Genomic DNA, 57,671 nt, shown 5'->3' with positions numbered 1-57,671 from the left:
GACGAGCGGCCGCATCCCGTAGTTGAGCACCGAGGCCTGCGCGTGCGCGAACGCGGCCCAGTCGACGAAGCCGTCCTCGGCGTTGCGTGTATTGAGCAGCCACGCGAGATCGCGCAGCACGGCCGCGCGCAGGCGCTCGGCGCCGATCCCTTGCGTGCCGGGCAGATCGGCCGTGCGCTGCGGCGCGTCGTCGGTCAGCCGGTCGAGCAGCGCGGGCTGCAGCCGGTCGCGCATGCCGCCGTGCCGGCCAGCGCGGGCTTGCGGGTCGTCCATCGTCATCGCTCCGCCGTCACATCTCGGTGTTTTCCTTGATGTTCCAGCCGACCGACACCTCGGCGCCCTTGCCGCCGTTGTCGTTCTGCTGCCAGTACTGCTTCTTCACCTTCGCGGCCTGGAAGCCGTAATGCATCATCAGACGGTCGGCCGCGTCTCCCGGATCGATGCCCGCGACCTGCGCGGACGTGACGAGCACTTCCTGCAGCGTCACGCGCATGAACTCGATTTGCGAGCCGCCGGTCTTGCACGCGGAAATCTCGACCTTGGGCAAGTGCTTGCCGCTCGCGCAGTTCTTGATGATCGCGGGCGCACCCTTGTCCATGTATGCGGCCACGACGAGATCGTTGAAGCTCGCCTTGCCCGCATTGCCGCCGCTGCCGCTCGCCATCGCGCCCGGCTGGCTCGCGCCCCACGTGAACGACTCGATGTCGGTCCAGCCCTTGTGCTGCGCGTCCGCCGATTCGCCGGTCACGCCGTCCACCTTCATAAACATTGCCACGCCCATTGCCGTCTCCGTTTCGGTGCGAAATCAGGTTGAATGCCGGGTTGAGTGCCCCTTGCCGCTCACTCGTTCGCCGCCTTCGCGGACGGCAGCCGCGAGATCAGCCGCAGCGACACGGTGAGCCCTTCGAGCTGGTAGTGCGGTCGCAGGAAGAATTTCGACGTGTAGTAGCCGGGGTTGTCCTCGACCTCGTCGACGACCACCTGCGCGGCCGCCAGCGGCTTGCGCGCCTTGGTCTCCTGAGACGAGTTCACGGGGTCGCCGTCGACGTAGTTCATGATCCAGTCGTTGAGCCAGCGCTCCATGTCGTCACGCTCGCGGAACGAGCCGATCTTGTCGCGCACGATGCATTTCAGGTAATGCGCGAAGCGGCAGCACGCGAACAGGTAAGGCAGGCGGCCGGACAACCGCGCGTTCGCGGTCGCGTCGGGGTCGTGATACTCAGCCGGCTGGTACAGCGACTGCGCGCCGATGAACGCCGCGAAATCCGAGTTCTTCCGGTGCACGAACGGCATGAAGCCGTTCTTCGCGAGCTCGGCCTCGCGGCGGTCGCTGATCGCGATCTCGGTCGGGCATTTCTGGTCGACGCCGCCGTCGTCGGTCGGGAACGTGTGGCTCGGCAGCCCTTCGACCGCCCCGCCCGACTCGACGCCGCGAATCGACGAGCACCAGCCGTACAGCTTGAACGAGCGGTTGATGTTCGCGGCCATCGCGTAAGCCGAGTTCGCCCACGTGTAGCGGTCGTGATTCGCGGCGTCGGTGTCTTCCTCGAAGTCGAATTCGTCGACCGGATTGGTGCGCGCGCCATACGGCAGCCGCGCGAGAAAACGCGGCATCGCGAGGCCGACGTAACGCGAATCCTCCGACTGCCGCAGGCTGCGCCAGCCCGCGTATTCGGTGTTCTGGAAGATCTTGGTCAGGTCGCGCGGGTTCGACAGCTCCTGCCACGAATCCATCTGCATCAGTTCCGGCGACGCGCCCGCGATGAACGGCGCGTGCGCGGCCGCCGCGATCTTCGACAGCTCGCCGAGCATCTCGACGTCCGGCGGGCTGTGATTGAAGTAGAAGTCACCGACCAGGCAGCCGAACGGCTCGCCGCCGAACTGACCGTATTCTTCCTCGTAGATCTTGCGGAACAGCGGGCTCTGGTCCCACGCGACGCCCTTGTAGCGCTTGAGCATCCGTGCGACCTCGTTGCGCGACGCCGGCAAGGCCTTGATCTTCAGCAGCTCGTCGGTCTCGGTGTGCGTGACGAGGTAATGCAGGCCGCGCCATGCACCTTCGAGCGTCTGGAATTCGTCGTGATGCAGGATCTGGTTGATCTGCTCGGACAGCTTCCGGTCGATCTCCGCGATGATCTGCTTCACGCTGCCGTATGCGTCGGTCGTCATGCCGACCGTATGTTCGAGCGCCTGCTGCGCGAGCGTGCGCACCGCGCGCTCGACCGACTCTCGCGCCTCGGCGGTCTTCGGCTTGAACTCCTTCTGCAGCAGCGCGGCGAACTCGCCGTGCGCGACGGCCGGCTGCGCGGCGTCGCGGGTGTCGCGTACATCTGCGCGGGACTGGACGGGGTCATTCATCGCGGGCCTCCGGTTGGGTCGCGTCGCCGGCGTGCGCGTCGGCGCGCGGTTCGCGCACGAGCGTCTTCAGCAGGTCGGGATCGTTGATCGCGCGCTCGATGAGCTGCTCGGCGCCGTGCTTGCCGTCCATGTACGACAGCAGGTTCGACAGCTCGGTGCGCGCATCCAGCAGCCGGCGCAGCGCGTCGACGTTGCGCGCGATCGCCGCCGGCGAGAAATCGTCGATCTGCTCGAACGTCATGTCGACGTTGAGCATCCCTTCGCCCGTCAGCGTGTTCGGCACCTGGAACGCGACGCGCGGCGCGACCGACTTCATCCGCTCGTCGAAGTTGTCGACGTCGATCTCGAGGAACTTGCGCTCCGGTAAATCCGGCAGCGGCTCGGCACGCTTGCCCGCCAGGTCCGCGATGACGCCCATCACGAACGGCAGCTGCACCTTGCGCTCCGCGCCGTAGGTCTCGACGTCGTACTCGATCTGCACGCGCGGCGCCCGATTGCGCGCGATGAACTTCTGTCCGCTGCCTGCCGCCTTGGTTCTGTCCGTCATCGTCCGCTCCTTCACATCGATCAGATTGCATGTACGTCGCCGCCGCCGGGCGGCTTGCCTCATTCGCTCCGTTCGCCGCTCAGCAAGTCCAGCTTCGGCAGGCTCTCCGGAGCGAGATCCCGGATGATTTCGTAGAAGTCGAGCGCAAGCAGCCGCTGCGCGCGCCGCAGCAGCAGCGGCGCCGGGTGGCTCGGCTCGTGCAGTTCGAAATAGCGGCACATCTTGTCGAGGCCGAGCCGCACGTCGTCACGGCTCGCGACCTCGGCATCGCGCCAGGCCTGTCCGTTCGGCACCGTGGCCGGCGCGGACGCGGCGTGCGCGGCGCCTGGTGCGGCCGGCATTGCCGGAATCGAATCGTCCGCCGGCCCTGCCGCTTGCACCGGTGCCGGCTCCGGCATTTCGCGCACGATGCGTTGCAACGCCTTTTCCGTGTCGCTCGCATCGGGCGACCATTCGCTGCCGAGCCGGTCCGTGACGCGCGCGCGGATCGCGTCCAGCGCACCCAGCACCGCGCGCACGGCGTCGATCGGCACGCGGCCGTCGTCGCGTGCGGTCGACAGCGCGGCGACCAGGCCGTCGCGGCTGCCTGCCGACGGGCCGCCCGTTTCGTCGCGGCCGTCGAGAGCGCGTTCGGCGTCGCGCACGCTCGGGCCCCCGTCGAACAGCGGCTGGCGCCGCGCCGCGCGCGCGCATTCGTGCGCGCCGGCGACATCGGCGAGCGCGTTCATCCGCGGTGTCGGATCCTGTTCGCCGTCGGCGTCCAGGCGCGGGTGCAGGTCGTCCCACCAGCGCTCGATCAGGCCGGCGACGACCGCGAGCCCCTCCGCGTAGCCCGGAATGCCGTGCTGCTCGGTCCAGCTGCGCGCGAGATGCGCGGCGACACGCAAGTCCTTCGTCCGCTCGCTCAGCGCGAGCGCAAGGCGCTCGACCGCTCGCCAGTCGGGCGTCTCGGCGGGAATCACGGTGTCGCCGTATTGCTGCTCGGCGCGCGGTGTCGCCCGCTCCTGAAGCTGCAGGAAATCCGCGTCGTATTCGAGGTTCGGGCCGCACGGGGCTTCCGGCGAGACGTCCGCCAGCAGCCGGCCGATCAGCTCGGCGCGCGGCGTCGCCGCCGGCAGGCCCGGTGACGGCGAGGACAATGCGGCGGCGGCCAGCGCCGCCTGGCTGACGTCATTCGAATGCATAGTCGATGTTGACCGGTTTGCTGCCGAAGTCGATCGCCACGGTGCGGTGCAACGGCGGCAGCGAGCCGTTGCGGATCTCGATCTGATAGACACCCGGTGTCAGCGACACCGAGCGCAGCGGCGGGCTCGCGCCGCGCCGTGCGCCGTTCACGTACACGTCGCCCCAAGGACGCACGTTGAAGCGCACCTGGACGGTTTCCTGCTTCGGCGGGCGCTGCTCGGCGGCCGATGCGTTGATCGCGGCGACGGCCGTCGCCGCTTCCGATGGCGATGCCGACGCGGGTACCGGTGCGCTCGACGGCGATGCAGCGGTCTCCGACGGCGGCACGTTGACGATGCGCTCCGATGCGTCGAGGCTGCCGGCCGGTGCGATGGTCGCGCTCGAACCGGCTTGCGACGGCGTGGCGCCCGCGATGTTCGTGGCGGGCGTGGCGACCTGCGGCGCGGGAACGGCAGCCCCCGCGGCGGGCGTGCTGGCGGGCGCGGCGGCGAGCGTTGGCGGCGGCACCTGCGCGGACGATCCGCCCGGCATACTCGACGGCGGCACGACGATCGGCGTCGGGCCGTGCTGCGCGAGCATCGCGTCCGATGCGCCGGCCGAGGACGCGACGCCGGCCAGCGGCTGGCTGGCGCCCGTTTCCGGTTCGCTGGCGACTTTCGCGGGACGCGACAGATAGGTCGCGGCAATGCCAACGACGATCAGTGCTGCCAGCGCGCCACCGACGTACGTCTTCGTGCGCCGGTTGCCCGCTGTGATGAACGATGGGCGGCGCGGCGGGCGGGTCGGAGGCGATGCACCCGGCGAGGACGTGGATGCGCCAGCAGCGCCAGCAGCGCCAGCAGCGCCAGCAGCGCCAGCAGCGCCAGCAGCGCCAGCAGCGCCAGCAGCGCCAGCAGCGCCAGCAGCGCCAGCAATCGGCACTGCCGTTCCGTTCAGGTTCCCGATATCCGTTGCGCGGCCCTGGCCGCTGTCCGCCACGGCGCTTGCCGATCGCATGCCGGCGTCGCCATGCGCTTCGGTCTTCGAAGTCGACCGTTCGTCGTCCAACGCTTCCTTTGCACGCGCCTCATCACTTTCACGTCCGCCGGATCGCCCCGTTTTCGCGGAGGGCGACAACGCCTGCGATACGGACGACGAAGCAGTTGAAGAAGCGGACGAAGCCGGCGAAGCCAGCGCTCCCGCAGCAGCAGCCGACGCCAACGACACGCCATCTCCCGGCTTGTCGCCAGCCCCGGCGGATGCAGTAGACGGCGTACCGGAAGTGCTCGGCTGGCCTTCCGCCCGCTCAGGCTGCGACGACCGCACATCCATCGTTGCGTCGTCCGATACCGTCCCGCGTTCACCGGCCGACGCCGCAGCAGCAACCCCAGCCGACGTTTTTCCCGTCACCGCAGACGCACCCGAAACACCGGAGGCCGCCTTCCCAGCTCCGCCTCCCCCGGCATCGGCCGCCGGCGGCACAACGGCCGCACCATACCCGCCGCCCGTCGGGTCGAGATCGCGCAACCCGAGTTCCGCCGCGAACGCCGCGACCGACTCCGGCCGATCGGGGATCCGCAACTGCAGCGCGTGATCGATCGCCGCCAGGAACGCCGGGCTGTACACCTCGCCGGCCGGCAACTCGCGCGACGCGAGCGGCCGGTACGTGTCCTTGATGCTGCGCACCACGGCCGCGGGCGGCAGTTCACCGGTGATCAACGCGTGCATCACCGCGCCGAGCGCGTAGAGATCCGTCCACGGTCCCTGGCTGAACGCGGGATCGTCGGTGTACTGCTCGATCGGGGCGTAGCCGGGCTTGATCATCATCGCGCCGTCGTCGACGAGATCGCCGATCCGCTTGCGCGCCGCGCCGAAATCGAGCAGGATCGCGCTGCCGTTCGGGCGGATCAGCACGTTGTCGAGCGCGACGTCGCGATGGAAGCACTGCGCGCGATGCAGCGTGTCGAGCGCGCCGAGCAGCGCGCCGACGATGTTGCGCAACTGCGTCTCGCTCATCCGCACACCGCCGTCGAGCAGCTGCTTGAGCGTGCGCCCCTCGTAGAACGGCATCACCATGTACGCGGTGCCGTGGCTCTCCCAGAAGTGCAGCACCTTCACGAGCCCCGGATGGTCGAATTGCGCGAGCAGGCGCGCCTCGTTGAGGAACGCGCCGCGTCCCGCGTCGAACGCCTGGGCGAACCGCTCGGAGCGCAGCGACACCGTATAGTCACCGCCGCGCGTCGCGAGCATGGAGGGCATGTATTCCTTGATCGCGACCGCGCGCCGCAACGTGCGATCGAACGCGCGATAGACGATGCCGAAACCGCCGATGCCCAGCACCTCGTCGAGCTGCAGCTCGCCCAGGCGATGACCGAGCGGCAGCGGCCGCACCGTGAATTCGGGTGCGTCGCCGCGGGTCGCCGTGTCGTGCTCGTTGTCTCTCGATGAAGGGTCCTTCATGTCTACCTCGCGATACCGCATCCGTATTGCCTGCGTTGCCTGCCTCCGACCGCCGACCGGCACCGTCAGCTACCGCCGAACAGCGTCAGGAACAGCGCGTTGTCGGGCGCGCCCGTATGCGCATGCGTGCGCAGCGGCGAGCCGTCGGCGCGATTGGTCCACCAGAAGCTCGTCCCGCCGTGCGGATCGAAATAGCCGGACAGCCCGGGCCATGCGGCGAGCGCCGGCCGCTCCGGCAGCGACGCCGGGATCGCGTCGACCACTTCCGCCGTCGGCCCGTCGCCCGGTGCGAGCCGAACGCGGTCGAGCGTCTCCTCGAGGTCGACCGGCGCGCGCGCATGCCGGATCGCGTCGAGCAGCGCATGGCCGATCTGCCAGTAGAACGCGTCGGCCGCGTCCGGCAGCCCGTTCCAGTAATCGGCCGCCGGCATCGGCAGCGTGACGATCACCGGGTAGTAACGCCCGACACGGTCGCAGCTCGGCGCGAGGCAGCCAGCCTGTACGCACGACGCGCCGGCGCCCGCCGGCACCAGGAAATTCCAGACCGGCGCGACCGTGTAGTGGCGCGCGATCTCGTCCGGGCCGCGTTGGCGCATTGCGGCCATCCCCTGCTGCAGCCAGCGTTCCCACCACTGCGCGAGCGCATGCGGCAGCCGGCTGTTCACGAAGTCGCCGGCGCCCGGAATCTTTCCGTACCAGGCCGGGGCGTCACCATCGGCGCGCGTGAGCGGCGGGAGGCGGCTCATTGCTTCGGAGGGCATGTAAAGGACTCCATCTGGGGCAGCCGGAACGGATTGCGGACACTGCCCGCATTCACCTGCAGCACGAGCGGTTTGCCGTCGACGGTGAAGCGCGCGATCATCTGGTCCGAACCCCGCCCGGCCGACACGGCCGCGCGGTCGAACAGCCGGTGCAGCGCCCACGGCCCGTCGGTCGTGAAGCCGTCGGTCGCGCCGGCCTGCCCCGACACCTGCAAGCGGACCTGGTTGCTGCCGCGCGTGCCCGGCCAGTCCACCGCGCTCTGCACGAGCGGGCCGTGCGCATAACGGACGATCTGGCCGTCGACGTCGAGCACCATCTCAGTGAGCGACGGATCCATTTCGAGCGGCTGGATCTGCACCTTCAGGTGCGCGGTGCGTGCGCCGCCACCGAAATAGACGTCGCGGATCACCGCGGCTTTCTCGAACGACGAAAGCATCGCGGCCGCCGCCGGATCGGCATCCGCATTGCGGTTCGCGAAACGCCACGGGCGCGACGTCGTATCGACGATCGACTGCAGGTTCTTCTGGAAGAAATCGTCCATCAGGCCGCCCGGCGCGAACATCTGCGCGAAATCCGCCGGTGCGACGTCGCGCGACGATCCGCGCGCGAACGGATAGCGGCCCGCGATCGCCTGCCGGCAGAAATCGCCGACGTTCGCGCCGGCCCGCTGCGCGACGCTGCGCTGCTCGACCGTCGCGACGCTGCCGTTCGCGACGTTCGACAGGTCGTCGAGCACGTCGCGGAATGGCGTGGGCAGTCGCCCGGCCTGCGCGCGCAGCCGCGCGGGCGCGTCGGACGGCGGCGGCTGGGCGCCGCTGCGCAGCGCATCGTCGGTGGCTGTCAGGTACGTATAGAGCGCGTCGATCGACTTCAGCACCGCGTCGAACGCCTGCGCCTGGTCGCCGCTGCCCGGCGCGAACGCGCGCAGCCCGGCGAAGTGGTTGTCGACCACCTGCTCGGGGCTCGCGGGCGCCGCGGCTGACGGATTCGCGTCGCTCGCACCCTGCCCCGCGAAGATCTGCGACAGCGAACTGCGCGCCTCGTCGACCTTGTCCTGCGCGCGCGACGCGAGATTCCGACCGCCGCCCGGCGCATCGCCGAGCGCCGTGTCGCGCGCGAGCGCGATCAGCAGCCGGGTGAGCGGCGAATCCGCCGACGACAGCGCGCGCGCGACCTGGATGCTCTGCGCGAGCGTCGCCGTGCGCTGCAGCTTGATGTCGGCGAGATAGTCGTCCCAGATCTTCAGATAGTCGTTCAGGTACAGCTGGCGGATGTCGCGCGCCCATGCGGCGGCGTCGTTCGGCCCGGGGATCTCGGACAGCCCGAGATTCAGCACCCACACTTCCTCGCGCCCGTATGCGTCGACCTCGCCTGCGAGGCGCGGCGCGAACACGTTCCGGTAGCCGTTGCGCGTATACAGGCCCGGCACGCCTTCCGACAGCGGCTTGCCGCTCTGGCGGCGGAACACGAGCGACGCGTCGGGCCCCACCGCGCGCGCGACGCTGAAATCGAACGCGGACGTCGCCGGCCGCAGCGTGCGCGTGAGCTGGCGATATAGCCGCTGCGAGAACGGCACCTGCCGCAGCCGGTCGCGTACGTCGGCCACCAGCCGCTCGTTCATCGGATACGGCGACACGGCCACCCGGTTGCCGAACAGCGCGGCGAGATGCGCGCGCAGCGCCGAGCGTTCGGCCGGCGAGAAATCGGGCGGCAGCGAGCGCTCCATTTCCAGGTCGACGACGGCCTGCACGAACGCGGGATCGTAGTGCGCGCTGTCGTACAGCATCAGGTAGGCCTTCAGCGCCGCATACGCATAGTCGGTTTCGTCCGGCCGTGCATCGCTCAGCGCGGCCTCCATCCGGCGCGCGGCAATCGGCAGCAGCACGTCGTCGAGCGCGCGCCGGTACACGACGTCGACGGCCTCGTCGATCTTCTCGCCCTGAAAGAGCCCCCAGCGGTACGCGAGCGGCGGATGCGAGCGGTCGACGCCGCCGGCATTCGCGAGCCCGCCGAGCGCATCGAGCACCGGCAGCAGCCGCGCGATGTCGGCCGCATCCGAGAACTTCGCGCCGGCGATCTGCGCATCGACGGCGGGCACCTGCTGCGCGATCCGGTCGAGATACGCGCGATTGTTCGCGTAGCTGCGCAGCCAGGCAGCCAGCACGACCACGCTCACGACCGCGAGGAGCGCATAGCCGGCGATCTGCAACACGCGCCGCTTCTGATGCCAGCGCAGGTCGCTGCCGGCGAGCGCGGCTTCGCGGAAGATGTGTTCCTGCAGCAGCGACTTCAAAAAGAAACTGCGCCCGGTCGAGCCGACCTGGGCAACCGGCGGCATGCCCTCGATCTTCAGGAAGCGCTTGATGCCGCTCATCACGCGGTCGAACGCGGTGCCTTCCTGTGTGCCGCTCGTCAGGTACACGCCACGCAGCATCGGCATCGGCTCGAAACTCGACACGGAAAACACTTCGGCGACGAACTGGCCGAGCATGTCCTGCAAGTCGGCGACCTGCTGCGGCAGCAGGTACGCCATCTCGCGCTGGCGCGCATCGGTCTGCGTCGCGAGCAACTCGGGCAGCCCGTCGTTCAGCCGCTGATGCAGCAGCCGGTATTCGCGGTCGAACGCGGCACGCAGGTCGAAGCCCGGCGCCTCGCTCTGCGCAAGCGGGAACGTGAAACCCCACACCTGCGCGCATTCCGCGCGGCCGAAGCCGCCGAAATACTCGGCGAAGCCGGCCAGCAGGTCGGCCTTCGTCACGAGCAGGTAGACGGGAAACCGGATGCCGAGCTGGGCGCGCAGCTCGAGCAGCCGCTTGCGCAGCACCATTGCGTGCTGCGTGCGCTCGGCTTCCGACGCGCCGACCAGGTCGGCGACGCTGATCGTCAACATGGCGCCATTCAGCGGCTGGCGCGTGCGGTACTTCTTCAGCAGCTCGACGAAGCCTTTCCACTCGGCTTCGTCGAGTGCGCGATTGCCTTCGTGGGTGGTGTAGCGGCCGGCCGTGTCGATCAGCACCGCGTCGTTCGTGAACCACCAGTCGCAGTGTCGGGTCCCGCCCACGCCGCGAATCGCGGCACGGCCGAACTGCTCGGCAAGCGGAAAACTGAGCCCGGAATTGACGAGCGCGGTCGTCTTGCCCGAGCCCGGCGCGCCGATGAACACGTACCACGGAAGCTGGTACAGATACTGGCGCGACATCCGGTCGAACCAACGCGCCAGCCCCTTGCGCGCGGTGTCCGCCTGCCCGAAGCGGACTTTCTTCAGCAGCGCCGCGGCCTCGTCGAAGCGGCTGCGCAGCTCGTCGAGCTGGGCCTTGGCCGGATCGTCGGCGTTGGCCGGCCCGGGCGCGGCCTCGCGCAACTGGTTCAGCAATTGCGCGTTCAGGCGGCTCGCGTGCCAGCTTCGCCACGCCACGCGTGCGCCCCACGCGGCGAACAGCACCGCGATCGTCGCCGCGCGCACCCAGCCGCTCTCGAGCGGCCGGATCTCGGCGAACGCGAACAGCGGCCCGGCGAGCCACACGAAACACGCGAGCACGACGAGACCGGCGAAGGACCAGATCTCCCGCGACGGCAACGGCCGGACGAAACGCGCGACAGCCTGGTTCATGTCAGTGCGCTCCCTGCGTCGCGCCGGCGGCGGCACTGCCGGGCGCCGGCAGCAGCGTGATCTCGACGCGCCGGTTCAGCGCGCGGTTCGCGGGCGTATCGTTCGGCGCGACCGGATCGAGCGTGCCGCGCCCCTCGGCCGCGAGTCGCTCCGGATGGTCGAGGCGCGCGGCGATCATGCCGCGCACGGCCTCGGCGCGCTCGCGCGACAGGTCCCAGTTCGACGCGAAGCGTGCCGTATGCACCGGCGTGTCGTCGGTATAGCCGGTCACCCGCACATTGCCGGGCACCTGGTTCAGCGCATCCGCGACGCGTGCGAGCACTGGCGCGTAACGGTCGATCACCGACGTCGAGCCGGACTTGAACAGCCCGTCGCCGCGCAGCACGATCACGCTGCGATCCGCGTCGTCGCGCACCGCCACGAGGCCGGCCGCGATCTCGGGCGCCAGGAACTTCGCGACGCGCGGCGCCGGCGCCGGGCGCGGCGGAGCCTGAGCAGGCTGAAGCTTCGGCACGTGCAGCGCATCGATCGACGCGAACAGCCGGTCCGAATGCCCGGCCAGCGCGATGCGCAGCCCGACGAACACGCCGAAGCCGATCAGGAGCGCGAGCGCCACGCAGACCCATAGCGGCACGACGAAGCGACGCGACACGTCGCGCGTGACGACGTCGCGCCAGTGCGGCGACAGCGCGGGATCGAATTCACCGCGCACCGAGCGGATCGTGTGGGCCAGTTGCCAGCGCAGCGCGTCGAGCTCCGCATGACCGTTGTCGAGCACCCGATAGCGGCCTTCGAAGCCGAGCGCGAGACAGAAATACAGCAGCTCCAGCAGGTCGAGGTGCTGGCGCGGCTGCTGGGACAGGCGTTCGAGCAGGTGGAAGAACTTCTCGCCGCCCCAGGTTTCGTTGTGAAACGACACGAGCAGGCTGTGCGACGACCACACGCTGCCGCCCCACGGCGTCAGCGCGGCTGCTTCGTCGAGCGCCGTGCACAGGCAGTAGCGCGCGCCGATGATCGCCTCCGACGGCACGCCGGCTTCCTGCGCGCGCGCCTCGAACTGACGGATCTCGACGACGAGATGCTCGCGCAGCCACGCCGGGTTCGGATGATGCACGGTCGAACGGATCTGCGGCACGAGATTGAGCAGCGGGTTGGCGGCCGCGACGAGCGGGTTCGTGCCGCTCGCGGCCCAGCGGCCGGGGCGCGGCTGCGTGGCGGTCGGCCCCGCCGCACCGGACGCGGCCGGTGGATGCATGCCGCCCGGATTCGGCGGCACGAATCCGCCTGCGCCGGCGGAAATCGAATCGGAGGAAGAATTCATCGCGCTGCCCGCCCTCACCCGCGAATCGCCCAGAACTCCATCGAGAGCCCCGGAAATTCGCCGGCGAAATGAAATGCGAGACCGCCGGAGCGCGCCAGCTGCTTCCACAGGTCGCTGCCCTTGTCGATCTCGAAGTACGTATGACCCGCGTGGTACGGGATCTGCCGCGGCGCGACCGGCAACTGGCGCATCGTGATGCCCGGCAGCTGCAACTGCACCAGGTCGCGGATCCGCTCGACCGGGCCGAGCTTTGCCTGCGCGGGAAACCGCGCGCGCAGGCTGTCGGCCGGCACGTCCGCCCGCACGGCCAGCACGAAGCCGGCCGTGTCGCGCAGCGCGGGATCGGCGAGCGTCGCGACCCGGATGCCGTTGCCCGCGTCGTGCAGCTCGATCTGGATCGCGTTTTGCTCGAGCACCGTCGACAGCGACCGGCGCAGCTCCGTCATCAATTCGGCGAAGCTCGTGCGCAGGTCGTCGTGTACGTAGACGGCGAGCGATTGCGGGCGCCGGCCGGCCGCCGTGAACGTGCTGAGGTCGCATGCGAGCTTCAGCCAGTCGCGGAACAGCGCCTCCGGATGCGTCGCGACGTCCTGCTGCGCGTGCCAGGTCAACGCCAGATAGCGGTTCACGAGTTGCAGCAGCAGGAAATCCGCGACTTCCGATACGCCGCCGCGCCCCGGCTCCGACAGGCGCTCGGCGAGCGCGTCGCTGCGCTGCGTGAGCAGTCCGTGCAGCTCGCGCGTATACGCGAGCAACGCCGCATCGCGCTGCGCGACCAGGCGCGGCGGAATGTAGCCGTCGTCGACGAGCAGCCGTGCGTCGGTGCGCCGCTCGACGATCCGCACGACGCCGAGCGCATGCCAGTCGCCGGTCAGCTCGGAGTCGAGCATCAGCCGGACGTTCAGGCGCCCCGTTTGCAGCAGTGCGGGGCCGAGCGCGACCGCGTTCGCATCGGCCACTTCGTATTCGCGCACGACGTAGCGCGCGACGTCCGCACCGCCGCTGCCGCCTGCGCCCGCGCCGAACGACACCTCCTCGCCGCCGCCGCGCCACAACGGCAGCGCGAGCACGACGAGCTGGTCCTTCGCATCGGCCGGCACGTCGAGCGGCTCGGGCAGATCGTCGGGATGCGATAGATCGAACGGCGTGCCGTCGCGCATCACGCCCGCCGCCGCGCGTAGCGCGACCTTGCCGAGCGCGAGCTGCTCGCGGTCGATCTCGAGCGTGTCGAAGCCCCAGTAGAACCCCTGCAGCGGCAGGCAGCGCAGCGCGACGTACCGTTCCCAGTGCCGTTCGAGCTGCTGGAAATGCTGCGGCCGAAGGAACATCCCTTCGGTCCACACCACGCGCTGGCGCAGTGCGGCGACGGGTGTCGCGGACATCGTCGGTTCAGTCATGGGCGCCCCCGCGTGTCGTTCAGCGCGAGACCGCCGTTCCTGACCGCGATCGACAGCTTCAGCTCGCCGGGCGACGTCTGCCAGAACTTGTATACGTTGAGCTGCTTCGCGCGCGGCAGCGGCACCGTCAGGCGCCAGCGGTTCTTGTCGAGCATCCGGTATTCGGCGATCACGCCGATCGCGCCGGCTTCGACGTTGCCGCGGTAATGCAGCGTGCGCGACTCGCCCGGGCGCAGGATCACGCGGTCGGTGCCGAGGAGGTCCGCGCCGAGGATGTTCTCGGGCTTGTCCTGGAGCGAGAAGAAGTCGGCGCCGTCGAACGCGGACGCCGCGCGCAGCTGGAACACCTTCAGCACGATCGGCGAAGGTTTGCGGTTGAAGTCCGGATTGACGTCGGGCGCCACGTCGACCGTGATCGCATACGGCACCGCGGCGGCGCGCTCGGTGGCGCCGCATCCGGGCAACAGCAATGCACATCCCAATACGATGAACCCGCTCGACCGCCAGCGCATATTTCATCCTCGCAGCGCAATAATTCCCCCGTCGATTTCCGTACGCGAAATCGACACCTCGAATTAAAAGGGGACAATTAATTGACCGGTAATTATGTGGCTTGCATATCCTTCCGCTCAAATTTCATTCGGCAATTTATTCTTGTAAAAAGCCGGGTCAAATCGCCAACTACGGGACGGGATCAAGATTGGGGAAATGACGAGGAATTGAATTGATTTCGGTCATTTTGAAAAGGCGCGTTAATTCGACCGGTTCGCCACGGCGGCCCGGTTCTATTGCTTGGACACTTGCCGCATGGACGCCGAACCCAAGCCTGACGGCCGTCGGCGGTGGGTGGCTACGCCCTGCGGGTCGTGTCACGCTGTTTGCGTTGCCCGAACGGAGGGCCGGCTTTTCCGATCATTGACCTGCGCCGGGCAAACAACTGACGAATCCCAAAAGCACAGCGAACTATAGAATCGATTTTATGGATTAACAAGTCGAAAACCCGGAATCGATTTGAGCGATAACTCGAACGCAATTTCCAAAATGAAACAAAACGTAACGGCGACATCACCCGCCTTGATTGGCACTAGAATCCAACAGCGCTTGTGCGCCACCTTCCAATAACGCAAACATTTCATTTCAGAATGAAAGGCCATTCATCGATCGTGATTTTCCTCGGCGCCTTGTTGCTGGGAATCGGCGGGTGCGGTACGTCCCCTACGCAGTCGGCGGCGCGCGCCGCGGTCGACAGCGCGCGCGCGGCGTATGGCGCGGGCGACTACGGACGCACGATCGCGATCCTGAGCCGGGCGAAAGAGATCGACGGGGCCGATACCGACACGCAGGTCTCCGCTCACAAGTTGCTCGCGTTCAGCTATTGCGTGACGAACCGCGTCGCGCAGTGCCGCGCCGAGTTCTCGAAGATTCTCGACCTCAACCCGCGCTTCGACTTGTCCCCCGCCGAGAAGGGACATCCGGTCTGGGGGCCCGCGTTCGAGTTCGCGCGCCGCAGACATGCGTCGTCATCCTGACCGAACCGGATTCCCCGCGAGCGTTTCCTTACCGAGCGACGTATGACATGCAACTGATCGTGATCGAACATGCCGGCGAGCCGGTCGAAAGCGACTCCTACGACGCCGTCGTGTTCCACCCGCCCGGCGGCACCATCGGCCGGGCGACCGACAACCATCTCGTGCTGCGCGACGACACCCGGCAGATTTCCCGGCTGCAGGCCCTGCTGCAGGTCGGTGACGATGCGTGCCTGCTGAAGAACCTGAGCAGCGTGTCGACGATCGAGGTGAACCGCGAGCCCGTCGGCTATGCACAGGAGCGCCCGCTCAATACCGGCGACATCATCCGCATCGGCCCGTACGTGCTGCGTGCCGAGCGTGACGACGGACATGAGGCGCCGGTCGTCGACATGCCCGCCGCCTCCAGCGCGAGCGCCGACCTGCGGCGCACGCCGGAAACCGCCGCACACGCGCACGTCGACGCGAAGACGACCGGCAACCGGTTGTGGGGCCTGCTGCAGGATCGTCTCGCTCCGCGCGGCAAGGCGGCGGACACAGGCACGCGATCCGGCACGTCAGCGCGCAGGGCCGCGGCGCAGCCCGCGAACCGCGCCACGCCGACCGCGCCATCGGCGCCATCGCAACGCGACCTGAATCAGTTGTCGACCGACCCGCTCGACTTGTTTGTCCAGTCGTCGCCCGATATCGGCGAATCGGGTTCGGCGTCACCGTCCGGACGCGGCAATGCGGATCGCGGCGCGTCGTCCGCGACGCAAGCCGACCATGCGCCCGAGTGGACGCAGCACGTGCGTGTGCAACCGGCGACGGCGCATGCCGAGCCACGTCCCGCCGACGAGCCTGCACCGCAGGCGAACCGCGCGCCGACACCCGATGAATTGCTGAACGCGTTCTTCGAAGGCGCCGGCCTCGATACCGCCGCCGAGTCGCATCAATGGTCGGCCGAGCAGCTGTACATCGCGGGGCAGTTGCTCGCGCTGTTCGCGAACGGCACGGTCGAGCTGCTGTCGTCGCGCAGCATCCTGAAGCGGGAGGTCAAGGCGCACATGACGATGCTGCTCGATCGCGAGAACAATCCGCTGAAGCTGCTGCCCGACGGCGGCGCCGTGCTGCGCCAGATGTTCGGGCTGCCGCTGCCGGGCTTCATGTCGCCGCAGAGCGCGGTCAGCGACGCGTTCCAGGATCTGCACGCGCACCAGATCGGCATGGTCGCCGGCATGCGCGCCGCGCTGATGGATCTGCTGACGCGCTTTTCACCGCAACGTCTGCGCGAGCGCGACGATGCGATGCGCTGGTACGAGAAGCGCGTGCCCGCGCTGTACAAGGCGAGGATGTGGGACCGCTACGCGGCGACGCATCGCGACACGGTGTTCGCGATCGAAGACGATTTTGCGTCGGTATTCGGCAAGGCGTTTCTCGCCGCGTACGACGCGGAGGTGGAAAGCTATCGCGGGAGCAGCCGGCATTGAGCGGCGGGCGTCGTATGTCCCGTGCTCGACGGGAACGACCGCCACTCCCGGGCGAAGCCGACTGCCAAGACTGCCATCGACGCAGAAATGACAAAGCCGGGCAGAACGCCCGGCCTTCGGCAACGCGACGGCGCGTGCGCGCCGCGCAAACGGCGGCACGCTCGCGCTCGAATGGTCGTCAGACCGCCATCACCGTCACCGACTTCGTGACGAGGTACGGTTCCAGCGCTTCCGGCCCGCCTTCCGACCCGTAGCCCGAATCCTTCACGCCGCCGAACGGCATTTCCGGCCACGGCGTCGCAGGCTGGTTGATCCACAGCATCCCGACTTCCAGGCGCTGCGTCAGCAGGTGCACGTTCGCGAACGAACGCGTGAACGCATAGCCGGCCAGCCCGAACGGCAGACGGTTGGCTTCGGCGATCGCGTCCTCGAGCTTGTCGAAACCGCGGATCGCCGCGACCGGGCCGAACGGCTCGTTGTTGAACACGTCCGCTTCGAGCGGCACGTTCGCGATCACGGTCGGCGCGAAGAAGTTGCCTTCCGAGCCGATCCGTTCGCCGCCGGTCTCGATGCTCGCGCCGACCTTGCGCGCGTTCTCGACGACCGACGCCATCGCGGTCAGCCGGCGCGGGTTCGCCAGCGCGCCGAGCGTCGTGCCTTCCTCGAGGCCGTTGCCGACCTTCAGCCCCTGCGCATGCTGGACCAGCGCGCGCGTGAATTCGTCGCGAATGCTGTTGTGCACGAGGAAACGCGTCGGCGAAATGCACACCTGGCCGGCGTTGCGGAACTTGGCGCCACCGGCGGCCTTCACCGCCAGCGCGACATCCGCGTCCTCGGCGACGATCACCGGCGCGTGGCCGCCCAGTTCCATCGTCGCGCGCTTCATGTGCTGGCCCGCGAGCGCCGCGAGCTGCTTGCCGACCGGCGTCGAGCCCGTGAACGTCACCTTGCGGATCACCGGGTGCGGAATCAGGTAAGACGAGATTTCGGCGGGATCGCCGTACACGAGACCGATCACACCGGCCGGCACGCCCGCGTCGACGAACGCGCGCAGCAGCGCGGCCGGCGACGCCGGCGTTTCTTCCGGCGCCTTCACGAGGAACGAGCAGCCGGTCGCGAGCGCAGCGCTCAGCTTGCGCACGACCTGGTTGACCGGGAAATTCCACGGCGTGAACGCCGCGACCGGACCGACCGGCTCCTTCACGACGGTCTGCTGCGCGCCGAGATTGCGCGGCGGGACGATCCGGCCATACACGCGGCGGCCTTCATCCGCGAACCATTCGATGATGTCGGCTGCCGACAGCACTTCGACACGCGCTTCCGTCAGCGGCTTGCCCTGCTCCTGCGTCATCAGCTGCGCGATCGTGTCGGCGCGCTCGCGCACCAGCGCGGCCGCCTTGCGCATCGTCGCCGCGCGCTCGTGCGCGGGCACCTTGCGCCATGCTTCGAAACCGCGCTGCGCCGCGGCCAGCGCGCGGTCGAGATCGGCGATGCCCGCGTGGGCCACCTTGCCGATCGTCTTGCCCGTCGCCGGGTTCACGACATCGATCGTCTTGCCGCTCGCGGCGTCGACCCACTCGCCGTCGATCAGCAGTTGTGTATCCGTATAAGTCACGTTAGCCATCCAGACACCCCAGTTTTGCGTTCGATAAAACGCGCGCTGCCGCGAACGGCCGCGCGCCGGTTGACAGAAAGCACTACGTTGCCGGACGCCCTGCACCCGGCAACGTTCGACGACGCGCACGCGGCGCGCATGCCCGTCGTCATCCGCCACGCACGGCCGCGCTCAGCGCGCAGCCGCCGTCGCCTTGCGGAGTTTCGCGACGTCCGCGGCCTGCACGGCCGGCGCGCCATTGTTCCAGCCGGCGCGCATGAACGTCAGCACGTCGGCGATCTGCTGGTCGTTCAGCTGATTCGCGAACGCCGGCATCGGATACGCGGACGGCACGCCGCCGATCACGAGCGACTCGCTGCCATTCAACGTCACGTTGATCAGCGACGATGCATCGGTCTCGAGCACGTTCGGATTGCCCGCGAGCGGTGCGAGCAGCGGCGCGTAGCCGCGACCGTCCGCGCCATGGCAATTCAAGCAGTAAGCGTTATACACCTTTGCGCCCGGATCGTTCGCCGGCCGGCCCAACGCGACCTGCGTCGGCTTCGGATCATAACGGTAAGGCGGCGCGCCCGTGCCACCCGCCGCCGGCAGCGATTTCAAATAGCGGGACATCGCCGCGAGATCGTCGTCGTTCAGTTCCTGCGTGCTGTGGTTGATCACGCTGACCATCGAGCCGAACGCGGTCGCATGCTGGTTCGCGCCGGTCTTCAGGAATTGCACGACATCCGCATCGCTCCATCGGCCGAGCCCGGTATTGTGCTCGCCGGTCAGGTTCGACGCGAACCAGTTGTCGATCGGCGCGCCCGACAGGAACGCCGAGCCGCTTTCGTCCAGCGCCTTCTCCTGGAAGCCGACGCCGCGCGGCGTATGGCACGACCCGCAATGCCCGAGTCCCTGCACGAGGTACGCGCCGCGGTTCCACATCGCATCCTTCGCCGGCTTGTCGGTATATGGCGCCGTGTCGAGGAACACCGCGTTCCACAGCGCCAGCGGCCAGCGCATGTTGAGCGGCCACGGAATGTCGGACGCACGGTTCGCCTGCTTCACCGGCTCGACGCCATGCATGAAGTACGCGTAAAGCGCCTTCACGTCGTCGTCGCGCAGCTTTGCGTACGACGGATACGGCATCGCCGGATACAGGTGATGGCCATCCTTCGCGACACCCGAGCGCAGCGCGCCCGCGAACTCGGCCTCCGTATAGCCGCCGATGCCCGTGTCCGGGTCGGGCGTGATGTTGGTCGTGTAGATCGCGCCCATCGGCGTGATCATCTTCAGGCCGCCGGCGAACGGCGCGCCGCGCGGCGCGGTGTGGCATGCCACGCAATCGCCGGCCTTCGCGAGATACGCGCCGCGTGCGAGCAGCGCGCTGTCGGCGGGCGCCGTTTGCGCGGCATGCGCCGCCGTGCCGGCCATCAGCGCGGACAGCGCGATCAACGATGCGCCAAGCGTGCGAGCGGCGCGATTCAGACTGTTCGGGGTGAGGTTTCGCATGTTCGTTCTCTCCCCTCAGGCCGTCTTCAGCTGGCTGCCGACCGGGAGCTTGCGCAGCCGCGTGCCGGTCGCCGCGAAGATCGCGTTGGACAGCGCCGCCGCGGTCGCAGCGGTGCCCGGTTCGCCGATTCCGCCCGGCGCCTCGGCGCTCTTCACGAGATGCACCTCGATCGGCGGCGTCTCGTTGATGCGCATCATCCGGTAGTCGGTGAAGTTGCTCTGCACGACGCGGCCATCCTCGATCGTGATCTCGCCATTCAGCGCGCCCGTGATCCCGAAGATGATGCCGCCCTGCACCTGCGCCTCGATCGTGCCCGGATTCACGGCCATCCCGCAGTCGACCGCGCACACGGCACGCTTGACCTGCACTTCGCCGCCCTCCACCGCGACATCGATGACGATCGAGAAGAAGCTGCCGAACGCGTGCATCACCGATACGCCGCGCCCTTGCCCCTTCGGCAGCGGCGCGCCCCATCCCGCCGCCTTCGTCGCGACGTCGAGCACGTTCAGCGCGCGCGGCGTCTTGCCGAGCAGCGCGCGGCGATATTGCACGGGATCGGTCTTGGTCTGCGCGGCGAGTTCGTCGATAAAGCTCTCGACGACGAAGGTGCTGCGCGTCGGGCCGACGCCGCGCCAGAATGCGGTCGGCACGTGACGCGGCTCCTGCCGCACGTAATCGATCAACTGGTTCGGCAGGTCGTACGGCAGGTCGGTCGCGACTTCGACCGCGTCGGGATCGACGCCGTCCTTGAACGCCGGCGGTGCGAAGCGCGCGAGGATCGACGAACCGACGATCCGGTGCTGCCACGCGACCGGTTTGCCGTTCGCGTCGAGGCCGGCCGAAATCCGGTCGTAGTAGTACGGCCGATACATGTCGTGCTGGATGTCTTCCTCGCGGGTCCAGACGACCTTCACCGGCGCGTTGACCTGCTTGGCGATCTTCACGGCCTGGCCGATCATGTCCGTTTCGAGTCGCCGGCCGAAACCGCCGCCGAGCAGGTGGTTGTGCACGACGATCTTCTCCGGCGGAAAGCTCGTGAGCCGCTGCACGGTGTCGACCGCGCGCGTCGGCACCTGCGTGCCGACCCAGATCTCGCAGCCGTCGCCGCGCACGTGCACCGTGCAGTTCACCGGCTCCATCGTTGCGTGCGCAAGGAGCGGCTGTTCGTAGACGGCGTCGATGCGGGTCTTCGCGCCAGCGAACGCGTGGCCGACGTCGCCGTCCTTGCGCGCGACCGCGCCCTTCCCGTTCGCGGCGGCCTGCGCGAGATCGGCGACGATGTCCTTGGTCGACACCTTCGCGCCCGCGCCTTCGTTCCACTTCACGACGAGCGCCGACGCGCCGCGCTTCGCGGCCCACGTGTGATCGCCGACCACAGCGACCGCGTTGTCCGCGCGCACGACCTGACGCACGCCCGGAATCTTCTTCGCGGCCGTATCGTCGACGCTCGCGACCGTGCCGCCGAACACCGGGCTGTTCACGATCACCGCGTACAGCATGCCGGGCAGACGCACGTCGAGCCCGAACTGCGCGGTGCCGTCGACCTTCTCCGGCGAATCGAGCCGCTTCACCGGCTTGCCGATCAGCTTGAAATCGGCCGGCTGCTTCAGCGCGACGTCCTTCGGCACCGGCAGCTTCGACGCGGCGTCCGCGAGCTGGCCGTACGATGCGCGCCGGCCGCTCGGGAGATGTTGCACTTCGCCGTTTTCCGCCCGGCAGGTAGCCGGATCGACGCTCCATTGCTTCGCCGCCGCGGAAACCAGCAGCGTGCGCGCGGTCGCACCCGCGCGGCGCAGCGGTTCCCACGCGTAGCGCACCGACGTCGAGCCGCCCGTCAACTGGCCGCCGAGCAGCGGATCGAGGAACAGCTTCTCGTTGGGCGGCGCATGGTCGAGCGTGACGTTCGACAGCGGCACTTCGAGCTCCTCGGCGATCAGCATCGGCAGCGCCGTGTAGACGCCTTGCCCCATCTCGACCTTCGGCATCACCAGCGTGACCTTGCCGCTGCGGTCGATCTGCACGAACGCGTTCGGTGCGAATACGCCGGCGCGCGCACTTTCGTCCGCATCGCCGCCGATCACCGAGCGCCGTGCGTCATCGCCCGCCGCCGGCATGCTGAAACCGAGCAGCAAGCCGCCGCCCGCCGCCGCGCCGAGCGACATGCCCGCCTTCAGAAACGAACGGCGCGACATGCCGGCGCCGGCCGCTTGCCCGGCGACCTTGCCTGCTTCGATCAGTCCTCGCGACATGTCACGCTCCCTTCGCGGCTTGCTTGACGGCCGCGCGAATCCGGTTGTACGTGCCGCAGCGGCAGATGTTGCCGGCCATTGCCGCGTCGATGTCGGCGTCGCTCGGGTTCGGGTTCGACGCGATCAGCGCCGTGGCCGCCATCACCTGCCCGGACTGGCAGTAGCCGCACTGGACGACGTCGAGCTCGCGCCACGCTTCCTGAACCTTCTGTCCGGCCGGCGTCGCGCCGACGGCTTCGATCGTCGTGATCCTGCGGCCCGCGACGGCCGCGACGGGCAGCACGCACGAGCGCGCGGCAACGCCGTCGAGATGGACGGTGCACGCGCCGCATTGCGCGATCCCGCAGCCGAATTTCGTGCCGGTCAGGCCCACGACGTCACGCAGGACCCACAGCAGGGGCATGTCGTCGGGGGCGTCGACCGTGCGGTTCTCGCCGTTGATGTTGAGGGTGACCATTCAGACTCCGGGGCCGGTGTATTGGGGAAGCGGCGCGAACGATCCGCTGCGCCGCATTGTCGTTGTCATTGCCGTCGCGTCATGCGTGACGGTTGCCGCGCGGCCCGGGCTCGAGCGAGCCGCGACGACGGTGCCGCGCCGTCACTCGGCCACGTCGATGCCCGACAGCACCTTGATGACGGGCGGCGCCGCGAACCAGTCGGCCGACTTCACGCGGAATTCGGTGAAATGCGGGCTGGCGAGATGCGCGTCGAACGCGGCCTGGTCGTCGTAGATCTCGTACAGGTGCAGGTTCGGCGAACCGTCCTGCTCGCGGAACAGGTCGTAGCGCCGGTTGCCCGGTTCGACGCGCGTCTTGGCGACCATGCTGCGCAATTCGGCCTCGGCGGCCTGCGCGTGTTCGGGTTTCAGGAACAGGGAAGCAATCACGTGAAGCGCCATCTTGTCACTCCTTTCGAAACGGAATCGAGCATGCCACAAGCTGGCGTCTCGCGACGCCAGCGTGCAATCGTCGTGTGTCGTCTTGCGCCGGTGTCAGGCCAGTTCGTCCGGACCCACGCGCACGACGACCTTGCCGAAATTCTTGCCGGCGAGCAAGCCGATCAGTGCTTGCGGTGCTTCGGCGAGGTCGGGGACCACATCTTCGAGCGTCTTCACCTTGCCCTGCGCGACCCACTCGCTCATCTCCTTCAGGAACGGCGCATAGCCGGTCGCATAGTGATCCAGAATGATGAACCCCTGCATGCGGATGCGCTTGCGCAGGATCGTGCCCATCAGCGCCGGCACGCGGTCGCGGCCGCTCGATACCGCGGTGTCGTCGTACGCCGCGTCGTTGTAATGCGCGATGATTCCGCACACCGGCACGCGCGCATGATCGTTGAGCAGCGGCCACACCGCGTCGAACACGGCACCGCCGACGTTCTCGAAATAGACGTCGATGCCGTTCGGGCAGGCGGCCTTCAGTTTCTCTGCGAATTGCGGATCGCGGTGATCGACGCACGCGTCGAAGCCGAGCGTGTCCTTCACGTATGCGACCTTGTTTGCGCCGCCCGCGACGCCGACCACGCGGCAGCCCTTCAGCTTCGCGATCTGGCCGACCACCGCGCCGACGGCCCCGCTCGCGGCGGCCACGACCACGGTTTCGCCCGCCTTCGGCTCGCCGATCTTCAGCAGCCCGGTGTACGCGGTGAACCCCGGCATGCCGAGCACGCCGAGCGCATGCGACGGATGCGGGAAGTCGCGGCCGAGCGCAATGAGGTCGCTGCCGTCGGACAGCGAATAGTCCTGCCAGCCGCCGCCCGCGACGACCAGGTCGCCTTCGCGATACGCGGGCAGGTTCGATGCCACGACACGGCTGACCGTGCCGCCGACCATTACGTCGCCTAGCTGGACCGGCGGTGCATACGACGGCGCGTCGCTCATCCGGCCGCGCATGTACGGGTCGAGCGACAGCCAGACCGTGCGCAACAGCACCTGACCGGCGCCGGGCACCGGCACGTCGAGGGTCTCGGTACGGAAGTCGTTCGGGGTGGGCGCGCCGACCGGGCGCGCGTTCAGGATGATTCTGCGGTTTGCTGCCTTGCTTTGCGGCATGGGAACCTCCGTCAACAGGAAGGGACGTGCACCGGGCACGATCGGATCAACTTGGACAACCTTGATGCGAGGCTGCGGGCCATGCCGACCAGTCGGCCGGCGGAGCCGCAGCCTCGCGGGTAAAGCAACGGGATTTCAGTGTAAGTAGACCAGTCGTCTAGTATTCACCCAAAAAACAAGGCGCGCCTGCGCGCGCCCACGTCACGACTGCGCTCCGTCCGGCTCGAAGGACGGCAGGTTCAGCATCCGCCGTGTTTCGAGCATCGCGCGTTCGAGCGGTTTGCGGTTCCGGTGAATCTTCTCCAGCAGCGTCGCACCCAGCCACAGCTCGTAAAGGATCGCTGCCGTATGCGCCGGATCGTCGACGCCGCTCAGCGAACCGTCGGCCAGCCCGGCCTCGATCCCGCCCGCGAGCCGCTCGATGATCTGGCCGGTGCCGCGCCGCAGCACCGCGCGCATTGCCTCCGACAGATCGGACACTTCCGCGCCGAGCTTCACCGCGAGGCACTTGCCTTCCGGATCGTCCGCGCACTGCGTGTGCAGCCAGTTGCCCCAGTACGTCATCAGGCGTTGCGCGCCCGTGCCGGCCTGACGGCCGAGCAGGTTGTCGAGATGCTCGAGATAGCCTTCGAAATACGATTCGAGCAGCGCCTCGCCGAACGCCTCCTTCGAGCCGAAGTAATGGTAGAACGAGCCCTTCGGGATGCCCGCCGCGGCGAGAATCTCGTTCAGACCGACCGCCGAAAACCCCTTGTGGAGCATGATCGGCTTCGCGATATTCAGAATGTGCTGGCGGACTTCCGCGCCTGAAGATGCATTCATGATGGCGTATCTTAGCAACGATTAGACCGGTCGTCTAGCAACGTCGAGCCGGCGAGTTGAGCGGCACTTTACCCGAATCGCACCGCGTCGCGGATGCGTTATCGCCGTATCGTGGCGCCCATGTCACGCGGGTTTGGGAGCGCGCTTCCTCGCGACCGGTTTCGCCGCACGCAGGCTGCCGCCCGCCGGCCGACCGGGCGCCCTGCGCACGGGGGCGCGTGATGCGCGTTCCGCACGCAATGCGTCGAGCTCACCAACATACGCGGCATTGGCCGCGCGGGCGCCGTCGAGCTGGCCTTCAAGCACCCCGCAGCGGTGCTGCGTGTCGGCCAATTGCGCCTGCAGCGCCGCGAGATCCTTGCGGTGCTGCGTATCGCGCTGTTCGGCGCGCGTCGCGGCCGCATCGAGTTCCTTTTGAACGCGCGCGGCCGCGAGCCGTTCGCGGTCGATCTCCTGAAGCGCCCGTTTCTCCGATGCTCGCAAGCGTTCCTCCGCCCGGCCCGCGTCGTCGCGCAGCCGGTCGAGCTGCGACGTGAAATCGGCGCGCGCTTGCGCCAGCGCACGATCGGCGTCTGCATTGTCGGACTTCAGCCGTTCGACTTCCGCCTGCAGCGCGCGGTGCGACGCTTCGTCGGCCGCCCTTGCCTGCTCGAGCTCCTGGATGCGCACCTGGGCCGCCAGCAACGCGCTCGTGCGGTGCTCCAGCGCGGTTTCGGTACGGGACAGGTCGGTTTGCAATGCAGCGACCTCCGCCTTCGCCGCCGCTCGTTCGGCTTCGACTTCGGCGCGCAGTGCATCGAGCGCTGCGGCGGCATCGGCAGTCGAGCGACTCCACAACGCGGCGACGAGCTCGCCGGCCGCAGCCTGCAGGTCAGCCGGCAAGTCGGGATGCTCGATGCGCACACGACTCTTCTCCCGCAACTCGGCCCAGAACTCGCCGAGAACCGCAGTCGGCGTGCTCATGCTGCCCTTGCGCACGAGCTGGTACAGGCGGTTTGCGGTGGGCGTGATGCCGAAGCGGAAGAACATCAATGCGCAGACCTCGCGATACAGCTCGCGGGTTTTCGGGAAATCGGCCTTCAGGCGGTCGATTTCGGCGATCAGGCGGGATTCGTCGGCAGCGAGGTCGGACATGGCAGGTTGCGTCGATAATTTCGTGAATAATATAACGTAAACCGTTAAATATCCAATCATCAGTCGCGGTTGATTTGACATTATTTCTATAATGTTGAGATCAATGGTCGGCGGTCCGCGTTTGGCATCGCGGTGCGCAGTTGGTCACTTCGCCGTCCCCCTCACCTGGTCGCCCGGCAAGACGCCGCTGCAACGATCCCGAAAAACCGCTTACCTTTCGAAATTGAAAGGTGGTCGCCCTGTTTTGCCGGTGCACCGATGAAAAATGGAAGGGCGGCGCCGGCGAATACTAGGTGCCGATGATGCGCACGCTGCCGCTCACAAGCAGGCAGCGTCGCTCATCGCGCTTCGGCGCTCCATTGAGCGGCCTACCTCGATGGCGCGATAGCGTCATGCGGTGCCGCCGAATGCACTACCAAATGGACGCGCGCTGTAATTTTTTCAGCGAGATCGAAAGCGATGCGCGTCGTCGTTGCTCGCCGCGCTCGCGATCGGCGCACTCGTGATCCGCACCGGCAGAGGGCTCATCCGGCGCGGCTGTGCGTCGTGGCCGGCATTGGCCGGCATTGGCCGATTGCGCGTATCGCTCGACGCGAGGGTCGTGAACGCGGGCCGCCGCGCCGGCCGTTGACCCGCCGATACTCCGGAATGAAGAAGAGGCTCGCGCGGTGCGAGCCTCGTTTGCATGATGTCGCCATCACCGTGTCGCGCGCAACGCATCGGCCGATGCCGACGTGTCGCCGGGCGAACGCATCCGTTGCCGATGCGGCGGCTTCGACTGCGCCGCTTACCCGAGCGGCACGACACTCCCGAGCAGGATCCGCACGAGCGTCGCCTGGCGCGTGACGCCCGTCTTCGAGAAGATCGCACGCAGGTGCGTGCGCGCCGTGTTCTTGCTGATTCCCGATTCGTCCGCGGCCTCCTCCAGCGTCAGCCCGTTGGTCAACAGCAGCGCGAGCGACGTCTCGGCCGGCGTCAGGTCGAACAGCTTGCGGATGATCTCCTGCGCGCCCTGCGGCTTGCGGTCGGGGTCGCGCAGAAACAGCGTGACAGCCGGCCGGCGCTTGTTGTCCTCCGACCAGTCGGACAGCAGCACGGTGCGCACCAGCAGCCCGAGACGCGGCTTGTCGAAACTGCGCGTGATCGGCATCGCCTCGACGGTCGCCGCAGCCGTGCCGTGATGTCCCATCACCGCGTGGCGGATCAGCCGCTTGAGCGTGCGGTTCTCCTGCGCATCGGTCGCCTCGATCGTGCCGCGCGCAATCGTCAGACCATTGTTCTGCTTCAGGATATCGTCGGCGACGCTGTTCATGTCGATGATCGTGCCGTTCTCGTCGAGCGTGATCGTGCCGATCTGCATCCGGTTGATCGCGTTCGCATAGATCGACCGCTCTACCTCGGCCGTGTCGAGCCGCGAATGGAGCTCGACCGCGCGCTTCAGGTGCGGCAGCAGCAGCGCGCAGATCGCCTTGTCGCGCGCGGAGAACTGCTTCGACGCATGGTTGCGGCACACGCGGAACCGGCACTCGACACCCGACGGCGTGCGCAGGTCCGCGCCGAGGATGTAGCGCACGTCCTGCGGCTTCAGGAACTGCTTGTACAGCTCGCTCGACAGCCAGCCCGTATCGCCGAACACGTCGTCGACCGTGACCACGCGATCGGCCGGCAGGCCGACGAACGGGTCGAGCGAATAGTAGTAGTTGTTGTACGACGCCTCGCCGTCACCCGGCACGACAGGGCCGTATTCCGACGCGTGCACGGACAGCGGCGCGCGGCGGTCGCTCGCAGCGGCGCGCAGGATCAGCGTCACGTAGTTGGCCTGCAGCAACCGGCGAACCAGCTCGAGCGCCCCCGCCCACGGCGGCGTTTCCAACGGTCCCTGGTAGATGCGCGCCATCAGCTCGCTGAAATCCGCGACGCCGATGCCGGCCTCCTCACTTGTTGACTGGCTCTCTTGCGGAGCCCATCTCGTCTCCATCAGCACGCTCCATCCTCCATGCAACTTGTATTCGGTGCGATTCATCCGCGCCGCCATGATTAAGACTCGTCTTAATTCCGGCGTCATCGGGACATTCACTGAATGGTGAGCTTTGGCCAATCGGACGCGCGAACCATCGTCCGATCGGATGATGTGGCGCCCTGCCCGCTGCGCTGGAATGCCCGTCAAGCCGTGCCGACAAGCGTCCGGCGCGGGCTCAGGGAAAACCGCGATGCGGGTTTACCTGATTCAGACCGCATCCGATTCAGACAGGAGTTCCAATGCCGCTCGACCCTCAGGCGCAGGCGCTGCTCGCCGCGCTCGCCCAAGCGCCCGCGATCGATTTCGATCAACTGACCGTGCCCGCGTACCGCGCGAGCCTCGCCGGAGGCAGCGCGTTCGCGCCCGGCGACGCGATTGCCGCCGAAGAGGACTGGCAGATCCCGGCACCGGGTCGTCAGTTATCCGCACGACTGTATCGGCCCGATGCCGACGGGCCGTTGCCGCTGACCGTGTTTTTCCACGGCGGCGGCTTCGTCGCGTGCGGTATCGACTCGCACGCGAACGTATGCCGCAGTCTTGCCAGACGGGCGCGCACGCTCGTGCTGTCGGTCGATTACCGGCTCGCGCCCGAAGCGCGCTTCCCGGCGGCCGCACAGGACGCATGCGATGCCGTGCGCTGGGCCGCCGCCAGTGCGCACGATCTCGGCGCGCGCGCCGGTGCGATCGCCGTGGCCGGCGATAGCGCCGGCGGCAACCTGGCCGCGGCCGCCGCATTGCAGTTGCGCGGCTCGGGCATCGCGATCGCGCACCAGTTGCTGCTGTATCCGGTCGTCGATTGCGCGACCGAGCATCCGTCGTACGAATCGCTCGGTGAAGGCTATTTCCTGACGGCGGACGCGATGCGCTGGTTCAAGCGCCAGTATTTCGACGACGGCGCCGACCGCGCATCGCCGCTCGCGAGCCCGCTCGCGGTGGCGGACCTGTCGGGCGCGGCGCCGGCCACGATCGTGAGCGCGGAATTCGATCCGTTGCGCGACGAGGCCGAAGCGTATGCACTGCGTCTCGCGCAGGCCGGCACGCCGGTCTCGCTCGTGCGCTGGCCGGGCCAGCTGCACGGGTTCGCGAGCATGCTCGGCGCGGTCGACGCGGCCGATCGCGTGCTGACCTTCGGCGCCGACGCGCTGCGCCGCGCATTCGATGCGACGGAGGCGCAATGACGCTCGCCACCACGCCGGAAATCGTCGACGAGCTGCGCGCCGGACGGATGGTCCTGCTCGTCGACGAAGAGGATCGCGAAAACGAAGGCGACCTCGTGATCGCCGCCGATCACGTGACGCCCGACGCGATCAACTTCATGGCGCGCTTCGGGCGCGGGCTGATCTGCCTGACGCTGACCGCCGAGCGCTGCGAGCAACTGCGCCTGCCGCCGATGGCGGACCACAACGGCACGCCGTTCGGCACCGCGTTCACCGTCAGCATCGAGGCGGCCGAAGGCGTGACGACCGGCATTTCCGCGGCCGATCGGGCGCGGACGATCCGCGCGGCGGTCCGTGCGGGCGCGCGCCCCGACGATCTCGTGCAGCCCGGCCACGTGTTTCCGATCGCCGCGCGCCCGGGCGGCGTGCTGGTGCGAGCCGGGCACACCGAGGCCGGCTGCGATCTCGCGGCGCTTGCCGGGCTCACGCCCGCGTCGGTGATCTGCGAGGTGATGAGCGACGACGGCACGATGGCGCGGCTGCCGGAGCTGAAGACGTTCGCCGCGCATCATGGGCTGAAGATCGGCACGATCGCGGACCTGATTCATTACCGCCGCGAGCACGAGTCGCTCGTCGAACGTGTCGGCGAACGGCCGCTGCATACGCCGTGGGGCCGGTTCCGCGCGATCGAGTATCGCGACACCGTGCACGGCGCGCCGCATCTCGCGCTGGTGCGAGGCGAGCCCGATCCGTCGACGCCCGTGCTGACGCGCGTGCACGAATGCCATTCGCTGCTCGACCTGCTCGACGCGGAACCGTCCGCGCATTCATGGCCGCTGCACGCGGCGCTGCAGCGGATCGATGCGGCCGGCTGCGGCGTCGCGGTGCTGCTCGACTGCGACATGCGCGGCGACGCGATGCGAACGCCCGCCGGCCACGCACGCCGCGACGGCCGCGTGACGGGGATCGGATCGCAGATCCTGCGTGACCTCGGCGTACGACGGCTGAACGTGCTGTCGAGCCCGTTCCGGCTGCCGGCGCTGTCGGGGCACGACCTGGAAATCATGGCGTTCATCCCGCTCGGCGACGACGATCCGGAAAGTGCGCGCGCCGCCCACGCCAGCCCGCTGCGGGCGGCGTGATGCCGGGCTGACGAGCGCGCTCCGCCCGCCCTTTTACCGACCCGCGGGTGTCCGCCTGACAGGCTATCGTTTGTTTTTATGAATTACAGTCTCGGGTTTGTATTTTGACGATACATACCATAGACTGTATTTTTCGATTACAAGCGATCGCCTGTCATTTCGCGGAGAGCCCATGCCATTCCCGGTCCAGACCTTGAGCCAGTTGCGCCCGATCCTCGTCGGCTTCCGGAAGTCGGCGGGGCTCACGCAGGCGCAGCTCGCCGCCCGCCTCGGCGTGACGCAACAGTCGTACGCGCAGCTCGAAGCCAATCCGTCCGCGGTCAGCATCGAACGGCTTTTCAAGGTGCTGAACGTGCTCGGTGTTCGCCTGACGCTCGTGCCGGGCACCCCGGACGACACAACGGTGCCCGACGACTCCACGCCAGCGCTCAAGCGCGCACCGGCCGCACGCGGCCGCTCGCCCGGTTCGTCGGATGTGCCGGCTCGCCCGCCGGCCGCCGCGAAGGCTCCATCCGCCGCCGCGCGGAAACGGTCTGCCGCGGCGACACCCGGCAAGTCTCGGAACCCCACGCGGGAGGACTGGTGACGATGGCCCGCCGTCCCCGCCACGACCGCCTCGACCTGTGGATGAACGGCATCCCGGTCGGATACTGGGAAGTCCGGCGCGGCATCGAGCGCCTCGTCTACCTGCCGGCATGGGTCGACGATCCGCAAGGGCGTCCGCTGTCGCTGTCGCTGCCGTTCACGCCGGGCAACCAGCCGCACCAGGGCGCGATCGTCGCCGATTACTTCGACAACCTGCTGCCGGACAGCCAGCCGATCCGCCGCCGCATCGCGCAGCGCTACCGGCTCGGGTCGACGGCGCCGTTCGAACTGCTCGCGTCGATCGGCCGCGATTGCGTCGGGGCGCTGCAGTTACTGCCGCCGGACGAAACCCCGATCGACCTCGAATCGATCGACGGCACCGTGCTCGACGACGCGGCCGTGGCCGACGTGCTGCGCCACGCAACCGCCGCGCCGCTGCCCGGCCAAGCGGAGCCGGATGGCGAGCTGCGCCTGTCGATCGCCGGCGCGCAGGAAAAGACCGCGCTGCTGCGCGACGGCAAGCGCTGGCTGCTGCCGGCGGGCAGCACACCGACCACGCACATCTTCAAGCTGCCGCTGGGGCGTGTCGGAAACATGCAGGCCGACATGCGCACGTCGGTCGAGAACGAATGGCTGTGCTCGAAGATCGTCGCCGCATACGGCCTGCCCGTCGCCGCGTGCGATATCGGCCGGTTCGACGACCAGAAGGCGCTGATCGTCGAGCGCTTCGACCGCCGCCCGTCCCGCGACGGCACGTGGATCCTGCGGCTGCCGCAGGAGGACATGTGCCAGGCGACCGGCACGCCGTCGGGCGCCAAATACGAATCCGACGGCGGCCCGGGCATCGCGACGATCATGGGCATCCTCGCGAATTCCGCCGATGCCGCGCAGGACCGCAGGAATTTCTTCGTCACACAGCTCGTCTTCTGGGTGCTCGCGGCCATCGACGGCCACGCGAAGAATTTCAGCATCGCGCATCTGCCGGGCAATACGTATCGCAGCACGCCGCTGTACGACGTGCTGTCCGCGCACCCGATCATCGGCACGCGACGCAACCAGCTGCCGCCACGACGCGCACGGCTCGCGATGGCCGTATGCGGGAAGAATCGCCATTACGTGATCGGCGACATCCAGCCGCGTCACTGGATCGCGCAAGGCGCGCGCGTCGGTCTGACCGAACACGACGTGCGCGCGGCCATGGCCGATGTGGCCGCGCGCACCGAACCGGTGATCGCCGCCGTCGCGTCGGGGATTCCGGCGGATTTCCCGGCGGACGTGGCCGATGCGATCTTCGACGGGATGCGTCGTCAGGCACGCAAGCTGGGTACGGCCGAGTAGGCGGTGCGGGCGCGGCCCGGCGGCGGGTCATCCACGTGGACGATGCCGCCCCGCACCGACTCGGCACAATGGTCGCCGTGCCCCTTCCCGACGCCCGCCCGACATGGAACCCGCCACGATCGATACCGCATTCAGCCCGCTGCAGATCGGTCCGCTGACGCTGCGCAACCGCCTGATCAAATCCGCGACCAACGAAGGGATGACGCCGAATGGCGTGCCGTCGCGCGCGCTCGTCGGGTTTCATGAGCGTATCGCCGCAGGCGGCGCCGCGCTGACGACCGTCGCGTATTGCGCGGTCAGCGACGATGGCCGCACGTTCGTCGACCAGGCGCGGCTCGATGCGCCGACGGTCCGGCAATTCCGCGCGCTGACCGACGCGGTCCATCGTCACGGCGCGGCGGCGTCCGCGCAGATCACGCATGGCGGCTGCTTCACGTTCCTGCCGTCGCTGTCGACGAAACGACCGTTGAGCGCATCCGGCGGCTTCAACAAGGTCGGCGTGATGAGTGGCCGTTTCCTGAAGCAGGCGATGACGCGCGACCAGATGACCGCGATCGCCGACGAATTTGCACGAGCGGCGCGACATGCGCGCGACGCGGGCTTCGACGCGGTCGAGATCCACATGGGCCACGGTTATCTACTGAGCCAGTTCCTGTCGCCGCTGTACAACCGTCGTCGCGACGCGTACGGCGGCGATGCGGCGCGCCGCGCGGCGTTTCCCATCGAGGTGCTGGGCCGCGTGCTCGACGCCGTCGGCCGCGATCTCGCCGTGGTCTGCAAGATCGGCGTGACCGAAGGCGTGCGCGGCGGCGGAACCGCCGACGACGCGTGCGAGATCGCGCGGCGGCTCGAGGCCGAGGGTGCACACCTGCTGGTACTGAGCGGCGGGATGAACGTCGAGTCGGTGTGGCAGCTGTTCGGCAGCCCGCTGCCCGGCGATGCGCGCGCGAACGCCGACAACGCGATCGTGCGTGCGGCGATGACGCTGCAGAAGCTCACCGAGCCGAGGATGGGCGCATTTCGGGAGATGTATTTCCTCGAGCATTCGAAGCAGGTGCGAGCGGCCGTCCGGATGCCGCTCGCGTATCTCGGCGGTGTGCGTTCCCGCGAGAACGTCGCGCTGGCGATGCGCGAAGGATTCGACGCGGTGGCGCTCGCTCGCGCGCTCGTGTTCGAGCCGGACTTCGTGAACGAGCTGCACGGCGGCCGGCTCGCGCAGTCGGGCTGCACGTCATGCAACCGCTGCGTCGTGTCGATGTACACGCCGGGTGGTACCGCGTGCGTGCTCAAGCCGCCGAACGACCCGGCGCCGAACCGCGTGCCGGCCGTGGGCGCTTGAGGTTACGCAAAGGCTGATTCCCCGGTCACGATCGTGCGCCTGCCGCTCAGCCGGCGTCGCGGGCGCGGGCCAGCGCCGCGAGGTTCCCTTCCCCGAATCCGTGGTGCCCCTGCCGCTGCACGATCTCGAAGAAGATCTCGCCGGGCCGGCGCTTGACGAAGGTCTGGAAGAACAGGCGCGGCACGCCATCGCTGCCGATCTCGCCATCGACCAGCACGGCGCGGCGGCGCAGCGCGTCGAGATCGACGCCGTGCCCCGGCAGCCGCGCATCGACTTCGTCGTAATAGCGCGCCGGCGGCTCGATGAATTCGACGCCGTTCACGCGCAGCGCATCGACGCTCGCCAGGATGTCGTCGGTCGACAGCGCAACGTGCTGAACGCCTTCACCCGGGTGGTCGGGCAGATACGCGTGCATCAGTTCGGTGCGCCGCGTGCCTTCCTCGTAGACCGGAATCCGCACCGCGCCGCAAGGTGACACCATCACGCGCGATTCTTCCGACACATGCCAGTGCGCGTCGATTTCGTGGATTTCGCGGAAGTGCAGCAGGTCGTGATAGAAGTCGAGCCACTCGCGCATGCGCCCCGCGCCGACCGTCTGCGTGAAGTGGTCGACCTGCTGCAGGCCCGTGCCGACGCAGTCGACATCGGTATGCGCGGTCGCGATGTCGATCGGCCGGAAATCGATGTCGAAGATCGAGATGTCGCCGACGCCGCCGCGCTGACCGTCCCGCCCGCGCCAGCGGTCGACGAAATAGAGGTGCGAATCGCCGATCCCCTGGATCGCGGGAATCTTCAGCTCGCCGACCCCGATCCGCTCGCCCTCGAACGCCCACGCGCCGAGCTCGATCGCACGCTCGAACGCGCGGCGCGCGCTGGCCACGCGCAGCCCGATCGCGCAGACGCCCATCCCGTATTCCTCTGCATAGCGCGCGGCGAACGAATCGGGCTCGGCATTGATCAGGAACTGCATCTGTCCTTGCCGGTACAGCGTGACGTTCTTGCTCACATGGCGCGCGATCGCCTTGAACCCGAGCTGCTCGAAGCGTTGCGCAAGCGCGTCCGGCACCGGTGCCGCGAACTCGACGAATTCGAGTCCGGCCATCCCGAGCGGATTGGCAGCCGGATCGGCAACGGGCGGCGTATCGCTGGACAGGGGGTGGGAATTGCCGGGCATTCCAGTCTCCGGGGGCATGCGGTCGATGGGGATGACGCCCGGCGCGCGCGGCACGCCCGGCCGATGTGACGGCCGGACATCCGCCCGATTCGGGCGAGGTTTCGATGGTCCAGATTTTAACCAGATCGTTCACGGCGGCACACCCTGGCTGAACGGGATATTGGTGTCGCGCCTAGTGCAAACCCGAAAATCGTTCGATAATCGCACACAACTGAACGATAATCGCGCACTGTGACCGATCGGCCAATTGCCGCCGTGCGGCGCGCGCCCTATTCTCCGTTCACCCATCGACTTCAATGCAGCATCGGACGCGGCGCCGCCACGCTTCCACGATGCGCCGTGCCAGGAGACACCACCATGACCACAACCTTCGCCACCCTCGACGCCGCTGCCGGCGCCCGCGCACGCAGCCAGGCCCGCAAGGCCGCGATCGGCAGCTTCGTCGGCGCCGTCGTCGACTGGTACGACTTCCTGCTGTACGGGATCGTCGCCGCACTCGTCTTCAATTCCGAATTCTTCCCGAAGGTCAGCCCGACCATGGGCACGCTCGCGGCTTTCGCGACCTTCGGCGTCGGCTTCCTGTTCCGCCCGCTCGGCGGTGTCGTGTTCGGCCATTACGGCGACCGGCTCGGCCGCAAGCGGATGCTCGTGCTGACCGTGATGCTGATGGGGCTGTCGACCGTCGCGATCGGCCTGCTGCCGACCTTCGCGTCGATCGGCTGGTGGGCGCCCGTGTTGCTGGTGCTGATGCGCGCGCTGCAAGGCTTCGCGGTGGGCGGCGAATGGGGCGGCGCGGCGCTGATGGCCGTCGAAAGCGCACCGAAGCAAAAAAAGGCGTTCTACAGCAGCGGCGTGCAGGTCGGCTACGGCGTCGGGCTCGTGCTCGCGACGGGCATCGTGTCGATCCTGAGCCATACCCTCGGCGAAGCCGCGTTCAAGGCCTGGGCCTGGCGCCTGCCGTTCGTGTTCAGCATCGTGCTGGTGCTGATCGGGCTGTGGGTCCGCAAGAGCATGGACGAGTCGCAGGAGTTCGTCGAGAAGGTCGAGCACGGCAACCGCAAGCTCCGCCTGCCGGTGCTGGAGGCACTGACGCGCCATCCGAAGGCGTTCCTGCTGATCGTCGCGCTGCGGCTCGCCGAGCTGTTCACGATGTATATCGTCACCGCGTTCGCGCTCAGCTATTCCACGTCGAACCTCGGCATGTCACGCGACCTGTTCCTGAACATCGGCCTGCTGGTCGGTGCGGTGAGCTGCGTAACGATCCCGTGCTTCGCGTGGCTCGCCGACCGCTTCGGCCTGCGCCGCATCTACCTGATCGGCGCGGTGATCGGCCTCGCGTCGGCGGTGCCGTTCTTCGTCGCGCTGGAATCGCGCTCGATCGCGTGGATCGTGGTCTTCTCGATCCTGCTGGCGAATGCCGCGCACGACATGGTCGTGAGCGTCCAGCAGCCGCTGTTCACCGAACTGTTCGGCGCCGAATACCGCTACAGCGGCGCGGGCGTCGGCTATCAGTTCGCGAGCGTCGTCGGTGGCGGGTTCACGCCGTTCATCGCGGTGGCGCTGGTAAGCGTGGCCGGCGGTTCGTGGCACCTCGTCGCGGGCTATCTCGCGGTGGGCTGCCTGATCTCGCTGGTGGTCGCCGCGCGGATGCGGGCGGCGCAGTGAGGCTATGACCGAATGGCCGGCCGCGATCCGCGCCGGCCATTTCCGCACCGACTGCCATCTCCGACCGGGCAAGGGAATCGCGCCCCGCCCAACGTCAAACACGGTCAATCCCGCGGGCAGAAGCCCCTTTTCCCCTCTGAACATTCCACGCCACCCGCCGACCAATGGCATCATATGGGCCTACGTCAGTCACAGATACGCCCCCATATCATGTCGAATCTCATCGTCCACGGCGGCACTCCGCTGCGCGGGGACATCAAGCCGTCCGCGAACAAGAACGCCGTCCTGCCGATTCTGTGCGCCACCCTGTTGACCGATCAGCCGCTGCGCCTCGTCGGCGTGCCGGACATCACCGACGTGCGCAAGATCCTCGACATCTTCCGCACGCTCGGCAGCGACGTGTCGGTCGACTTCACGACAGGCATTCTCGATCTCCACCATCGCAACACGACGTTCGACCCGGCCGTTCACCGCCTGCCCGAGGCGATGCGCTCGTCGATCATGCTGATTCCGCCGCTGCTCGCGCGCTTCGGTGTCGCGCGTCTCGAGAACGACGTGAAGGGCTGCACGCTCGGCGTGCGCGAAATCGATCCGCACGTCGAAGTGTTCGAGCGCTTCGGCGCGCACATCCAGCGCACGCCCGATTCGCTGATCGTCCGTGCCGACGGCCCGCTGACGGCCAACGATCACTGGCTCGACTACGCATCGGTGACGACCACCGAAAACTTCGCGCTGTGCGCGACGGCGGCAGGCGGCACGTCGACGCTGATGAATGCGGCCTCCGAGCCGCATGTGCAGGAGTTCTGCCAGTTCCTCGCGATGATCGGCGTCGCGATCGAAGGCATCGGCACGTCGCGCCTGTGCGTGACGGGCGGCGGCAAGCTCGGCGGCGGCGAATTCCGCTTCGCCGAGGATTTCCACGAAATCGCGACGTTCCTCGCGCTGGGTGCGATCACGGGCGGCGACATCACCGTGCGCAACTCGTCGCCGGAGCATTTCCCGCTGATCGACCGCACGTTCGCGAAGTTCGGCGTGCACGTCACGCACCGCGATGGCTGGTCGCGCGCGGAACGCGACGGCCCGCTGCGCGTGCGGCGGCCGTTCACGCAGAACATCCTGACCAAGGTCGAAGCCGCGCCCTGGCCGTACCTGCCGGTCGACCTGCTGCCGATCTTCATCGCGCTCGGCGTGCGTGCGGAAGGCAGCGCGATGTTCTGGAACAAGGTCTACGACGGCGCGCTCGGCTGGTCCGGCGAACTGTCGAAGTTCGGCGCGCACGTGCTGCTGTCCGACCCGCACCGGCTGATCACGTTCGGCGGGCTGCAGCTGACGCCAGCGCGCGTCGAGAGCCCGTACATCATCCGCGTCGCGATCGCGCTGCTGATGGTGGCCGCGAGCATCGAAGGCCGCTCGGAAATCATGAACGCGCTGCCGATCCGGCGCGCGCACCCGCATTTCGTCGAAAATCTGCGTTCGGTCGGTGCGAACGTCGAGTGGACGAGCAGCGAGTAACGTCGATCCGGATGCGGCGTGGACGATGTCCGCGCCGCGTATCCTGTCCGCCCCGCATTCATCGGCCCCCCGGACAATCCGCCGGTCCGCCCCGACCAATCAGTGTCGCCGCCACCAGCTCCAACCGGCCGTACCGTCGGCGCCCGGTACATTCCCCCTCCTCGTCACCCATCGCCCGTCCGTTCATTGCTTTCGCACGATTTTGGATCTGCGCGATAATCGCCCATTCCCGCGCGAACACCGCGCGCCCACCCGTGCGCCACCGACGATGAAAAAGCCCGACCTCGACCGACGCGACTGGATTGCCGGCCTCGAAAAGGGCCTGATGATCCTCGAAGCGTTCGACAGCCAGCATGCACGAATGACGCCCACCCAGGCGGCTGCCCGCACCGGTCTCACGCGCACGGCCGCGCGACGCTACCTGCTGACGCTCGAATCGCTCGGCTACGTGTACACCGACGGCAAGCTGTACGGCCTCACGCCGCGCGTGCTGCGGGTCGGCTGGTCGTACTTCGACTCGGCGCGCCTGCCGCGCACGGTCCAGCCGTATCTGCAGCAACTGAGCGCGTCGCTGAACGAATCGGCGTACGTGAGCGTGCTCGATGGCTGGGAGCTCGTGTTCATCGCCCGCAACGGCGTGTCGCGCGTGATGACGACCGGCTTCGTGCTCGGCGCGCGCGTGCCCGCCCCGCTGACGTCGCCGGGCGTCGTGCTGCTCGCGCATCATCCGGATCGCGAGGCCGTCCGCGCGTGGCTCGACGACACCGAGCTCGCACCGTTTACGCCACACACGATCACCAACAAGGCACGCCTGCTCGAACAGGTCGATCACGCGCGCGACGCGGGCTTCGCGGTCATCGAACAGCAACTGCAGGTCGGCGTGCGCGGCATCGCGGTGCCGCTGAAGAACCGACACGGCGAAGTCGTCGCCGCGCTGAGCACGAACATGCCGATCGGTGCCGAGTCGACCGACGCGGCCGTGCGGCGCGTGCTGCCGCATCTGCAGGAAGCCGCCCTCGCGATGCTGAACGTGCTTTAGGGATTCATGCAAGCGGGCGCACGACGCCCGTCCGGCAGATCACCCGATCTGCCACCACCGCGGCAACAGATCGCGCACCTCGCGCCGCCGGTAACGATCGTCGATCAGATGCACGACGCCCTCGTCGTGTTCGGTGCGGATGACGCGTCCGGCCGCCTGCACGACCTTCTGCAAACCCGGGTACAGATACATGTAGTCGTATCCGTTGCCGAAACGCGCATCCATCGCGCGCCGCATCTGTTCGTTGACATCGTTGACCTGCGGCAGCCCGAGCGTCGCGATGAACGCGCCGATCAGCCGCTCGCCGACGAGATCCACGCCCTCCGAGAACGCCCCGCCCAGCACGGCGAAGCCGACCCCGCGCCCGCTCGCGTCGAAGCGTGCGAGAAATGCGTCGCGCTCGCTTTCGGCCATGCCGGGCGCCTGGGCCCACACGGGCACGTCCGGGTGGCGCGTCTGCATCAGCGCGACGACGCGCCCGAGATAGTCGAAGCTGCTGAGAAAACCGAGGTAGTTGCCGGGCCGCGTCGCATACTGCGCGGCGATCAGGTCCACGATCGGTTCGAGCGAACGGTCGCGGTCGCGCCAGCGCGTCGACACGTGGCTCGCGACGCGCACGGTCAGTTGTTCGGCGCGGAACGGCCCGTCGACGTCGAGCCAGCCCGTGTCGGCCGGCAGTCCGAGCGTGTCACGATAAAAATGAAACGGGCTCAGTGTGCCGGAAAACAGCACGGTCGCGCGCGCGGCTTCGTAACGCGACGCGAGAAAGCCGGCCGGAATCACGTTGCGCACGCACAGCGTCGACTGGATGCGGCGCCGGCGCGCGGCTGGCGCGACGCCGTCGAGCCCGGACTGGCGCGACAACGGCTCGCCGTGCAGCGTCGCGTCGAAGATCGACGCGCCGTCGAACGCGTCGGCGAGCACACCGAACTGGATCGCCTCGAAATGAAAGCGCAACAGCGCGTCGCCGTTCGCACGCGGCGCATCGGTCAGGTGTTCGCCGATCGCCGCGACGAGGTTCTGCACGGCCGTCACGATCGGGCCGGGAATCTCCGGATACGCCGCGTAGCGCTCGGCCTGTGCGCGATTGAGCGTGCCCCACGCGCGCGCGAGCCGGTCGAACGCCTTGCGCAGAGCCGCCGGCGCGGCCTCGCGCGCGGCCGCGAACGCGAACGGGTCGAGCGATGCGCTGTACATCTTGCGGGCGCGATCGAGCAAGTTGTGCGCCTCGTCGACGAGCACGCCGACACGCCACTGGTTCTGCTGCGCGAGCGTATGCAGCATCGCGCTGCCGTCGTAGTAGTAGTTGTAGTCGCCGATCATCATGTCCGACCAGCGCGCAAGCTCCTGCGCGAGGTAGTACGGACAGACGTCGTGTGCGAGGGCCGCCTCGCGCACGGTGTCGCGATCGAGCAGCCCGGTGGCGATCGCCGCGTCGCGCGCCGCCGGCAGCCGGTCGTAAAAGCCTTGCGCGAGCGGGCACGATTCGCCGTGACACGCGCGGTCCGGATGCTCGCACGCCTTGTCGCGCGCGACGAGTTCCAGCACGCGCAGCGGCAGCGCCGGCGTGCCGGCGCCCAGCGTGGTCGCCGCTTCGAGCGCGAGCGCCCGGCCAGGCGTCTTCGCGGTCAGGAAGAACACGTGATCGAGCTCGCCCTCGCCGCATGCCTTCAGCAGCGGGAACACCGTGCCGAGCGTCTTGCCGATGCCGGTCGGCGCCTGCGCCATCAGGCAGCGTTCGTCGCGCGCCGCCCGATAGACGGATACGGCCAGCTCGCGCTGACCGCTGCGGAATTGCCCGTGCGGAAACGTCAGCGCACGCAGCGCCGCGTCGCGAGCCGCGCGATGCGCGGTCTCGCGCTCGGCCCAGCCGACGAAGCACGCGCACTGCTCGGCGAAGAACGCGGCGAGCGCGCTTGCGCCGAGCGTCTCCGTCAGCACGGTCTCGCGCTCCGATACGATGTCGAAATACACGAGCGCGACGTCGATTTCCGCGAGGCCCCGTGCGTCGCACATCAGGTGCGCATAGACCTTCGCCTGCGCCCAGTGCAGCGCGCGATGGTTGGCCGGCATCGCGTCGAGGCTGCCGCGATAGGTCTTGATCTCCTCGAGCCGGTTCGCGACGGGATCGTAGCCGTCCGCGCGCCCGCGCACGGTCAGCGTGCCCCACGTGCCGGTCAGCGCGATCTCGGTTTCATAGCGTGCGCCGCGCTTCGACGTGACGGCGCCGTGACCGGCGATGCCTTCGAGCGCGGTCGGCGCGGGCGTGAAGCGCAAGTCGAGATCGCCGCGCCGCGCGGTGAACTCGCACATCGCCCGCACCGCGACGACATAGCTCATGCGGACAACCCCGCCGCTTCGTCCTGCCGGACGCCCTCGCCCGCGCCCGCCCATTCGACATCGACGACGCGCACCGGCATGGCATGCGCGATGCAGTACGCGAGCCAGCGCGTCTGGTTGTCCTGCAGCCGGTCGCCGGGGCCCTTCACCTCGATCAGTTCATAGCGCCGCTCGCCGGGCCAGAAACGGACCAGGTCGGGCAGCCCCGAGCGGTTGCCGCGGATATCCGAGAGCAGGCGTGTGAACCACAGCCGCAGGTGCTCGGGCGGCAGGCATGCCAGCGCCTCGTCGAGCAGTTCGTCGGTCAGCACGCCCCAGAACACGAACGGCGATTGCAACCCCATCTTCGTGGCGTAGTGCCGGCGGATCGTGTCGCGGTACGCGCCCGAATCGAGTTGCGCGAAACAGCCGGCGAAGGCGGCGGTGCGGCGTACCGCGAAATCGGGTGCGTGCAGGTCGGCCGGGCCGCGCTGGAACGGGTGAAAGAACGCGCCGGGCACGGCCGCGAACACGGGCTCCCAGCACAGCAACCCGAACAACGAATTGATCAGCGTGTTCTCGACGTAGTGAACCGGCGCGTCGGGCCGTGCAAGGTGGTCGCGCACCGCGTATTCGACGCTGACGAACGCGTCGGGGCGCGCAAGCACGAGCGTCTCGCGCGGCACGTCAGGCGCGCTGCCCGCGCGTTCAACCCGCTGCCCGAGACGGCGCTGCAGGCGCGGCAGCATCCGCTCGACGCGCTGACGCTCCTCGTCGCTTTCGAAGGCGCTGCGCGCCTCGAGCGCCAGCGCGAGCGCATCGTCGTCGCGTCCGCAGCGTTCGAGCACGCGAATGCGCCGGTGCCGGCTGCCCGGCCACGCGCTGCGCGCATACGCGTCCAGCGCGGCGGTCCAGTCGGCGCGGCGCTCGCAGGTCTGCCCGAGCGTGAACAGCAGCTTCGCGCGGCGCGTCGCGAGCCACGGCTGCACGCAGCCGACCGCGTCGATCGCCTGCAGCAGAGCGTCGAACGGCAGGTCGTCGGGCCACGCATCGAGTGCTTCGCGGCAGGTCTGCAGCGCAAGATACGTCTCGATGTCGTCGCGCTGCTGGAACGCGCGAGACGACGGCGCGAACGGCACGCTTTCGTACTGGAACACGCCGAGATCGGCGAGCACGAATTCGCTCCAGTCCTGATGAAGATTGCCGAAGAACATCAGTCGCAGCCGGTCGCACAGCGCGCCGACCGTCACGCGCAGCACGCGATCGTCGGTCTGCGCGCACCAGGCGTCGAGCGGCTGCGCCACGTCGTGCGCGGGCCGCAACCGCTCGAGCCAGTCGGGCTTGCGCTCGCCCGCGTGCGCGCCGAGCGACGGGAACACCTTCAGGAGATCGGCCTTGGTCGACAGCGCGAACAGCTCGTCGAGCGTGAGCGCGGGCGCCGGATCGACCCAGCCGAGCTCGACGAGTGGCGTGGCCGCGTCGAGCGTGCTGCCGATCTCGTCATACACCAGCTTGCTCGCACGGAAGTCGGACCCGCTGCGCATCAGCATGCGCACGAGCAACGCGCGCGACACTTTTGGCAACTGTGCGAAATCCCGAAGAAACGCGTGTTCGCGCGCATCGAGCAGGTCGTCGTAACGCTCGCCGAGCCAGGCCAGCGCGCGTTCGAAATTGGTCAGGTAGTAAAACGCCGGGGGCGTCGGCGATGCAGGCGTCACGGGGATCGATCACTGTACGTTTGTACAGGTCGGAATCATATCAAATGTGACGAAAAATGCTGCATGCCGCGGCCCCTTCCGGCCGCCTTTCCGGCGCCGATCCGATCAGAACTGGTAATTCACCGACATGTCGAACACGCCGTTCGTCGACTGCTGCGTGATCGGGCTGCGCCTTGCGCGGCCGACGAGCTGTTCGATCGCGCCGTCCATGGTCACGAACCAGTGCTTGTTGACGAACCAGACCATCGTCACGCCGGCGCCGAACGACTTCATCCCCGCGCCCGACGAATAGGTCGGCAGCCCCGAACGCGCGGACGCACCCGGGTTCACGCCGAACCAGCTGTTCATGTAGCGCGAATCGGCGAACGACACCGTCGGCCCGGCGAACCAGAAGAAGTGCTCGTTGCTGCCCGGCATCGGCATGTACGCGGAGAAATCGCCGATCCAGCCGTTCGAGCCGCCGATGCTGCGCCGAACATCGGCGCGCAGCACGAGCGGAAAATCCTTCGAGATCACGTAATCGGCCGCGAGCTTCATCACCGGCGCCGCGTTGATGTTGTCGAGCCCGTTCAGGTGGTCGAGGTCGTCGGCCGAGCGGCGCCCGAGGTCATAGCCCACCGACAGGCTCACGCGCCAGTTGGGCCCGCGCAGCACGTTCGCGCCGAGCCCCTCGCCCGTCGACAGGAAGAACAGGTCGCGATAGCGCACGTCCACATTCGGGCCGCCCATCACGCGGTAGCGATCGGAACCCGCGTAGCGCGGCTGGAGCGTCATCGCCGCGCCCACGCTGACCTGCCACGTCGGAACTGTCGGGCTGAACAGCTTCTGCAGCGGGACGCCTGCCGAGTATTGCCATTCGCCGAGCGGCGAAGGCGTCTGCGCCGACGCGTCGCGGGCACCTGCCGCCGCCAGCACGGCGAAGGCCGACAGGCCGGACACGACCCGGCGGATGCCGGGCGACAACAACGGGCGGGCAACGGTCATCAAGGCGATCTCCGTCGGTTGCACGAAACGAACCTAAGGGAAAGCGCGTCGCATCCCGATCGGCTGCAACGGCAGGCAGCCGACGGCGCGAACGTAGCGTGCGCTGAATTGTCATCATCCTACGCGACGCGCGGCGAAGCCGCAAAGCGCCCGTTGAGCACGGGCACTTTGCCGATTTCCGGCATGAACCGGTGCAGGATTGCGGAATCAGAAACGCTCGACGTAATAGTCGCCGGCCAGCGCGGCCGGACTGCGCTTCGCCATCATGCGCGAGAAGCCGTCGGCGAGACGCCCGAGCGCGAGCTGCTTCTGGCTCGCGTCCCAGTGCGTGTAGGTGTCGTAGGCGGTGTCGTCGAACGACACGGTGACCGCGACCGGGTGCCCGCTCGCGCGAAAGCCGATATGCAGCACGCCGCCCGGCAACTCCTCGATGTGATAGCGCAGCGAACGCGACTCGAAATAACGGCCCAGCACCTGGGCGATCGCGCGCTTGTCGGGCGATTGCACGTGAATGTCCATGATGGTCCTCCTTTCAGTGTTCGCGCGGCCGGCCGTGGTTGGCTGTGCCCGCCCGGCATTCGCATCGGCGGCGGCTGCGATGGCGGATCGCCTAGCGGCTGCCCCGGGGGCACGGGCGGATCGAACGGATCGTCGTGCTCGGGCAGCGCCGGGTCGGGATCGACGTCGGGCGTCGGCTCGGGACGGTGCAGCATGGATTGCGTGCTCATGTCACTCCTGCGCGGCGGCTCGCGCGTGTCGATTGGCGTGGCGAGCACGCGCAACGGATGTGCCTGCCCGGCGGGGCCGCCGCGCATGTGTCGAACCGTTCGCGCACATCACGGAAATCGCCGCTACACACGCTCGCGTCGTAACGTATCCTTTCCCTGGGTTCAATCATCACGATGTCCTCTCGTCCATACCGGCTGCGGGCAGCCCGAATGGTCGCCCGCCCGGCCGCCTCGACGACTGCAAGCGTCATGCCGCCCGCGCCGCGCGGGCACGGCGCTTGCGATCCTCGTACCCGTAAGGAGGTTCGATCATGACCGCATCCGCCCCCGGCAGCCGCAACGCCGTGTCACCGGCTGCCGGCCCGCTCCCGCTGGCCACGTCGCGCAAGCCGTCCGAAGACAAGACGGAGGAACGCATCGACGAAGGGCTCGAGGAGACGTTCCCGGCAAGCGATCCGCCCGCCGTCGGCGGCGCAACCCGCATCGACCCCGCCAGGCCGTCAGGCGAGCGCGAACGTCGCGCGCCCGACGCCCCGCCACCGCCCCGCGATCACGGCTGACGGCGGCACCCGGCCCGCGATGCGCGGCAGCGCGGCAACGGGCCGGCTCAACCGGAGCGAACCGATGAAACGCATTGAACGTGCATGGCACGAAGTCAGCGGTGCCGCGGGCGTCGCGGCGCTGGCCGCGATCGAGAGCGCGCTGGTGCTCGCCATCGTCGTGATGACGGGCGTCGGCCACTGAGCGCAGTGCGCGGCCCGGCCACGGCTGCCGCCGTGGAAGATGTACAACCCGGCTGGCAAATTTCTCCGTGGCACGGCCGCGCAGGTCCGGCACCTGTCGATTGAACGCGGCACGCGTCCTGCTCCCGCATCGTCTCGCTCACGAAGGAGGCGTTCATGTATCGCGTCAATGAAATCATGTCGCGCGACGTGGTGTGCGTCGCGCCCACCGACACGATTCGCCATGCGGCCGAATTGATGCAGCGCTTCGACATCGGCGTGCTGCCGGTGTGCGACGGCACCGGGCTCGTCGCGATCGTGACGGACCGCGACCTCGCGGTACGCGCGCTGTCGCACGGGCATCCGCCCGATACCCCCGTGAAAATGGTCGCATCGGCGCCGGTGCAGTGGTGCGTCGAGGACGACGGCGTCGGCGACGTGCAGCAGCGGATGGCCGACATACAGCTGCACCGGATGCCGGTGCTCGACGCCAACCACCAGATCGTCGGCATGGTGTCGCTCGGCGACATCGCGACGCGCGCGGGCGGCCCGGCACGCGACGAGTTGGCGAATACGCTCGAGGACGTGTCCCTGCCGCGCCGCCGCTGAGCGCCCCCCATCCGTGCAGCCCGCGCGCCGTATGCGCCGTGCCGCTTCGACCAGGAGAAAAGCGATGACAACGGACAGACCGTCGCGCACACAGGCGCGCATTGTCGGCGACCGCGGCCGTTCGGCCGGCGGGCCGGGGCCGGACGTGATGGCCGCCGGCACGCTGGAAAACGATCGCGTGCTGACGATGGACGGCGACGACATCGGCAAGGTCACGAACATCATGCTCGACGTCCACTCGGGCCGGATCGCGTACGCGGTCGTGTCGTCGGGCGGATTTGCCGGGATCGGCGACAAGCTGCTCGCGGTGCCGTGGAACGTGCTGACGCTCGACGTCGAGCGCCGCTGCTTCGTGCTGCCCGTTCCGACCGAACGGGTGCGCGACGCACCGGGCTTCGAGAAGGACCGCTGGCCGGCGATGGCCGATCCCGCGTGGGCCGAGGCGCTGCACGCGCACTACGGCGCGTCGCCGTACTGGCTGATCGAGGAAGGCGAGACGGCGCTCGACTCGCCGCCATACGAGGCGTCTCCGAACGGCCCGGAGAGCGGCACGCGACGCCACTGACCGACGCGACAGACGCGCGCGGCCGCCGTGCGGATCAGTGCGCGGCCGCGATCGAACGCTCGAGCGCGCGCGCGGCGCGCAGGTGCGCCTTCAGCGTCGACAGCGTGTCTGCCGCGAACGCGCGAAGCTGCGGGTCGTGACCGTTGCGCGCTTCGGCTTCGTAGAGCCTGATCGCCGCCTCGTGCGCGTTCGGTCCCGCCAGCGCGATGTAACCCTTGTCGAATGCGTCGCCACGCATGGTTCGCAGGGTCGTCAGCCCCGGATCGACCAGCATGCGCGTCTGCACGGGCAGGCCCTTTTGCGCGCCGAGCCGGCGCAATTCCGCGGCCATGCGAACCTGATCGTCCACCATCCGGCGCGCGAAGGCCTTCACGTCCGGATTCGACGACCGATCGAGCGCGAGCTGGCTCGCCTCCAGCGCCGTCTTGCCGACGATGCCTGCCTTGTCGACGAATTCCGCATCGATGCCGTTCGGCCGCCGCGTCATGTCCGCCTCGTCGGCGGTCTCGCCGGGACGGACGACGCCCGGCGCGACATGAACGGACGATGCTGGCGGCGCCTGCGCATGCGCCGGCGTGAATGCCGACGTGCAGAACGCGGCGAACACGCCCGATACCAGCAAGCAGCCATTTCCGGCGAACGGGATCCGCACGATCAGCGGCATGCGCCCGGAGCGCGCCGGCTTGCCTCCCGGGTCGTCGCGCTGCGTGTTGTTCGATCTCTTCATCGCGCCTCCTGGCGGGTGTTGCGGAGGCCGTCGGGCGTCAGCGGTGCCGTCCGGCGGCCGCCACGTCGACGATCACGCTGGCCAGTGTCGGCATGTCGACCGGCTTGCCGAGAAACGCGTCGAAGCCGGCGGCCATCACGCGGTTCCGGTCCGCGCCCGCGTGTGCCGTTACCGCGACGACGGGCAGAAGCCCGTCGGCGTTCGGCAAATGGCGGATGTGGTCGAGCAGCCAGAAGCCGTCGCCGTCCGGCATCGCGAGATCGGACAGCACGACGCTCGGGTGCTGCCGCGCGACCGCGTCGAGCGCGTCGCGCCCCGATTGCGCGGTCGACACCTGGGCACCCAGCGTTGCGAGCGCCGCCGCAAGACTCTCGCGCGACGTCGCATCGTCGTCGACCACCAGCACGCGCTGGCCGTCGAGCGCCACCGCCGTCGACGCCCCGCTCGGCCGTGTGGGCTGGCCGATCAGATCGTCCGCGCGCCAGTCCACCGGCAGCATGACGGTCACGGTCGTGCCACGCCCGACGCCTTCGCTCGCGGCCGCCACCTCGCCGCCGTGCAGCCGCGCGATGTTGCGCACGATCGACAGGCCGAGCCCGAGGCCGCGTTTCGGCGACGCGGACGCGCCTTCCGGCCGGTTGAACGTATCGAACAGATGCGGCAGGCGATCCGCGGAAATGCCCTGCCCCGTATCGGCGACCGACAGCCGCACGCGCGCGCCGGCCCGGGTCAGCGACACTTTGACGTGGCCGCCCGGCAGCGTGAACTTGATCGCGTTCGACAGCAGGTTCGACAGCACCTGACGAATGCGCTCGCCGTCCGCGTAGATCACGCAGTTGGACATCGCGCACGCGGTCGACAGTTCGAGTCCGTTCGCCTCCGCGCTCGCGTCCAGCTCGCGCACTGCCTCGTTCACGGCGCGCACCAGGTCGACGGGCGTGCGTTCGAGCCGCATCCGGCCCGTCGCGAACGATGACGCGTCGAGCAGGTCGCCGACCATCCGCGACAGCGACCGCGCGCTCCGATCGATCGCGTCGATCGCCTGATGCGCCAAGCCCTGGGCGTCGGCGCTGCGCAGCACCTCGACCCAGCCGTAGATCACGTTCAGCGGCGTGCGCAATTCATGCGACACGGTCGCCAGCAGTTCGTCCTTCAACCGGTTCGATTCGTCGGCCTGCACGCGCGCGTCGCGCACGCCGCGCAGCGAGCACAGTTCGCGCCGCTCGTCGCGGCGTTCGTGCGCCTCGCGCAGCGTCATCGACAGGCCGGTGCAGTTGCCTTGCGCGTCGACGATCGGCGCTGCCGCGAAGGTCGCGCGAAAGCGGCCACCGTCGCGACGTACACACAGGATGTCGAGTGGGCCGGTGGGCGCGCGCGCGTTCGCGAACGACGCAGGAACGGGATGCAGCCGCAGCCAGCGCGGCGCGATCAACGTCGTGACGTCGTGTCCGATCACCGCCGCGACGTCGATGCCGAAGAGGCGCCGCGCCGCCGGGTTCCAGCTCGTGATCCGCCGTGCGGCATCGACGCCGACGATCGCGTCGGGCGATGCGTCGACCACGCGGCGCAGCAGGATGTCGTCGAGTGCGAGCGGCGCGCGCGCCGGTTCGCGGCTCGCCGGGCGCGCGTCATCGTCTTCGGCATCGTCGGCTCCGCGCAGCCGGTCGTTCGCGAGCAGCGGCTTGACGGCCAGCACGAGCATGCATTCGACGAAACCAATCGCAACGAAGACGCCGGCCCGCGTCAGCAGCGCGAGCAGCGGCACATCGCGCCACCACAACGCGCCGATCACGGCCGCGCTCGCGGCAGTCGCGGCCAGACCGCCGCCGAACGACGTCAGCCAGGCCGCGGCCGCGACACCGACGTAGAAAGGCAGCGGTGCAAACGGTTCACGCATGCCGACGGCGTGAATCGCCCACACTTGCAGCGCGGACGCCAGCCCGACGGCCAGCACGACCCATGCGCCCTGCCGAAACAGCTCGCGGGTAAAGGTTTTCATCGTTTCCCTGCATCGCCCTGCGACCGTCGCTCGACGGTATACCCTCGAGCGGACCGGGCGAGCCTACGAGCCTTCGCAACACGCGTACCCGCCGCATGGCGCCTGGCGACTTCGCGGCAAAGCCGGGGGTTGCACGTGCCGTCGCGCCGCGTCGCTCAACCGCCTGTCGCGTTTGCGGAGAACGCGATGGCAGGCGTGTTTCGATTTTTCATACCTCGGCTGTAAAAAAGCACCATGGGGCGGCATCGGCCGCCGCCTGTCGGCATCGTGCCCCAGCGATCGCATATTTCTTCCGTCGTCGCACCCGACATTGGAAATTTCTAAATCGCGGCACCTTCCGTGCGGTTTCGCTGTCGATGATAGATATTGCAAAGAACGGAGTGCGCGGTGCCGATTTTCAAAACGGCCCGCTGAACGCCTATGGTCGACTCTGCAAACCGTCCGAAGCCACGCGCCGACGCGCGCCGGCTGTCCGGCCACTCCGCGGCGATGCGCACGCTGCTCGGCCGTATCGAGAAAATCGCTCCGACCCGCGCCAGCGTGATGATTGCCGGCGAAAGCGGGGTCGGCAAGGATATCGTCGCGCGGCGACTGCACGATCTGAGCGCGCGATGCGACGGGCCATTCGTCCCCGTCAACTGCGGCGCGATTCCGGCGGACATCGCCGAAGCGCAATTGTTCGGTCACGAGAAAGGCAGCTTCACCGGCGCGATCGCGCAACGCGAAGGGTTCTTCGAAGCCGCGTTCGGCGGCACGCTGCTGCTCGACGAGATCGCGGAGATGCCCGCGTCGCTGCAGGTGAAGCTGCTGCGCGCGCTCGAATCGAACACGATCGTGCGGGTCGGCGGCACCGAGTCGATTCCACTCGACGTGCGCATCGTGTCGGCGACCCGTCACAATCCCGCCGAAGCCGTGCGCGACGGCCGGCTGCGCGAGGACCTGTTCTACCGTCTCGCCGCGTTCGCGCTGTACGTGCCGCCGCTGCGCCAGCGCAACGGCGACGTCGAGGCGATCGCGCACGAGCTTGTCGATGCGCTCAACGTGCGGCACCACTCGCACAAGCGCCTGACCGACGCGGCGATCGCCGCGCTGCGTGCGTATTCGTGGCCAGGAAACGTGCGCGAGCTGCACAACACGATCGAGCGCGCGTACATCCTCGCGGACGACGGCATCGACGTCGCGCTGCCCAAGCCGACGATGTTGCCCGACCATACGTCGGACGATGCGATGGCGCTGCCGCTCGGCGCGACGCTGCACCACGCGCAGCAGCGTTTCATCGCGGCGACGCTACGGCACTTCGACGGCAACAAGCCGCAAGCGGCGAAAGCGCTCGGCATCAGCCTGAAAACGCTCTACAACCGGCTGGCGCTGATGCGCGACGGCGGCCACGGCTGAGCGTCGCCGCGCGCGTGGCGCGCAGCGATCCGGCCCGCATCACGCGATGCAGGTCACGCGACCTTGAACTGCCCGACCGTCGTCGCAAGCGCGTTCGCCTGCGTCTGCAGCGCGGTCGCCGCAGCGGTCGACTGCTCGACGAGCGCCGCGTTCTGCTGCACCATTTCGTCGAGTTGCGTGACCGCGCGGTTCACTTCCTGGATGCCGCGCGTCTGCTCGTTCGCCGCGTGCGTGATCTCGGAGATGATCGTCGTTACATTGGCGACGTTCGACACGATTTCACGCATCGTGTCGCCGGCCTGGCGCACCTGTCCCGACCCGGCCGACACGCTCGCCACCGTCGACTCGACCAGCACCTTCACCTCGCGCGCGGCCTGCGCGCTGCGTTGCGCGAGACTGCGCACTTCCTGCGCGACGACCGCGAAACCGCGCCCCTGCTCGCCGGCACGCGCGGCTTCCACCGCCGCGTTCAGCGCGAGGATGTTGGTCTGGAACGCGATCCCGTCGATCACGCCGATGATGTCGCCGATCCGGCCCGACGCTTCCTCGATCTTCCCCATCGTCGACACCACGTCCGACACGACCACGCCGCCGTGCGACGCGATGCGCGACGCGGCGGCCGCCCGTTCGTCGGCCTGGCTGGCAGCGGCCGCCGACTGGCCGACCGTCGCGGTGATCTCTTCCATCGATGCAGCCGTTTCCTCGAGGCTCGCCGCCGCCGATTCGGTCCGCGACGACAGGTCCTGGTTGCCCGCGGCGATTTCGTTCGCGGCGGTGCGCACCGATTCGCTCGCGTCGCGGATCTGCCGCATCACGTCGTTCAGTTTGTCGACGAAGCTGTTGAACGAGCGCGCGATGTCGGCGACTTCGTCGCGGCCTTCGGCCGGCAGGCGCTGCGTCAGGTCGCCGGTGCCCGAGCCGATCGACGCCATCGCCTGGCGCACCTGCGACAGCCGGCGGAACGCGGTTGCCGTGATCGCGCCGACGATCAGCGACGCGACGCCCACGATCACCACCAGCGTGATCAGCGACGCTGTCAGCAGCGAGCGCATCCCTGCCGTCGCTTCCGATTTGTCGAGCAGGACCAGCGCGTACCAGTCGGTGCCCGGCACGGCCTGCGCGCGCACCAGCTTCGCGTCGCCACCCACGTGCACTTCGACCGGCGCGGCGGCCGCGGCGAGCGACGCGGCGCCCATGCCGCCGAGGTCGGGCGACACGTCGGCGACCGGCTTCAGCGTGAGCTTCGCGTCCGGATGCGCGACGACGTGGCCGCTGCTGTCGATCAACATCCCGAAGCTCGCGGGCGTCGGGTGGATCGACTTCACGTTCGCGATCACGCTGTCCATCGCGACGTCGGCCGCGACGACCCCCTTCAGCGCGCCGTCGCGCAGGATCGGGACCGCGAACGTGACGACCAGGTTGCCGGTTCCCGCATCGACGTACGGCGGCGTGACGACCGGCTTGCCGGCCTGTGCGGCCTGCTTGTACCACGGGCGGCCGGTCGGATCGTAGTCGGGCGGGATGCCGGTGGGGTCGGAGAAACGGAACACCTTGTCCGCATAGCCCGCGTAGACGTTCGTGAAGCCGCCGGCCGCGGCCATCTGCTTGAAGACCGGCAGCGGATCGGGCGACAGCGCCGCGTCCTGCAGCGACGCGATCATCCGGCTTCGGGTCGCGACCCAGTCGCCGATGCCGACCACGTGGCCGCTGGCAACGGATCTCAGGTTGCGGTCGATCGCATCTTCGTTGTACGTGCGTGCGATGAAGTAATTGATCAGCGTGGTGGCGACGAGCGCGAATACGACGATGGCGACGCACGCTGCAAGAATGCGGGTGCGGAGGGACGAGAGCATGGCAACGACTCGGTAAGGGAGCGCGAACGCCCGGTGGACGAATTCACCGGGTAAACGGCATTCGCGCCGCTAACTTGAGGCCGTTGTGTCGATTCGATGAAACGTATGACGCAAAACGCCGGCGGCCGCGGGGGCGTTGGCGGCACGCTTGCGCGCAGCGGTTGCCGATACGGCATGCCTGCGCGTCGGCGTCGGTCGGCAGTCGGCCGCGGTCCCGGCGTCGATGGCGCTGGCCGCGGCGGGCCTCCTTACAGACGCCGACTGGTACTCGCATCCGGCTCCCGGTTCGGCGTACTGGCTGGCGTGTCGCGCTCGAGTTCGTCCTGTCTGCGCATCCGTTCGCGCAGGTGGCGGATCGCGAACACGTGGATGTAGTCGTGCACGCGGGCATCGGACGACAACGCCCGCACTTCGTCGTCGAGCATCGTGCGCAACTGGTCGGCGCCGATCGCGCGCTCTTCGGCGACGGCCTTCAAAGCATCAAGCAGATTGTCCTGTGACATCGACGAGCTCCTGACGGTCGAGGAACGAAAGGAAGATGAGCCTACCGGAAGATTAAAGACTGGACAGCCGCCCGGCGTGCGATGCGCCGAAGCGTGTTTGCGCGCGATCAACGGCACGTCGCGTGCCGCCGCGCCGATCCGTCGCTGGATCGGCTCGTGCGCAGGATTCGCGGCGCGCGTGGCCCGCGAATGACTGGAAGGATTGCCCACGCCCCCCGAGGCGCGGCACCGCCGATCGCGCGTACGACGAACCGTCGCGCGACGCCGATGCATCGGGAAACTTAGACCGGCCGAAATCCCGCGTCAAGCGATGATCACCGGCCGCGATTCGTCTGTTCGAATGCACCGGGTCGGGGTGCCGCACATCGCGTGACGGCCCGCCTTGCGCCACCGCAACCGATCGTCGGCCCTGCGTGTCAGCGGATTCCGATACCGCGCGCGCAATGTCTGACAGCGACTTCAGCCCGCGCCGATTGGCAACGCGGCTTGGCCGGCGGATACTGACATCATGAACCAAGCGTTCATACCCGGTCATCGCTCAGCCGGCCATCGAGCCGGCACGCGGGGTCGGGCGCAGGAGACCATCATGGCCCATCGCAACTTCCCGGCGCGGGACGGACAGCGGCGCACGCGCATGCTGTTCGCGACTGCCGCGCCGGTCGCAATCCGCCCGCCCGACGATCTCGACGCGTTGCTCGCGCTCGCGCGCGAATCGGGCTTGCTCGTCACGCTCGACGGGCAGATCGGCCGCGAGAAATACCAGAGTGTCGCGGGGTCGGTGCTCGCGCTGCAGCGCTTCGCCGCCGCCCTCTGCGCGCGGGCCGGTGCCGACGCACCGGTCGTCGTGAGGCCGCGCCGAAAGACGCGCCCCGGCTGGCCACGGTTGCGCAATCGCATGCCGGGCGGACGAGGACGGCTGCATGGCGTGCGTCGGCGCGCACGCGTATGCCGCGGCGCCCGCAGTCGGCACGACCTGCGAGCGCCTCACCGCGTGTAAAAGCCGAAAGAAGCCGAACGCAGCCGATGTGGCACGGGGGCAGCGCGATGGAGACGAAGGCTGTCACGCCAATCGGCAACGACCGCTGCGCGCCAGCACATCGCGTGTCGCCACACGCCGTTCCGCACGGCGGCATCGAGCAAAACAATACCTGCGAGGAAAGTAGTCTGCACGGGGCCAGGAAGCGGACGGGGTGAAAATCACCCCGTCCGTCGTTCCAAGGCAGCCGTCGGCTGCCTACCCTCGCGCCAGAGAGTTCGTGATCGGCTGATGCGCCACGCGCTGCGTGGCACAACTCCGGAAATCGCTTGAAGCGCGAACAACGGCGTCGGATATGCGCCCGTTCGCGCGGTTCTGCACCCGACGTGTCGAATCGCCGCGTCGCACACGGACGACGGGCAACCCGCCGCCCCGGACGTTCTGTCACCCTCTCATGCGAGGCGCACGGCGATTCTGATCCAGATCAACGAAAGTCCGCTTCGCCACCATTGCGTCGCGATTTTCATTCCGCGCCGCGCACGAGCAGCACCGGCACCTGCGCGAGATGCGCGATCCGGCGCGCCACGCTGCCGATCAGCCAGGCGGCGATGCCGCGCCGGCCGTGCGTGCCGACCACCAGCAGTTCCGCATGCCAGTGCACCGCGTCGCGCATCAGCGCATGGGCGACGTCGTCGCTGGTCGGCCGCGTTTCGACAATGCCGCGCTTGGTCGGGTTCCCCGTTGCATGGAACAGCGGGCCGATCCGTGCCAGCGCATCCTCGCCCTCCGCGCGATACGCATCCTCGAGCGCGCGCACCGGCACGAGATCCGTCAGACGAACCGCGCGATCGACGACATAGGCCGCATACAGCAGCGTCGTCGGCGCCGCGAAGCCGAGCCCGACGCGCACTGCATGCAGCGACGGCTCGCTGCCGTCCACGGCGAACATCAGGCGCTGCAGCGGTCCTTCCGACGGCCGCGTGTAGTTGGCGGGTACGATCAGCAGCGCGCAGCGTGCGCGCGAGGCCAGCGTGTCGGACACCGCGCCCTCGACGAGCCGCAACAGTCCATGGTGCGGATTGGCACCGACCACGAGCACGTCGGCGTGCGATGCCGACGTGTCGTTCGCGAGTGCATCGGCCACCGTGCCGCCCGTGACCGACGTATCGATGATCACCTGTTCGATCTCCGCGCCGCTCCCGGCGAACAGTGCCGCGATGCGCTCGAGCGTGGCCTGCGCTTCGCGCGTCATCTCCTCGCGCGCCGAGGTCAGCAGCGCGTCGACGCGCGGAATGTCGGGCAGCACGAGACGCGGATTGTCGATCGCGCAGACGATGCGCACCTGCATGCCGGGACGCAGCAGCGTGCGCATGTAGCGCGCGGCGGCCAGCGACTCCGGCGTCAGGTCGACGGCCAGCGAAATTCGAGCGAGCGGCGGGATGGTCGGGCTGGATTGCATGGCGAAGGTCTCCTGGCGGACGCGTCGTCGCGGACGACGACCGGAGCTTCGCGCGGGCGGCTGCGCGCGGCGGACGAAAGGCCGACGCGGTCGCAGGGAACGGCGGACGGCCACGCGAAGCGTGGACAAGCGATTCAAACAGCATATGTCGTCCGGCCCCCACGTGCATGATCGCGATCAATACCCGTGCGGGCCGCGATGCGCCGCCGCGCGCGTTCAGCACGCGGCGCGGCGACTTTTGCCCGGTTTGCTTACGACTTCGTCGACGCGGGCGCGCCCGCGCGGTTCGCATAGAACACCGCGTATGCGATGCCGAGCAGCACGATCCACGCCGGGCCGATCACGAGCGCGACACGCGTGTCCGGCGTGAATGCCATCAGCACGACGACCAGCGCGAGAAACCCGAGCGCAATGAACGAGCCGAGCGGATAGAACGGCACGCGGATCGGCAGGCGCGCGATCCTGTCGGCCGACAGCGTGCGGCGAAAGCGCATCTGCGCGATCAGGATCACGCACCGCGTCCAGATCGCACCGAACGTCGACACCGACGTCAGCCAGGTGAACACCTGCTGCGGCGCCGGATAGTTGAGCAGCACGCCGATCAGCAGCAGCGCGACCGACACGGCGACGCCGTACACCGGCACACCGTTGCGGTTCACGCGACCGAGGCTGGCCGGCGCCTGGCCCTGCTGCGCGAAAGTGTGAAATCGGAGGCGAAATCGGGATGTGCGCGGAATCCCGCGCACGATTTACTTCGACAACGTCGCCCGCACCGTGTATTCGCCTGCGAGCGCCGTATGCTCCGGCCGCACGAAATACCTCGATGAATCGAGATCGGCCGGCAGCGGCTCGACCGGATAGCCGTGCTTCTCCCACGCGTCGAGCCCGCCCTTCAGCGCCTTGATGTTGTGAAGCATCTTCTTGCGCTGCATCTTCGCGATCAGACGCTTCGCCGTTGCCTCGTTCGGGCACACGCAATACACGACGATCGGCCGCTTCAGCAGCTCCGGATCCAGCAGGTCCGGCGAATCGAGATCGACCGGCACCGCGCCGGCGATCCGATACGGCTCGCGTTCGCGAATCGCGCGCGGCCGCGCATCGAAGATCAGCGGCGGCTCGTTCGACGTCATCATTTCGACGAGCTGCGGCGGGGAGATGCGCACCTGCGCGAGGTAGCGCCGGAATTGCACGCGGCGCACCCAGCGGTAGAGCAGGAACGTGATGAAGATCGCGAGGAACGCGTCGAGGATCGTACCGCCGCTCGCGCGCACCCACAGCACGAACTGCACGATCTGGTCATGCACGGCCGCGCCGCCGATGAGCCAGAACGCAGCCCATAGCGACGCGCCGGCCAGATCCCAGAACAGGAACACGCCGATGCCGATCGCGGTCGTGCCGAGCAGCGGCGCCGACACGAGGCCGAGGCCCGGCAGGAATTTGGAGAGGACGAGCAGCGGCGCGCCGTATCTTTCGAATACATTACGCGCGAAGCGCAGCGTCGTGTCGAGCGACAGCGAGAATCGCACGAGGCCGTTCAGCAAGCGACGGCCGCGCGTACGGCCCATGAAGAACCACAGCGAATCGGCAAGCATCGTCGCGCCGATCGCCGCCGCGAACATGCTTGTCCAGGACGCCTGCCCCATCGCCGCCATCGTACCGCCGAGAATCAGCATCGGCACGGCCGGCACCGGCACGCCGAGCTGCGTGATCAGTACGCTCGCGAACACGGCCCACGGGCCGAGCGACGAGGGAATCGCAATGGGAAAGTGCCACACGGCGGCGCTCCTGAAAGACATGCTGACCGTGCCACGGGGGAGGCCGTCGATACGGCTGACAGCGATCGCCGCGGCACGTCCGCGGCCGATCCTGCACAGTCGTGCATTCTAAACGGGTTTGGCCGGGTCCGCGCGGAACAGCTACGGTTGGAGGCGGCCGCCGCGCTCACGCGTCGGGGCGCTGCGCGAGCCCCGCCACGTATTCCGCGTATTCGGGGAACGCGGCGGCCAGTACCGTCGCGTCCGCGAGTTCGAATTCCGCGAACTCGAACCCTGGTGCGACCGTGCAGCCGACGAGCGCGACGTGCTCCGGCGACGCGCAGCGCGCGCCGAACCAGCGCCCGGCCGGCACGACCGCCTGGAATACGGTGCCGGGATGCGTGAGCGGGTTG

The 57,671-nt window shown here is 68.5% G+C and carries 46 protein-coding genes and 3 pseudogenes (2 of these 49 cut by a window edge); 16 read left to right on the top strand and 33 right to left on the bottom strand.

Going from position 1 to position 57,671, the window contains the following annotated elements; genetic code table 11:
• From tssE to tssJ, 11 genes are all read right to left on the bottom strand, one after another.
• Positions 1-273, bottom strand: the start of a protein-coding gene (tssE, locus tag LGM71_RS13835; protein ID WP_226115127.1) for a type VI secretion system baseplate subunit TssE. The gene continues 276 nt to the left of window position 1, outside the view; only the first 273 of its 549 coding nucleotides appear in the window; it begins with the start codon at positions 271-273; its stop codon lies off the left edge, out of view.
• Between the two features lie 16 nt (positions 274-289).
• Positions 290-781: an Hcp family type VI secretion system effector gene (locus LGM71_RS13830; RefSeq protein ID WP_057927224.1), complete on the bottom strand. Its 492-nt coding sequence runs from the start codon at positions 779-781 to the stop codon at positions 290-292.
• A gap of 59 nt (positions 782-840) precedes the next feature.
• Positions 841-2,358 (bottom strand): type VI secretion system contractile sheath large subunit, encoded by a 1,518-nt coding sequence (tssC, locus tag LGM71_RS13825; RefSeq protein ID WP_226115126.1) that lies wholly within the window; start codon positions 2,356-2,358, stop codon positions 841-843.
• On the bottom strand, positions 2,351-2,905 hold the full coding sequence (gene tssB / locus LGM71_RS13820; RefSeq protein WP_226115125.1) for a type VI secretion system contractile sheath small subunit: 555 nt from the start codon (positions 2,903-2,905) through the stop codon (positions 2,351-2,353). Before tssB ends, tssC begins: the two co-directional genes overlap by 8 nt.
• A 59-nt stretch (positions 2,906-2,964) precedes the next feature.
• The gene (gene tssA / locus LGM71_RS13815) at positions 2,965-4,089 is read right to left on the bottom strand and encodes a type VI secretion system protein TssA (protein ID WP_226115124.1); all 1,125 of its coding nucleotides are present in this window, start codon (positions 4,087-4,089) and stop codon (positions 2,965-2,967) included.
• Complete coding sequence (locus LGM71_RS13810; protein ID WP_226115123.1) at positions 4,076-6,529, bottom strand: serine/threonine-protein kinase; 2,454 nt, start codon at positions 6,527-6,529, stop codon at positions 4,076-4,078. The genes tssA and LGM71_RS13810 overlap by 14 nt, the downstream gene beginning before the upstream one ends.
• 65 nt (positions 6,530-6,594) lie before the next feature.
• Positions 6,595-7,290 carry a type VI secretion system-associated protein TagF gene (gene tagF / locus LGM71_RS13805; protein WP_226115122.1) on the bottom strand — a complete coding sequence of 232 codons (696 nt, stop codon included), beginning with the start codon at positions 7,288-7,290 and terminating at the stop codon, positions 6,595-6,597.
• Entirely contained in the window at positions 7,272-10,901 is a 3,630-nt protein-coding gene (gene tssM, locus LGM71_RS13800; protein ID WP_226115121.1) for a type VI secretion system membrane subunit TssM, read from the bottom strand. The genes tagF and tssM overlap by 19 nt, the downstream gene beginning before the upstream one ends.
• Before the next feature lies 1 nt (position 10,902).
• On the bottom strand, positions 10,903-12,222 hold the full coding sequence (locus tag LGM71_RS13795; protein WP_226115120.1) for a DotU family type VI secretion system protein: 1,320 nt from the start codon (positions 12,220-12,222) through the stop codon (positions 10,903-10,905).
• Positions 12,223-12,236: 14 nt separating this feature from the next.
• Positions 12,237-13,619, bottom strand: coding sequence for a type VI secretion system baseplate subunit TssK (gene tssK / locus LGM71_RS13790; RefSeq protein ID WP_226115119.1), 1,383 nt, complete (start codon positions 13,617-13,619; stop codon positions 12,237-12,239).
• The gene (tssJ, locus tag LGM71_RS13785; protein ID WP_124900828.1) at positions 13,616-14,131 is read right to left on the bottom strand and encodes a type VI secretion system lipoprotein TssJ; all 516 of its coding nucleotides are present in this window, start codon (positions 14,129-14,131) and stop codon (positions 13,616-13,618) included. The genes tssK and tssJ overlap by 4 nt, the downstream gene beginning before the upstream one ends.
• Positions 14,132-14,761: 630 nt before the next feature.
• Here tssJ and LGM71_RS13780 point away from each other — a divergent pair.
• Positions 14,762-15,148: a TssQ family T6SS-associated lipoprotein gene (locus LGM71_RS13780; protein WP_151047934.1), complete on the top strand. Its 387-nt coding sequence runs from the start codon at positions 14,762-14,764 to the stop codon at positions 15,146-15,148.
• 47 nt (positions 15,149-15,195) lie between these two features.
• Positions 15,196-16,614, top strand: coding sequence for a type VI secretion system-associated FHA domain protein TagH (gene tagH / locus LGM71_RS13775; protein WP_226115118.1), 1,419 nt, complete (start codon positions 15,196-15,198; stop codon positions 16,612-16,614).
• Between the two features lie 178 nt (positions 16,615-16,792).
• Here the strand turns inward: tagH and LGM71_RS13770 are convergent, their stop codons facing one another.
• The 8 genes from LGM71_RS13770 to LGM71_RS13735 all read right to left on the bottom strand — a co-directional run bounded on the left by LGM71_RS13770 (position 16,793) and on the right by LGM71_RS13735 (position 25,976).
• On the bottom strand, positions 16,793-18,238 hold the full coding sequence (locus LGM71_RS13770; protein WP_060024796.1) for an NAD-dependent succinate-semialdehyde dehydrogenase: 1,446 nt from the start codon (positions 18,236-18,238) through the stop codon (positions 16,793-16,795).
• Positions 18,239-18,400: 162 nt separating this feature from the next.
• Positions 18,401-19,720, bottom strand: coding sequence for a c-type cytochrome (locus LGM71_RS13765; protein WP_175815536.1), 1,320 nt, complete (start codon positions 19,718-19,720; stop codon positions 18,401-18,403).
• Positions 19,721-19,735: 15 nt separating this feature from the next.
• A complete protein-coding gene (locus LGM71_RS13760; protein WP_226115117.1) occupies positions 19,736-21,970 on the bottom strand; it encodes a xanthine dehydrogenase family protein molybdopterin-binding subunit in 2,235 nt (744 codons plus the stop codon).
• Position 21,971: 1 nt separating this feature from the next.
• Positions 21,972-22,427 carry a (2Fe-2S)-binding protein gene (locus LGM71_RS13755; RefSeq protein WP_059525474.1) on the bottom strand — a complete coding sequence of 152 codons (456 nt, stop codon included), beginning with the start codon at positions 22,425-22,427 and terminating at the stop codon, positions 21,972-21,974.
• Between the two features lie 141 nt (positions 22,428-22,568).
• Positions 22,569-22,868, bottom strand: coding sequence for a putative quinol monooxygenase (locus LGM71_RS13750; protein ID WP_044843118.1), 300 nt, complete (start codon positions 22,866-22,868; stop codon positions 22,569-22,571).
• Positions 22,869-22,961: 93 nt separating this feature from the next.
• Positions 22,962-24,020, bottom strand: a complete 1,059-nt coding sequence (locus tag LGM71_RS13745) for an NADP-dependent oxidoreductase (RefSeq protein WP_226115116.1) — start codon at positions 24,018-24,020, stop codon at positions 22,962-22,964.
• Positions 24,021-24,221: 201 nt separating this feature from the next.
• Complete coding sequence (locus LGM71_RS13740) at positions 24,222-24,842, bottom strand: TetR/AcrR family transcriptional regulator (RefSeq protein ID WP_059599458.1); 621 nt, start codon at positions 24,840-24,842, stop codon at positions 24,222-24,224.
• A gap of 123 nt (positions 24,843-24,965) precedes the next feature.
• Positions 24,966-25,976 carry a DNA-binding protein gene (locus LGM71_RS13735; protein WP_124900900.1) on the bottom strand — a complete coding sequence of 337 codons (1,011 nt, stop codon included), beginning with the start codon at positions 25,974-25,976 and terminating at the stop codon, positions 24,966-24,968.
• Between the two features lie 475 nt (positions 25,977-26,451).
• On the opposite strand from LGM71_RS13735, the pseudogene LGM71_RS33400 reads away from it, so the two are divergent.
• Positions 26,452-26,581 (top strand): annotated as a pseudogene (locus tag LGM71_RS33400) (cation transporter); the annotation flags it as partial.
• A gap of 182 nt (positions 26,582-26,763) precedes the next feature.
• On the opposite strand, the gene LGM71_RS13730 reads toward LGM71_RS33400, so the two are convergent.
• Positions 26,764-27,954: a helix-turn-helix transcriptional regulator gene (locus LGM71_RS13730; protein ID WP_226115115.1), complete on the bottom strand. Its 1,191-nt coding sequence runs from the start codon at positions 27,952-27,954 to the stop codon at positions 26,764-26,766.
• 281 nt (positions 27,955-28,235) lie between these two features.
• Between LGM71_RS13730 and LGM71_RS13725 the strand changes: the two genes are divergently transcribed.
• The 5 genes from LGM71_RS13725 (at position 28,236) to LGM71_RS13705 (ending at position 33,557) form a co-directional block, all read left to right on the top strand.
• Positions 28,236-29,174 (top strand): alpha/beta hydrolase, encoded by a 939-nt coding sequence (locus LGM71_RS13725; protein WP_226115114.1) that lies wholly within the window; start codon positions 28,236-28,238, stop codon positions 29,172-29,174.
• Positions 29,171-30,295 (top strand): bifunctional 3,4-dihydroxy-2-butanone-4-phosphate synthase/GTP cyclohydrolase II, encoded by a 1,125-nt coding sequence (gene ribBA, locus LGM71_RS13720; protein ID WP_059599455.1) that lies wholly within the window; start codon positions 29,171-29,173, stop codon positions 30,293-30,295. Before LGM71_RS13725 ends, ribBA begins: the two co-directional genes overlap by 4 nt.
• 172 nt (positions 30,296-30,467) lie before the next feature.
• Positions 30,468-30,881 (top strand): helix-turn-helix domain-containing protein, encoded by a 414-nt coding sequence (locus tag LGM71_RS13715; protein WP_124623999.1) that lies wholly within the window; start codon positions 30,468-30,470, stop codon positions 30,879-30,881.
• Positions 30,882-30,883: 2 nt separating this feature from the next.
• Positions 30,884-32,218, top strand: coding sequence for a type II toxin-antitoxin system HipA family toxin (locus LGM71_RS13710; RefSeq protein WP_226115113.1), 1,335 nt, complete (start codon positions 30,884-30,886; stop codon positions 32,216-32,218).
• A gap of 103 nt (positions 32,219-32,321) precedes the next feature.
• A complete protein-coding gene (locus LGM71_RS13705) occupies positions 32,322-33,557 on the top strand; it encodes an NADH:flavin oxidoreductase (protein ID WP_226115112.1) in 1,236 nt (411 codons plus the stop codon).
• 46 nt (positions 33,558-33,603) lie between these two features.
• Here LGM71_RS13705 and LGM71_RS13700 read toward each other — a convergent pair whose 3' ends face one another.
• Entirely contained in the window at positions 33,604-34,731 is a 1,128-nt protein-coding gene (locus LGM71_RS13700; RefSeq protein WP_226115111.1) for a 4-hydroxyphenylpyruvate dioxygenase family protein, read from the bottom strand.
• Positions 34,732-35,088: 357 nt separating this feature from the next.
• Between LGM71_RS13700 and shiA the strand changes: the two genes are divergently transcribed.
• From shiA to LGM71_RS13685, 3 genes are all read left to right on the top strand, one after another.
• The gene (shiA, locus tag LGM71_RS13695; protein ID WP_124623991.1) at positions 35,089-36,396 is read left to right on the top strand and encodes a shikimate transporter; all 1,308 of its coding nucleotides are present in this window, start codon (positions 35,089-35,091) and stop codon (positions 36,394-36,396) included.
• 210 nt (positions 36,397-36,606) lie between these two features.
• A complete protein-coding gene (locus LGM71_RS13690; RefSeq protein WP_124623989.1) occupies positions 36,607-37,908 on the top strand; it encodes a UDP-N-acetylglucosamine 1-carboxyvinyltransferase in 1,302 nt (433 codons plus the stop codon).
• A gap of 268 nt (positions 37,909-38,176) precedes the next feature.
• Entirely contained in the window at positions 38,177-38,947 is a 771-nt protein-coding gene (locus tag LGM71_RS13685; RefSeq protein WP_124498875.1) for an IclR family transcriptional regulator C-terminal domain-containing protein, read from the top strand.
• Positions 38,948-38,986: 39 nt separating this feature from the next.
• On the opposite strand, the gene LGM71_RS13680 is transcribed toward LGM71_RS13685, so the two are convergent.
• From LGM71_RS13680 to LGM71_RS13665, 4 genes are all read right to left on the bottom strand, one after another.
• On the bottom strand, positions 38,987-41,287 hold the full coding sequence (locus tag LGM71_RS13680; protein WP_226115110.1) for an ATP-dependent DNA helicase: 2,301 nt from the start codon (positions 41,285-41,287) through the stop codon (positions 38,987-38,989).
• Entirely contained in the window at positions 41,284-42,984 is a 1,701-nt protein-coding gene (locus tag LGM71_RS13675) for a VRR-NUC domain-containing protein (RefSeq protein ID WP_226115109.1), read from the bottom strand. The genes LGM71_RS13680 and LGM71_RS13675 overlap by 4 nt, the downstream gene beginning before the upstream one ends.
• A 105-nt stretch (positions 42,985-43,089) precedes the next feature.
• Entirely contained in the window at positions 43,090-43,968 is an 879-nt protein-coding gene (locus LGM71_RS13670; RefSeq protein WP_124900793.1) for a MipA/OmpV family protein, read from the bottom strand.
• Between the two features lie 207 nt (positions 43,969-44,175).
• On the bottom strand, positions 44,176-44,487 hold the full coding sequence (locus LGM71_RS13665; RefSeq protein WP_226115108.1) for a hypothetical protein: 312 nt from the start codon (positions 44,485-44,487) through the stop codon (positions 44,176-44,178).
• Between the two features lie 520 nt (positions 44,488-45,007).
• Here LGM71_RS13665 and LGM71_RS13660 point away from each other — a divergent pair.
• The 3 genes from LGM71_RS13660 (at position 45,008) to LGM71_RS13650 (ending at position 46,592) form a co-directional block, all read left to right on the top strand.
• The gene (locus tag LGM71_RS13660; protein ID WP_124900792.1) at positions 45,008-45,256 is read left to right on the top strand and encodes a hypothetical protein; all 249 of its coding nucleotides are present in this window, start codon (positions 45,008-45,010) and stop codon (positions 45,254-45,256) included.
• A 339-nt stretch (positions 45,257-45,595) separates the two neighbouring features.
• Complete coding sequence (locus LGM71_RS13655; RefSeq protein ID WP_124900791.1) at positions 45,596-46,027, top strand: CBS domain-containing protein; 432 nt, start codon at positions 45,596-45,598, stop codon at positions 46,025-46,027.
• A 64-nt stretch (positions 46,028-46,091) separates the two neighbouring features.
• Complete coding sequence (locus LGM71_RS13650; protein WP_124900790.1) at positions 46,092-46,592, top strand: PRC-barrel domain-containing protein; 501 nt, start codon at positions 46,092-46,094, stop codon at positions 46,590-46,592.
• A 34-nt stretch (positions 46,593-46,626) separates the two neighbouring features.
• Here the strand turns inward: LGM71_RS13650 and LGM71_RS13645 are convergent, their stop codons facing one another.
• Positions 46,627-47,256, bottom strand: a complete 630-nt coding sequence (locus tag LGM71_RS13645; protein WP_226115155.1) for a DUF4142 domain-containing protein — start codon at positions 47,254-47,256, stop codon at positions 46,627-46,629.
• 100 nt (positions 47,257-47,356) lie between these two features.
• On the bottom strand, positions 47,357-49,318 hold the full coding sequence (locus tag LGM71_RS13640; RefSeq protein ID WP_226115107.1) for an ATP-binding protein: 1,962 nt from the start codon (positions 49,316-49,318) through the stop codon (positions 47,357-47,359).
• Positions 49,319-49,481: 163 nt separating this feature from the next.
• Here LGM71_RS13640 and LGM71_RS13635 point away from each other — a divergent pair.
• A pseudogene (locus LGM71_RS13635) lies at positions 49,482-50,713 on the top strand (sigma-54 interaction domain-containing protein).
• A 53-nt stretch (positions 50,714-50,766) separates the two neighbouring features.
• On the opposite strand, the gene LGM71_RS13630 reads toward LGM71_RS13635, so the two are convergent.
• Both LGM71_RS13630 and LGM71_RS13625 read right to left on the bottom strand, forming a co-directional pair.
• Positions 50,767-52,566: a methyl-accepting chemotaxis protein gene (locus LGM71_RS13630; RefSeq protein ID WP_226115105.1), complete on the bottom strand. Its 1,800-nt coding sequence runs from the start codon at positions 52,564-52,566 to the stop codon at positions 50,767-50,769.
• Positions 52,567-52,814: 248 nt separating this feature from the next.
• Entirely contained in the window at positions 52,815-53,069 is a 255-nt protein-coding gene (locus LGM71_RS13625; protein WP_226115104.1) for a DUF3562 domain-containing protein, read from the bottom strand.
• A gap of 586 nt (positions 53,070-53,655) precedes the next feature.
• Here LGM71_RS13625 and LGM71_RS13620 point away from each other — a divergent pair.
• Entirely contained in the window at positions 53,656-54,066 is a 411-nt protein-coding gene (locus tag LGM71_RS13620; protein WP_124900788.1) for a hypothetical protein, read from the top strand.
• Positions 54,067-54,568: 502 nt separating this feature from the next.
• Here the strand turns inward: LGM71_RS13620 and LGM71_RS13615 are convergent.
• The 4 genes and pseudogenes from LGM71_RS13615 to LGM71_RS13600 form a co-directional block, all read right to left on the bottom strand.
• Entirely contained in the window at positions 54,569-55,504 is a 936-nt protein-coding gene (locus LGM71_RS13615; protein WP_124623959.1) for a universal stress protein, read from the bottom strand.
• 251 nt (positions 55,505-55,755) lie between these two features.
• Positions 55,756-56,208: pseudogene (locus LGM71_RS13610) on the bottom strand (amino acid permease); the annotation flags it as partial.
• 45 nt (positions 56,209-56,253) lie between these two features.
• A complete protein-coding gene (locus LGM71_RS13605; RefSeq protein WP_059599472.1) occupies positions 56,254-57,279 on the bottom strand; it encodes a DedA family protein/thiosulfate sulfurtransferase GlpE in 1,026 nt (341 codons plus the stop codon).
• Between the two features lie 166 nt (positions 57,280-57,445).
• Positions 57,446-57,671, bottom strand: the final stretch of a protein-coding gene (locus LGM71_RS13600) for a cupin domain-containing protein (protein ID WP_226115103.1). Its footprint extends 281 nt past the window's final position; only the last 226 of its 507 coding nucleotides appear in the window; its start codon lies off the right edge, out of view; its stop codon occupies positions 57,446-57,448.

The organism is Burkholderia sp. AU33545, assembly GCF_020419685.1.
Lineage (GTDB): Bacteria > Pseudomonadota > Gammaproteobacteria > Burkholderiales > Burkholderiaceae > Burkholderia > Burkholderia diffusa.
This window is presented reverse-complemented; position numbering and strand designations above follow the sequence as displayed.

What these genes read in the sequence shown, in the direction of transcription:
- LGM71_RS13645 (WP_226115155.1), bottom strand. Translation starts at nt 47,256, where the DNA reads ATGCCGCTGATCGTGCGGATCCCGTTCGCCGGAAATGGCTGCTTGCTG.
- LGM71_RS13620 (WP_124900788.1), top strand. Translation starts at nt 53,656, where the DNA reads ATGGCCCATCGCAACTTCCCGGCGCGGGACGGACAGCGGCGCACGCGC.
- tssB (WP_226115125.1), bottom strand. Translation starts at nt 2,905, where the DNA reads ATGACGGACAGAACCAAGGCGGCAGGCAGCGGACAGAAGTTCATCGCG.
- LGM71_RS13665 (WP_226115108.1), bottom strand. Translation starts at nt 44,487, where the DNA reads ATGGACATTCACGTGCAATCGCCCGACAAGCGCGCGATCGCCCAGGTG.
- tssM (WP_226115121.1), bottom strand. Translation starts at nt 10,901, where the DNA reads ATGAACCAGGCTGTCGCGCGTTTCGTCCGGCCGTTGCCGTCGCGGGAG.
- LGM71_RS13615 (WP_124623959.1), bottom strand. Translation starts at nt 55,504, where the DNA reads ATGCAATCCAGCCCGACCATCCCGCCGCTCGCTCGAATTTCGCTGGCC.
- LGM71_RS13735 (WP_124900900.1), bottom strand. Translation starts at nt 25,976, where the DNA reads ATGTCCGACCTCGCTGCCGACGAATCCCGCCTGATCGCCGAAATCGAC.
- LGM71_RS13670 (WP_124900793.1), bottom strand. Translation starts at nt 43,968, where the DNA reads ATGACCGTTGCCCGCCCGTTGTTGTCGCCCGGCATCCGCCGGGTCGTG.
- LGM71_RS13680 (WP_226115110.1), bottom strand. Translation starts at nt 41,287, where the DNA reads ATGAGCTATGTCGTCGCGGTGCGGGCGATGTGCGAGTTCACCGCGCGG.
- tagH (WP_226115118.1), top strand. Translation starts at nt 15,196, where the DNA reads ATGCAACTGATCGTGATCGAACATGCCGGCGAGCCGGTCGAAAGCGAC.
- LGM71_RS13715 (WP_124623999.1), top strand. Translation starts at nt 30,468, where the DNA reads ATGCCATTCCCGGTCCAGACCTTGAGCCAGTTGCGCCCGATCCTCGTC.
- LGM71_RS13740 (WP_059599458.1), bottom strand. Translation starts at nt 24,842, where the DNA reads ATGAATGCATCTTCAGGCGCGGAAGTCCGCCAGCACATTCTGAATATC.
- tssJ (WP_124900828.1), bottom strand. Translation starts at nt 14,131, where the DNA reads ATGCGCTGGCGGTCGAGCGGGTTCATCGTATTGGGATGTGCATTGCTG.
- LGM71_RS13660 (WP_124900792.1), top strand. Translation starts at nt 45,008, where the DNA reads ATGACCGCATCCGCCCCCGGCAGCCGCAACGCCGTGTCACCGGCTGCC.
- LGM71_RS13710 (WP_226115113.1), top strand. Translation starts at nt 30,884, where the DNA reads ATGGCCCGCCGTCCCCGCCACGACCGCCTCGACCTGTGGATGAACGGC.
- ribBA (WP_059599455.1), top strand. Translation starts at nt 29,171, where the DNA reads ATGACGCTCGCCACCACGCCGGAAATCGTCGACGAGCTGCGCGCCGGA.
- LGM71_RS13745 (WP_226115116.1), bottom strand. Translation starts at nt 24,020, where the DNA reads ATGCCGCAAAGCAAGGCAGCAAACCGCAGAATCATCCTGAACGCGCGC.
- LGM71_RS13765 (WP_175815536.1), bottom strand. Translation starts at nt 19,720, where the DNA reads ATGCGAAACCTCACCCCGAACAGTCTGAATCGCGCCGCTCGCACGCTT.
- LGM71_RS13630 (WP_226115105.1), bottom strand. Translation starts at nt 52,566, where the DNA reads ATGCTCTCGTCCCTCCGCACCCGCATTCTTGCAGCGTGCGTCGCCATC.
- tssK (WP_226115119.1), bottom strand. Translation starts at nt 13,619, where the DNA reads ATGACTGAACCGACGATGTCCGCGACACCCGTCGCCGCACTGCGCCAG.
- tssC (WP_226115126.1), bottom strand. Translation starts at nt 2,358, where the DNA reads ATGAATGACCCCGTCCAGTCCCGCGCAGATGTACGCGACACCCGCGAC.
- LGM71_RS13810 (WP_226115123.1), bottom strand. Translation starts at nt 6,529, where the DNA reads ATGAAGGACCCTTCATCGAGAGACAACGAGCACGACACGGCGACCCGC.
- LGM71_RS13795 (WP_226115120.1), bottom strand. Translation starts at nt 12,222, where the DNA reads ATGAATTCTTCCTCCGATTCGATTTCCGCCGGCGCAGGCGGATTCGTG.
- LGM71_RS13770 (WP_060024796.1), bottom strand. Translation starts at nt 18,238, where the DNA reads ATGGCTAACGTGACTTATACGGATACACAACTGCTGATCGACGGCGAG.
- LGM71_RS13750 (WP_044843118.1), bottom strand. Translation starts at nt 22,868, where the DNA reads ATGGCGCTTCACGTGATTGCTTCCCTGTTCCTGAAACCCGAACACGCG.
- LGM71_RS13655 (WP_124900791.1), top strand. Translation starts at nt 45,596, where the DNA reads ATGTATCGCGTCAATGAAATCATGTCGCGCGACGTGGTGTGCGTCGCG.
- shiA (WP_124623991.1), top strand. Translation starts at nt 35,089, where the DNA reads ATGACCACAACCTTCGCCACCCTCGACGCCGCTGCCGGCGCCCGCGCA.
- LGM71_RS13705 (WP_226115112.1), top strand. Translation starts at nt 32,322, where the DNA reads ATGGAACCCGCCACGATCGATACCGCATTCAGCCCGCTGCAGATCGGT.
- tagF (WP_226115122.1), bottom strand. Translation starts at nt 7,290, where the DNA reads ATGCCCTCCGAAGCAATGAGCCGCCTCCCGCCGCTCACGCGCGCCGAT.
- LGM71_RS13760 (WP_226115117.1), bottom strand. Translation starts at nt 21,970, where the DNA reads ATGTCGCGAGGACTGATCGAAGCAGGCAAGGTCGCCGGGCAAGCGGCC.
- LGM71_RS13640 (WP_226115107.1), bottom strand. Translation starts at nt 49,318, where the DNA reads ATGAAAACCTTTACCCGCGAGCTGTTTCGGCAGGGCGCATGGGTCGTG.
- LGM71_RS13625 (WP_226115104.1), bottom strand. Translation starts at nt 53,069, where the DNA reads ATGTCACAGGACAATCTGCTTGATGCTTTGAAGGCCGTCGCCGAAGAG.
- LGM71_RS13730 (WP_226115115.1), bottom strand. Translation starts at nt 27,954, where the DNA reads ATGGAGACGAGATGGGCTCCGCAAGAGAGCCAGTCAACAAGTGAGGAG.
- LGM71_RS13830 (WP_057927224.1), bottom strand. Translation starts at nt 781, where the DNA reads ATGGGCGTGGCAATGTTTATGAAGGTGGACGGCGTGACCGGCGAATCG.
- LGM71_RS13725 (WP_226115114.1), top strand. Translation starts at nt 28,236, where the DNA reads ATGCCGCTCGACCCTCAGGCGCAGGCGCTGCTCGCCGCGCTCGCCCAA.
- tssA (WP_226115124.1), bottom strand. Translation starts at nt 4,089, where the DNA reads ATGCATTCGAATGACGTCAGCCAGGCGGCGCTGGCCGCCGCCGCATTG.
- LGM71_RS13700 (WP_226115111.1), bottom strand. Translation starts at nt 34,731, where the DNA reads ATGCCCGGCAATTCCCACCCCCTGTCCAGCGATACGCCGCCCGTTGCC.
- LGM71_RS13755 (WP_059525474.1), bottom strand. Translation starts at nt 22,427, where the DNA reads ATGGTCACCCTCAACATCAACGGCGAGAACCGCACGGTCGACGCCCCC.
- LGM71_RS13780 (WP_151047934.1), top strand. Translation starts at nt 14,762, where the DNA reads ATGAAAGGCCATTCATCGATCGTGATTTTCCTCGGCGCCTTGTTGCTG.
- LGM71_RS13650 (WP_124900790.1), top strand. Translation starts at nt 46,092, where the DNA reads ATGACAACGGACAGACCGTCGCGCACACAGGCGCGCATTGTCGGCGAC.
- LGM71_RS13685 (WP_124498875.1), top strand. Translation starts at nt 38,177, where the DNA reads ATGAAAAAGCCCGACCTCGACCGACGCGACTGGATTGCCGGCCTCGAA.
- LGM71_RS13690 (WP_124623989.1), top strand. Translation starts at nt 36,607, where the DNA reads ATGTCGAATCTCATCGTCCACGGCGGCACTCCGCTGCGCGGGGACATC.